The 49,986-nt window shown below is 42.8% G+C and carries 42 protein-coding genes; 7 read left to right on the forward strand and 35 right to left on the reverse strand.

All coding sequences use genetic code 11. The features are described from left to right. The 13 genes from AB5Y61_RS08730 to AB5Y61_RS08790 form a co-directional block, all read right to left on the reverse strand. Positions 1-523, reverse strand: a 523-nt coding sequence (locus AB5Y61_RS08730; protein WP_368403867.1) for an EamA family transporter, incomplete at its 3' end; no start/stop codon positions are given. Between the two features lie 94 nt (positions 524-617). Next, on the reverse strand, positions 618-1,661 hold the full coding sequence (locus AB5Y61_RS08735) for a 2,3-butanediol dehydrogenase (RefSeq protein ID WP_368403868.1): 1,044 nt from the start codon (positions 1,659-1,661) through the stop codon (positions 618-620). A 137-nt stretch (positions 1,662-1,798) separates the two neighbouring features. Continuing rightward, the gene (locus tag AB5Y61_RS08740) at positions 1,799-2,182 is read right to left on the reverse strand and encodes a hypothetical protein (RefSeq protein WP_368403869.1); all 384 of its coding nucleotides are present in this window, start codon (positions 2,180-2,182) and stop codon (positions 1,799-1,801) included. Between the two features lie 99 nt (positions 2,183-2,281). Next, the gene (gatB, locus tag AB5Y61_RS08745) at positions 2,282-3,724 is read right to left on the reverse strand and encodes an Asp-tRNA(Asn)/Glu-tRNA(Gln) amidotransferase subunit GatB (protein ID WP_368403870.1); all 1,443 of its coding nucleotides are present in this window, start codon (positions 3,722-3,724) and stop codon (positions 2,282-2,284) included. Then, the gene (gene gatA, locus AB5Y61_RS08750) at positions 3,724-5,190 is read right to left on the reverse strand and encodes an Asp-tRNA(Asn)/Glu-tRNA(Gln) amidotransferase subunit GatA (protein WP_368403871.1); all 1,467 of its coding nucleotides are present in this window, start codon (positions 5,188-5,190) and stop codon (positions 3,724-3,726) included. The genes gatB and gatA overlap by 1 nt, the downstream gene beginning before the upstream one ends. After that, on the reverse strand, positions 5,190-5,492 hold the full coding sequence (gene gatC / locus AB5Y61_RS08755; protein ID WP_368403872.1) for an Asp-tRNA(Asn)/Glu-tRNA(Gln) amidotransferase subunit GatC: 303 nt from the start codon (positions 5,490-5,492) through the stop codon (positions 5,190-5,192). Before gatC ends, gatA begins: the two co-directional genes overlap by 1 nt. 119 nt (positions 5,493-5,611) lie before the next feature. Further along, positions 5,612-7,105 (reverse strand): glycosyltransferase, encoded by a 1,494-nt coding sequence (locus AB5Y61_RS08760; protein WP_368403873.1) that lies wholly within the window; start codon positions 7,103-7,105, stop codon positions 5,612-5,614. Beyond that, entirely contained in the window at positions 7,102-8,385 is a 1,284-nt protein-coding gene (locus AB5Y61_RS08765) for an accessory Sec system glycosyltransferase GtfB (RefSeq protein WP_368403874.1), read from the reverse strand. Before AB5Y61_RS08765 ends, AB5Y61_RS08760 begins: the two co-directional genes overlap by 4 nt. A gap of 26 nt (positions 8,386-8,411) precedes the next feature. Then, positions 8,412-9,299: a glycosyltransferase family 2 protein gene (locus AB5Y61_RS08770; protein ID WP_368403875.1), complete on the reverse strand. Its 888-nt coding sequence runs from the start codon at positions 9,297-9,299 to the stop codon at positions 8,412-8,414. Next, the gene (locus tag AB5Y61_RS08775; RefSeq protein WP_368403876.1) at positions 9,286-10,509 is read right to left on the reverse strand and encodes a glycosyltransferase; all 1,224 of its coding nucleotides are present in this window, start codon (positions 10,507-10,509) and stop codon (positions 9,286-9,288) included. Before AB5Y61_RS08775 ends, AB5Y61_RS08770 begins: the two co-directional genes overlap by 14 nt. Positions 10,510-10,620: 111 nt before the next feature. Further along, the gene (locus AB5Y61_RS08780) at positions 10,621-11,199 is read right to left on the reverse strand and encodes a cysteine hydrolase family protein (RefSeq protein ID WP_134974223.1); all 579 of its coding nucleotides are present in this window, start codon (positions 11,197-11,199) and stop codon (positions 10,621-10,623) included. Next, a complete protein-coding gene (codY, locus tag AB5Y61_RS08785; protein ID WP_024054997.1) occupies positions 11,199-11,987 on the reverse strand; it encodes a GTP-sensing pleiotropic transcriptional regulator CodY in 789 nt (262 codons plus the stop codon). The genes AB5Y61_RS08780 and codY overlap by 1 nt, the downstream gene beginning before the upstream one ends. Positions 11,988-12,174: 187 nt before the next feature. Continuing rightward, positions 12,175-13,389 carry a pyridoxal phosphate-dependent aminotransferase gene (locus AB5Y61_RS08790; protein ID WP_049473129.1) on the reverse strand — a complete coding sequence of 405 codons (1,215 nt, stop codon included), beginning with the start codon at positions 13,387-13,389 and terminating at the stop codon, positions 12,175-12,177. Between the two features lie 208 nt (positions 13,390-13,597). Here AB5Y61_RS08790 and AB5Y61_RS08795 point away from each other — a divergent pair, with 208 nt between their 5' ends. After that, positions 13,598-14,050, forward strand: coding sequence for a universal stress protein (locus AB5Y61_RS08795; RefSeq protein WP_003008541.1), 453 nt, complete (start codon positions 13,598-13,600; stop codon positions 14,048-14,050). 105 nt (positions 14,051-14,155) lie between these two features. Here AB5Y61_RS08795 and AB5Y61_RS08800 read toward each other — a convergent pair whose 3' ends face one another. Continuing rightward, positions 14,156-15,556, reverse strand: a complete 1,401-nt coding sequence (locus tag AB5Y61_RS08800; protein ID WP_045759800.1) for a Cof-type HAD-IIB family hydrolase — start codon at positions 15,554-15,556, stop codon at positions 14,156-14,158. Positions 15,557-15,618: 62 nt separating this feature from the next. Here AB5Y61_RS08800 and AB5Y61_RS08805 point away from each other — a divergent pair, with 62 nt between their 5' ends. Further along, positions 15,619-16,581: an asparaginase gene (locus AB5Y61_RS08805; RefSeq protein WP_368403877.1), complete on the forward strand. Its 963-nt coding sequence runs from the start codon at positions 15,619-15,621 to the stop codon at positions 16,579-16,581. A gap of 290 nt (positions 16,582-16,871) precedes the next feature. On the opposite strand, the gene recG is transcribed toward AB5Y61_RS08805, so the two are convergent. The 8 genes from recG to manA form a co-directional block, all read right to left on the reverse strand. Continuing rightward, complete coding sequence (gene recG / locus AB5Y61_RS08810; protein ID WP_368403878.1) at positions 16,872-18,887, reverse strand: ATP-dependent DNA helicase RecG; 2,016 nt, start codon at positions 18,885-18,887, stop codon at positions 16,872-16,874. 60 nt (positions 18,888-18,947) lie between these two features. Beyond that, complete coding sequence (alr, locus tag AB5Y61_RS08815; protein ID WP_021153771.1) at positions 18,948-20,060, reverse strand: alanine racemase; 1,113 nt, start codon at positions 20,058-20,060, stop codon at positions 18,948-18,950. Beyond that, the gene (gene acpS / locus AB5Y61_RS08820) at positions 20,047-20,412 is read right to left on the reverse strand and encodes a holo-ACP synthase (RefSeq protein WP_049471826.1); all 366 of its coding nucleotides are present in this window, start codon (positions 20,410-20,412) and stop codon (positions 20,047-20,049) included. The genes alr and acpS overlap by 14 nt, the downstream gene beginning before the upstream one ends. A gap of 86 nt (positions 20,413-20,498) precedes the next feature. Then, positions 20,499-21,527: a 3-deoxy-7-phosphoheptulonate synthase gene (locus AB5Y61_RS08825; RefSeq protein ID WP_368403879.1), complete on the reverse strand. Its 1,029-nt coding sequence runs from the start codon at positions 21,525-21,527 to the stop codon at positions 20,499-20,501. Between the two features lie 52 nt (positions 21,528-21,579). Further along, positions 21,580-24,099, reverse strand: coding sequence for a preprotein translocase subunit SecA (gene secA, locus AB5Y61_RS08830; RefSeq protein WP_368403880.1), 2,520 nt, complete (start codon positions 24,097-24,099; stop codon positions 21,580-21,582). Between the two features lie 174 nt (positions 24,100-24,273). After that, positions 24,274-26,118: an APC family permease gene (locus AB5Y61_RS08835; RefSeq protein ID WP_368403881.1), complete on the reverse strand. Its 1,845-nt coding sequence runs from the start codon at positions 26,116-26,118 to the stop codon at positions 24,274-24,276. Positions 26,119-26,493: 375 nt separating this feature from the next. Beyond that, a complete protein-coding gene (locus AB5Y61_RS08840; protein WP_368403882.1) occupies positions 26,494-27,234 on the reverse strand; it encodes a MerR family transcriptional regulator in 741 nt (246 codons plus the stop codon). A 282-nt stretch (positions 27,235-27,516) separates the two neighbouring features. Further along, the gene (gene manA / locus AB5Y61_RS08845; protein ID WP_368403883.1) at positions 27,517-28,461 is read right to left on the reverse strand and encodes a mannose-6-phosphate isomerase, class I; all 945 of its coding nucleotides are present in this window, start codon (positions 28,459-28,461) and stop codon (positions 27,517-27,519) included. 115 nt (positions 28,462-28,576) lie between these two features. Here manA and queG point away from each other — a divergent pair, with 115 nt between their 5' ends. Next, positions 28,577-29,716 (forward strand): tRNA epoxyqueuosine(34) reductase QueG, encoded by a 1,140-nt coding sequence (gene queG, locus AB5Y61_RS08850; RefSeq protein WP_368403884.1) that lies wholly within the window; start codon positions 28,577-28,579, stop codon positions 29,714-29,716. Positions 29,717-29,737: 21 nt separating this feature from the next. On the opposite strand, the gene AB5Y61_RS08855 is transcribed toward queG, so the two are convergent. The 5 genes from AB5Y61_RS08855 to AB5Y61_RS08875 form a co-directional block, all read right to left on the reverse strand. After that, complete coding sequence (locus tag AB5Y61_RS08855) at positions 29,738-30,364, reverse strand: GNAT family N-acetyltransferase (RefSeq protein ID WP_368403885.1); 627 nt, start codon at positions 30,362-30,364, stop codon at positions 29,738-29,740. An 83-nt stretch (positions 30,365-30,447) separates the two neighbouring features. Next, a complete protein-coding gene (locus AB5Y61_RS08860) occupies positions 30,448-30,963 on the reverse strand; it encodes a phosphatase PAP2 family protein (RefSeq protein WP_368403886.1) in 516 nt (171 codons plus the stop codon). Positions 30,964-31,182: 219 nt separating this feature from the next. Continuing rightward, positions 31,183-31,593 carry a peptide deformylase gene (locus tag AB5Y61_RS08865; RefSeq protein ID WP_368403887.1) on the reverse strand — a complete coding sequence of 137 codons (411 nt, stop codon included), beginning with the start codon at positions 31,591-31,593 and terminating at the stop codon, positions 31,183-31,185. A gap of 95 nt (positions 31,594-31,688) precedes the next feature. Next, complete coding sequence (gene scrK / locus AB5Y61_RS08870) at positions 31,689-32,588, reverse strand: fructokinase ScrK (protein WP_368403888.1); 900 nt, start codon at positions 32,586-32,588, stop codon at positions 31,689-31,691. Between the two features lie 159 nt (positions 32,589-32,747). Further along, positions 32,748-34,691: a sucrose-specific PTS transporter subunit IIBC gene (locus tag AB5Y61_RS08875; protein WP_368403889.1), complete on the reverse strand. Its 1,944-nt coding sequence runs from the start codon at positions 34,689-34,691 to the stop codon at positions 32,748-32,750. 376 nt (positions 34,692-35,067) lie between these two features. Between AB5Y61_RS08875 and AB5Y61_RS08880 the strand changes: the two genes are divergently transcribed. Together AB5Y61_RS08880 and AB5Y61_RS08885 are read left to right on the forward strand one after the other, a co-directional pair. Beyond that, positions 35,068-36,522 (forward strand): sucrose-6-phosphate hydrolase, encoded by a 1,455-nt coding sequence (locus AB5Y61_RS08880; RefSeq protein WP_368403890.1) that lies wholly within the window; start codon positions 35,068-35,070, stop codon positions 36,520-36,522. After that, complete coding sequence (locus tag AB5Y61_RS08885) at positions 36,503-37,468, forward strand: LacI family DNA-binding transcriptional regulator (RefSeq protein WP_368403891.1); 966 nt, start codon at positions 36,503-36,505, stop codon at positions 37,466-37,468. Before AB5Y61_RS08880 ends, AB5Y61_RS08885 begins: the two co-directional genes overlap by 20 nt. 219 nt (positions 37,469-37,687) lie before the next feature. Here AB5Y61_RS08885 and nusB read toward each other — a convergent pair whose 3' ends face one another. The 7 genes from nusB to uvrA all read right to left on the reverse strand — a co-directional run bounded on the left by nusB (position 37,688) and on the right by uvrA (position 45,293). Beyond that, on the reverse strand, positions 37,688-38,119 hold the full coding sequence (gene nusB, locus AB5Y61_RS08890; RefSeq protein WP_368403892.1) for a transcription antitermination factor NusB: 432 nt from the start codon (positions 38,117-38,119) through the stop codon (positions 37,688-37,690). Beyond that, positions 38,112-38,501 (reverse strand): Asp23/Gls24 family envelope stress response protein, encoded by a 390-nt coding sequence (locus tag AB5Y61_RS08895; protein WP_003005404.1) that lies wholly within the window; start codon positions 38,499-38,501, stop codon positions 38,112-38,114. The genes nusB and AB5Y61_RS08895 overlap by 8 nt, the downstream gene beginning before the upstream one ends. 36 nt (positions 38,502-38,537) lie before the next feature. Next, complete coding sequence (gene efp / locus AB5Y61_RS08900; RefSeq protein ID WP_003005479.1) at positions 38,538-39,098, reverse strand: elongation factor P; 561 nt, start codon at positions 39,096-39,098, stop codon at positions 38,538-38,540. Between the two features lie 165 nt (positions 39,099-39,263). Next, positions 39,264-40,370 (reverse strand): SPFH domain-containing protein, encoded by a 1,107-nt coding sequence (locus AB5Y61_RS08905; RefSeq protein ID WP_368403893.1) that lies wholly within the window; start codon positions 40,368-40,370, stop codon positions 39,264-39,266. 8 nt (positions 40,371-40,378) lie between these two features. After that, positions 40,379-41,347 (reverse strand): TIM44-like domain-containing protein, encoded by a 969-nt coding sequence (locus AB5Y61_RS08910; protein ID WP_368403894.1) that lies wholly within the window; start codon positions 41,345-41,347, stop codon positions 40,379-40,381. A gap of 56 nt (positions 41,348-41,403) precedes the next feature. Next, entirely contained in the window at positions 41,404-42,471 is a 1,068-nt protein-coding gene (locus AB5Y61_RS08915) for a M24 family metallopeptidase (protein WP_368403895.1), read from the reverse strand. Further along, the gene (gene uvrA / locus AB5Y61_RS08920) at positions 42,468-45,293 is read right to left on the reverse strand and encodes an excinuclease ABC subunit UvrA (protein ID WP_368403896.1); all 2,826 of its coding nucleotides are present in this window, start codon (positions 45,291-45,293) and stop codon (positions 42,468-42,470) included. The genes AB5Y61_RS08915 and uvrA overlap by 4 nt, the downstream gene beginning before the upstream one ends. 121 nt (positions 45,294-45,414) lie before the next feature. On the opposite strand from uvrA, the gene AB5Y61_RS08925 reads away from it, so the two are divergent. Together AB5Y61_RS08925 and AB5Y61_RS08930 are read left to right on the forward strand one after the other, a co-directional pair. Next, positions 45,415-46,359, forward strand: coding sequence for a magnesium transporter CorA family protein (locus AB5Y61_RS08925; RefSeq protein WP_003005422.1), 945 nt, complete (start codon positions 45,415-45,417; stop codon positions 46,357-46,359). Between the two features lie 28 nt (positions 46,360-46,387). Next, a complete protein-coding gene (locus AB5Y61_RS08930) occupies positions 46,388-47,065 on the forward strand; it encodes a DUF1129 domain-containing protein (protein WP_368403897.1) in 678 nt (225 codons plus the stop codon). Positions 47,066-47,561: 496 nt separating this feature from the next. On the opposite strand, the gene AB5Y61_RS08935 is transcribed toward AB5Y61_RS08930, so the two are convergent. Further along, on the reverse strand, positions 47,562-49,637 hold the full coding sequence (locus AB5Y61_RS08935; RefSeq protein WP_368403898.1) for an ATP-binding cassette domain-containing protein: 2,076 nt from the start codon (positions 49,635-49,637) through the stop codon (positions 47,562-47,564). Positions 49,638-49,986 lie beyond the last annotated feature (349 nt).

The following is a 49,986-nucleotide window of genomic DNA, read 5'->3' on the forward strand; positions in this document are numbered from 1 at the left end:
GAATAATGTAGAGGGCATAGGCAAAGGCAGAAACCAGTCCCCAAACTAGTCCTTTAGGAGTGATGGCTAATTGATTGAGTTGACCATGGGTTGCAATGAGAAAGGTCCCTGCGATCGCTAAGACCATGGAAATGACCTCAGATACTGTCGGAGCTACTCGGTCCTTAACACAAGAATAGGCCAAAACTACAATGGGACAGAGATATTGAAAAACAGTTGCCGTACCTGCATTAGTCGCATCAATCGCTTCTAGATAAGTCAATTGGGTCATTAATAACCCTAAAAAAGCAAATAAGAGCAAGGGAAGGTAGGACGAGCGGTCTCTTAGAAAGGCCTTTACTTTTTCCTGGTCTGCTAGATAAGCAAGAAGCAGTAGCACAGCCCCTGAAAACACTAAACGAATCGTTGTCAAACCAATTGCTGTAAATCCATGAGCCAACAGGTACTGGCCACAGGCTCCTGACAAGCCCCAAGCGATCCCAGCGATCAAGGTCATGAGTGTTCCTTTCATCGTCTTTGACATAGTCCCCTCCTAAATCTGTTCCTTACTTTTATTGTATCATAAAAGGCCGAAACGAAACGTTTCAGCCTCATATATTTCATATAAATTTATTTGCTTATTCAGGTTGAACCAAGATCTTGATTTGAGATTTATCTTGTGTTAATTCAACAAATCCTTCTTCAACGATATTTTCCAATTTAATTTTCTTGGTAACCAATTTTTCAGCAGAGAAGTAGCCTTGTTCCATCAATTCCAGCACTTTAGGGAAGATATGACGGTAGGCAATAATTCCTTTGAGAGATTTTTCTTGGATAGCAAATTCATTTGGATTGATGCTGGCTTCACGTTCCCAGATAGATACGACCATACATTCCCCAGCTTTATGAACAGCTGCAAGGGCTTGACCTAAAACAACTGGAACTCCAGTCACTTCATAAGAAACATCTGCTCCACCACCTGTTAAACGATGGATGGCTTCGACGATTGTTTCTCCTTCTTCTGGGCGAACAACGATTGCTCCCAATTCTTCCGCTTTCGCTTGGCGTTCAGGAGATAATTCAACCGCATAGATTTTTGATGCTCCTGCTGCACGAAGGGCTTCAACAATCAAAAGACCGATTGGACCCAAGCCAAAGATAACGGCTGTATCCCCAGCTTTCAATGCAGATTGACGAACTGCATAAACGGCAACGGCAGCAGGTTCTGTAAGCGCTGCTTGCTCATAGCTCAAGCTATCTGGAATCACATGGACCAAATCTCCATCTAGGACACAGTATTTAGCAAACCCACCATCTGCCGCAAGACCGACGAAGTTCAAGTTTGGATCGAGGTTGTAGTCACCAATTAAGTTGTGTTTTGCCAAAATTGGCTCGATCGTCACACGATCACCGACTTTGACACGAGTTACTTCGCTTCCAACTTCGACAATTTCTCCAGCAAACTCGTGACCGAGGGTAACGGGTGCTTTTTGACCAGAATAAACGTGCTCTTCTGTTGGAATGAAGATCGGTCCATCCAAATATTCATGTAAGTCCGTACCACAGATTCCAGTGAACTTAACTGCCACTTTTACTTGATGAGGTTGTACTTCAGGTACTTCCACTTCCTCGATACGAACGTCTTTTGCTGCATGCCAGCGAGCTGCTTTCATAGTAGCCATATGATGATCTCCTTTATATTTCCATGATTTGCATTTTCCTTTTCAGGAAACTCAACAAATCCATTGTAAGCCTTTTCACAAACTTTGTCAAGAAGAAACTGAAGATGAAAAAAGAGCCGCCCTTCGACTGCTCCTTCTTATTTCTTCTTGACTCGTGAAGTCTCTATTCTCCAGCCTACCATCCAACCAAGGACAAGGAGATAATTTTCAAGCGCACCGATCCCATTGACAGGCAGATGATAGTGAAAATAATTGAAGAGATGATTGGTCCCAATCCCAAGCCCACCAATGATCAAAGCCAATAGCACCGTCCGAAGATAAAACCAATCATATTTGAGATTAACAGCAATGAGAATCACAAGAACTGCCACATTCCAAAACCCAATCTCCCGTTGCCAACCGACAGAAATACCATATCCCGAATGACTTCCCATATAGGATGGAAAGAATAGCTGGAAGATAATTGCTCCAGACATAGCGATAATGACTAGGATAAATAAAACTCTTAAAAATTTATTCATGTAATTCCTCCTAATACCTGTTGACATGTAATCGTCTTTCCTATTCTAACACAATTTTATGGATAGTAAAAACCAACCTCTCGGCTGGTTCTTTTTCTATTACTCTTCTTTCAACTTAGCCAATTCTTGTGCAAGTAACTTGAGGGCTACTTGTGGGTTGGCTTGGCCTTTGGTTGCTTTCATGAGGAAGCCGGTAAAGGCCTTGTCCGCATTCCGTTTCCCTGACTTGAAGTCGGCTACGGCTGCTTCATTGTCTGCGAAGACTTGGTGGATGATTGGAATCAAGACTTCAGGGTCTGAAATCTGTACCAATCCAGCTTTTTCGACGTATTCACGCGCACCGCCACCGTTTTTCGCCAAATGAACGAAGACTTTCTTGGCAATCTTAGATGAGATGGTGCCATCTTCGATGATGGCAATCATTTCGACCAAGTTTTCTGGCGTCAACTCGATTTGTTCCAGTGTCTTGCCTTCTGCATTCAAGAATTGAGCTACTTCACCTTGGAGCCAGTTAGACACTTGTTTGGCATCGCCACCAAGGGCTACGGCTGCTTCAAAGAAGTCTGAAGTGACTTTGGTCGCTGTCAATTGATTGGCATCATAGTCAGATAAGCCAAGCTCTGCCACGTAGCGAGCACGACGGTCTTTTGGAAATTCTGGCAACTCCGTGCGCATTTCTTCGATCCACTCATCTGAGATTTCAAACAAGGGAAGATCTGGTTCTGGGAAGTAACGGTAATCCGCTGCTCCTTCTTTTACCCGCATAAGAATCGTGCTCTTGTTGGCTTCATCGTAACGGCGTGTTTCTTGGCGAATAATCCCACCCGAACGCAAGATTTTCGCTTGGCGCTCTACTTCATATTCAAGACCTTTACGGACGTTTGAGAAAGAGTTCAAGTTTTTCAACTCCGTCTTGGTACCAAATTCCTCTTGACCGTATGGGCGAAGGGAAATATTGGCATCGACCCGCATCGATCCTTCTTCCATCTTGACGTCAGAAATCCCAGTGTATTGGATGACTTCTTTCAAAGCTGTCAAATAAGCATAGGCTTCTTCCGGAGAACGCATATCTGCTTCAGATACAATCTCGATCAATGGCACCCCTTGACGGTTGAGGTCTACATAAGAGAAGCCATCTGTTCCGTGCGTGTTCTTACCAGCATCTTCTTCCAAGTGGGCCCGTTCAATCCCGATTTTCTTGGTTGAGCCGTCTTCCAATTGCACTTCAATCCAACCATTGTAACCGATTGGCTCGTCAAATTGTGAGATTTGGTAGGCTTTTGGATTATCAGGATAGAAATAGTTCTTACGGTCAAAGTGCATGTGCTGATGGATATCCATGTTCAAGGCCAAAGCAGCCTTGATCCCAGCGTCCACAACACCCTTGTTCAAGACAGGAAGTACCCCAGGGAAAGACCAGTCAATCACATTGGTATTGGCATTTTGCTCGTTTCCAAAGTGGGCAGAGGTTGGTGAGAAAATTTTTGATTTTGTATTCAATTCAACGTGGACTTCAAGTCCGATGACTGTTTCAAAGTTCATTAATTGTCACCTCCGAAAATTAGGGGTTGTTGCTTGTGGTAATCCGTCGTTGCTTCAAAGGCCGCTGCGGCTTGGTAGATGGTTTCTTCAGAATATTTCGGACCAATTAACTGCAAACCAACTGGAAGTCCTTGAGTAAATCCTGCAGGAATCGAAATCCCTGGAAGACCCGCCAAGTTGACTGGGATGGTCAACAAGTCCGCCAAGTACATAGCAACAGGATCATGATTGAGCGAATCCAAATCAAAGGCCACGCTTGGTGCTGTTGGACCAAGGATAAGGTCATAATCCGCAAAGACTTTTTCGAAGTCTTGGATAATAAGGGTCCGAACTTGACCAGCTTTCTTGTAGTAGGCATCGTAGTAACCAGATGACAAACTAAAGGTACCAAGCATGATCCGGCGTTTGACCTCATCACCAAAACCTTGGCTACGAGTGTTCACGTAGATATCATCCAAGTTCTTGGCATCTTCCGCACGGAAACCATAGCGAATCCCGTCAAAACGTTGCAAGTTTGAAGATGCTTCTGAAGAAGCGATGATGTAGTAGACAGCAACCCCGTATTTAGAATGTGGCAGACTGACTTCTTCGACAGTTGCTCCCAATTTCTCAAAGTGCTTAGCTGCATTGAGAATCGTTTCTTTGACTTCTGGATCAATCCCTTCCCCTAGGTATTCCTTAGGCAAAGCAATTTTCATCCCCTTGATGTCTTGACCAATCTTAGAAGTAAAGTCTGCTACACGAACAGGTGCAGAAGTCGAATCCTTGTCATCTGCACTGGCAATGACATTGAGCAATTGCGCATTTTCCTTAACCGTTGGTGAGAAAGTCCCAATTTGGTCAAGTGAGCTACCAAAGGCAATGAGACCAAAGCGTGAAACTGTTCCATAAGTTGGTTTGAGACCGACGATTCCGTTGAAGGCAGCCGGTTGGCGAATAGAACCACCCGTATCTGAACCAAGAGACAAACGGACTTGTCCTGAAGCGACAGCAGCTGCTGAACCACTAGAAGATCCACCAGGCACCTTGCTGTAGTCCCAAGCATTCTTGGTTGGTCCATAGTAAGAAGTCTCACCAGATCCACCCATGGCAAACTCGTCCATGTTGGTTTTTCCGACAACAATCATACCTTTGGCTTTGGCATTGGCAACAGCTGTCGCATCAAAGATGGGCTCGTAGTTATAGAGCATTTTTGATGCCGCAGTGGTCAAGATGCCATCTGTTGAGATATTGTCTTTGACGGCGAGTGGAATCCCTGATAAGAGATTATCTGCATCAATCCCTTTTTCATCAATGGCCTTGGCTTGTGCAAGGGCAGCTTCTTCAGCCACCGTCACAAAGGCATTGACGGCTTCTTCACGCGCCTTGATATCGTCAAGTGTCGCTTGAGTCAATTCGGTTGCTGAAATTTCCTTAGAGACAAGGAGGTCGTGCAACTCTTCAATGGTTTTATGGTTGAATGACATTAGGCATCTCCTCCATCTTCTAGGATAGCTGGCACCTTGATGTAGTAATTGTCTTTTTCAGGTACATTTTTAAACAAATGGTCGCGGTCAGTGCCTTTTTCAGCGACATCCGGACGCAATACGGTCTTACGATCCGCCATGGTTGTTGTTGGGGCTACACCGGTTGTGTCCACTTCTTCCAACAATTCCACCATGTCGACAATCTTCGACAAGGTTGTCGCAAACTCAGCTGTCTCTTCTGGAGAGAATTTCAATTTTGAAAGATTGGCAACGTGGGTTACCTCTTCTTGCGTAATTTTCATCTTGCTTCCTTTCGTGAATTGATGATTTTTCAATACCCTCTATTTTACCATAATTTAGCTCAATTTGCTTGCCTTAGAAAAAATCTGTAGGACTTTTTTGTCGCTACAGATTCTTCATTTTATATTGCTTTTTCGCCTAATTGTCCCATCTCTATTAGAGTTTCTTTCCAGAGTTTCTGGACATGAGATGCGAGGTAGCAAGAAGCCAAGTCATAAGAAGCCTGATGAAATGGTGCAAGGTCACTTTCAAAGAGCTGGACCAGCTTGTCTGCCAACTCTTTCACCAATTGTTCTTCTGGCACTGTCTCGCTATAAGGTACCAAAAAGCCATTTTCACCCTCTTTTATAAAAGTTGGATTGCCATAACGAGCATCAAAGCCGAGCAAGGCTAATCCTGCTCCAGCCGCCTCCATCAAGGTCAATCCAAAGGTCTCCCACTGAGAAGTGGTGAGGTAGGCTTGGTAGCAAGGATAAATCTGCTTAAGATCCGCATGACCACGTAGATGAATAAAGTCTTGCGCTTCCAACTCCTGAATCAGGTGTCGCAAGTTATCCGCTTCGCCACCCTTTCCATAAATATCAAACTGAAGGGCAGAGAGGCGTTTATGAGCTTGAGCCACTACTCGAATGGCTAAATCGATGCGTTTTCTTGGATCCAAACGGGAAGCTGTGATCACGCTAAAGGGAGGTCGATCTCCTTGTGATTCCGTCAATTCTTCTAGATGCCCTACTGGAATACTATAGATCGGAATTCCTTGGCATCCTTGTTTAGCAAGTGTCTGCTCCAAGACTTCTTTTTGAAGATCCGTCGCCGTGATGAAGTAATCGAAGCGTTTGGCATACTTGAACACATAATAGTACTCATAGTTGAGATGGCCATTTTCAAATTCGTGCTCTGAATGAAACACCATGGCGAGCTTGGAAGGATTATCTTTCTCCAACAAAGGGCGGGCAAAATCCATGCGCGAAGCCCGATCAAGCAGAATCAGATCCCCTTCTTTGAGCGAAAGTTTCGACAGAAAACGTCTCATCACTTCTGTATGGTTGGTCAAAATCTCAGGCCCCAGTTTATAGAGCCAGCTTCCACCTAACCTCAATTCTTCAAAAGCAATACTTCCATCTTGATGGTGATAGGTCCTTCTGACAACACTACCATACTGAAAATACTCTGTGGCAAGTTTACAAGCTCCATAATACTCTCGCTTGACCAGATTCCCGGCTAAAAGATAATCTACATAACGGACACAGTCTTTATGATAGGGATCCAGATGGAAGGTCAAAGCGCTGTTATCTGCAAATTGATAGCGAATAGCTTCTTCTGTTTTTTCAACAACATCTAGACGAGTCAGTTGAAACTCCATTTGCAAGGCCCCCACCGTCTTTTGAGGGACTGTAGTCTGTTGATCTGTAAAGCCTAAATGGGCAAAAAGCAACTCCTCATCCCGATGCCCCAAAGAGAGGTAATAGGCCAATTTTTCTGGAGTGGGCCAAGTGGTAAAGACAAACTTTGCTGCCACTCCTAGACTCCGGAGCATCTTTGCCCGAGAGGCTTGTGCAACATCGACTCCATTGGGTTCAAATCCCACTAATAGATTAAAGGTATAAATGGTCATGCTGTTCCCCCCTCTAATCGCTTAAAGATCTCTTTCAGAGCATATTTTTCAGGCAGTTCCAAGATCCTCACTTGCTCTCTTAACAATGATTTAAAGGTGTCTGGCTGCTGGACTAATGCTTCTAATTGATTTCTCATTTCTTCTACTGTATCGGTAATCGTGCTCAATTCTTTATAGGCTTCCTGGTGCACTGTACTCTTCAACCCAAACAAGACTTGCCCATTTTCAAGAGCATGAAGGCTACTGTTCCACACTTCTTCTCCTCGGTTGCAATCCAGATAAATAGAGCAGCTGGATAACAAGTTCTCATATTTTTCTAGCGAAATCCCTGGATAGAGGTGTACATTAAAACAAGTCTCCAAGTCTGTTAATTTTGGTCCCATAGCTGTCAAAGCAGCAATGTGAAAGTTCACTTGTGGAAAATCGTGAACGAGGTCTGCTAAGCCTTCAACCTCTTGAGAAGCCGTCATGACCAGGGCTTCTGGTTGAAACTTCTCCTGGTCCACGTCTACGAATCCTGAAAGACTTGTGTAGCCTTCTTTTTTCTCACCTAAATAAGCATCCTCCAGCACCAGGATCTGCTCAACCTGCTCTTTGATTCCTTCTAGTTCGGCACCTGTACTTGTACACAAGGCAAGTCGTTCCTTAGGAATCTCTTTCACAACATCTAACAATGTTTTATCCATCAAAAGGATGGCTTCATTGTCTGCCAAGACTTGTTTCAGAACGGCTCTTTGAAGCTCTTCTTTATTGGCATACAGATGATCCCGTCCTTTAGGGAGTTGATGCAAAAAAGTCCCTTGCAAGACAAAATGAAGCAGGACTTCTTCTTGTTGACGATTCAAAAAAATGTCTAAATAAGGTTGACCGGTTTCCGTAAGGAGACTCTGCTTGCTTCTCCAGCCATAGCGGTTGTAAACATCAATGGATACAATCTCCTCTCCCTGACCAAACCACTCCACTCTTTCAACCGTTCGTGACAAGATATCCTCTCGCAAAAGCACATTGGCACGACGTTCCTCCCCATCAAAAAGATAGGTCGTGATCCCAAGCGTCCAACATTCCCATAATTCTGGAACCTCTAAATCATTGAAAAATAAAGGGTTCCCAACTGTTGATGCCGGGTCTTTTTTGGTAAAAAAGGTCGCCAGACTATCTGTCTGTTGATCCAAATCTGTTTCCAAATTGGTCACAAACACACGGTAGGGCTGGCCAAGTTTGTCCAATAATTTTCGCAAACGATCCAGCTCTCTGGTCTGCTCTGATGCAATAATGAACATGCTGATCCTTTCTCATCAATAAGTTCTTAGTCCATGGTTTCAACGAAACTGAGGTTGATCCCCACGCGCTCATAGGTTTCTGACTCTTGCAAGCCAGCTTCTTCTAGTTTTTCAAGAGCCCGTTTCAACCGCGTTTTATAGATATAGCGGTGCCAGGTCAGATCATAGCCCAACATCCCAAGAAGAGCCAATTTTTCTTGCTTGGCTTCCATCTCATCGAGTACCCGCTTTTCTGTCCAAACTTGGGACAGAGTATCTGAACGACCCACGCGATACCAATAAATACATTTCTCCGTATGGACCACCCGATTGGCTTTTAAGAAGAGCTTATACATGAGAAAGTTATCTTCAACATTTTTTCCGACCGGAAAACGAAGTCCTTCAAATAAGTTACGCTTATAGAGCTTCATCATAGCACACGCCCAGGCCATATCTCTGGTCTCCTGAATGGCATCGTGGTCCATAATTGTTCGCCCCTCATAAAGGGTCTCTGAATAATCATCGTCCGTTACCTTGATCAAGTATTTGCTACTACTGTCATCATAGAGGTTATAGTTAGCTACCGAGACATCCGCATCATACTTCTTCAGTTGGCGATAGAGCACTTCTACATAGTCCTCCGTCACCCAGTCATCTGGATCAATAAAGGTAATGTAATCACCAGTAGCTAACTCAATCCCTGTATTGCGGGCAGCGGATAAACCCCCATTTTCTTGACGGACATAGCGGATGCGCGCATCCTTCCTAAAAAATTCTTTACAGATCTCTTCTGACTGATCTGGCGAACCATCATTGACCAATATGATCTCTAAATTCGGGTAAGTCTGATGGATAACCGTTTCCAAACATTGTCTCAAATAAGCTTCTACATTATAGATGGGAATGATAATACTGACTACTTCATTTGCTTCCATACTTCTTCTCATTTCTCTTTAAATAATCGCGAATCGCTGTCACCATCTCCTGCACCTGATCATCCCTAAACACCTGATTCTCACCATTCTCCACATGATTGGTTCCTTCAAAAGAAAAAATAGGGAGACCTTGTCGACTGATCGTTTGCGTGATTTGATCGACCTCATCATAGGGATTGATATCCAGATAAACATCCAATTTTTCTAGGACTTTTCGACTGGTCAAGGGATCAAAAGAGGGATAAAGAAAGAGGTTAGGGTAGCGTTCCAATTGCACCAAGTTAAAACCAAAATGACTATGGGCAAGGACATGAATCGCTACGTCCGGCAACTCTTTTAACAACGTCTCCAACTCTTGGATATCTGCTGTATGGGTATAAATAGCCGCATGATAAGGAAAATCTCCCACTAGATCTTGATAGGTTTGCTTCAAAATCGGTTTTCGAAGCAAAATTTCCTCCCAAGAGAGGGCATAATAAAACCACCATAATTCACGAAAACGATTGAAGCGTTTGGAGGTCCATGGTTTATTATGAGAGGTGTAGTGAACGACTGCTGGGATCCCTTGGAAGGCATCATACCAGTCCAAATCACCATAGAGATATTGATCCTTATCAGACCCTACTTGTAGATTATAGGTCCAAGGTAATGGATACCAAGCATCTTTGAAATACAGGTTCAAAATTCCTTGATCTCCGTAGACATGCTGATGGTGCTTGCGAGTAAGGTCAAAAAGAGCCTCTGTCACTTGGTGCTCTTGCCACCAAGCCTTATCAATCACCAAAAGTCCAGCATTAAAACCATCTGTCGTCGTCGGCTTATCAACCACTGCACCCAGTCCATAACCTTTTAGATCGACCTCAAATAAAGGCGATAAATCCTGTGTAAAGATCATATCACAATCCAGATAGAGGATTCGCTCTTCTTCCACCATCTCTGGAATAGCGTAACGGAAATAGGTTGCATAGTGAATATGGTCACTTGGAAGCGAAAAGGACTGGAATTGCTCGGGAAACATCCGACAATTGATCACTTCTGAATCCAACTGGCGCAAGCGCTGATTCATGATAGTAAACCACTCCGTTGGTAGATCTTCATTTAAGACATAAATTTTCAACCGGTCCTGATGGGCACACAGTGACTTCATCGCGGTTTCCAACTTTTCCATATAAGACAGATTGGCTGAAAACACAACAGCTTTTTTACTCATAACTTCCCCTTTTTTCTTTCATTAGAATACCATTTTCAAGAGAGGAAAACAATTTCTAAGCCCAAAAAAGAGGCCTAGACAAGTATCTATGACCTCTTTTACATCGGTTTCTTATTTTTGGTCTAATACAGCTAGTGTATCGTCTACCAAACTTGCCCCTAAGACATGCTTGAAGTGATTCAATGCAAACTGGTGATTTTCAGGAGTGAGCGACGCCACTGCAGGTTCCACAACTTCGATCTGATAACCCAGATTGTAGGCATCAACCGCTGTATGGAGAACACAGATATCGGTCAAGACACCCGTCAAAATAACGGTGTCCACATGACGTTCCCGAAGGCGGATATCTAGATCCGTCCCTGAAAAAGCAGAATAATGACGTTTGTCCATCCAAAAGACGCGTGGATCCGCTTTGTGCTCCCGATAAAAATCTGCTAAAGGGCCGTACAAATCACGTCCACTAGTCCCAATGATATTATGGGGTGGGAAGAGCTTGCTTTCAGGATGAAATGGATCGTCTACATCATGCGCATCAATGGCAAAAAAGACATAGGCTCCTTGGTCAAAGGCCAATTGGGTCACCTGAGCAATGCTCTCAGAAATGGCTTGGGCGGGAGCCCCTGCCGTTAGCTTACCTTCATCCGCTACAAAATCAACGGTGTAGTCAATCGAAATTAATGCTTTAGCCATTAGTAGTCTCTTTTCTTAATTTCTTCAAAAATATCTGGTATCAACACTTTGAGATAGGTTCCCTTCATTCCAAGAGAACGGCTTTCAATAATACCGGCTGACTCCAATTTCCGGAGTGCATTGACAATCACAGAGCGAGTGATACCAATCCGATCTGCAATGATAGAAGCAGTCAACTGTCCCTCATTGCCTTTCAATTCACTAAGGATGGCAGAAACAGCCCGCAATTCAGAGTAAGACAAGGTATTGACAGCCATATTCACCGCTGTCCGACGACGAATATTCTTCTCGTCTTCCTCGCGTTGGTAGTTCAACATTTGAATCCCTACCACGGTACTCGCAATCTCAACCAAGATCAAATCATCATCCGCAAACTGTTTATCATTGCGCCAAATGATCAAGGAACCCAATCGAATCCCAGAAACATGAATAGGCGCAATGGTGGTCAAGCCATCAGGAAATTCAGACTTGGTTTCGACCGGAAAGATACTCAAATCATGGTCCACATCTAAATTAGCTTCTGTATCGTAGACCAAACTAGCTGCCTTGGCATAATCTTCTGGTAATTTTTTATTTTGAAAGAAAGCTTCTACCCGGTCATTGTTGGTCTTGTAACGCATGAAATAACCAAGAAGGGTTCCCTTGCTATTAATGATACAGGCATTACAGTGGATAATATCCGCTAATTGCTGGGCAATATCATTATAAGGCATCTCGAACTGCAACTGTTCATCAGTCCGTTTCAAGATGGATGTAATTTTACGTGTCTTTTCTAATAAGTTTGCCATAATAAACCTCGCATATAGTCAGCTCAAGTATATCATATAAGTGTGGGAATTTCAATCAAATTATCTGAAAATTATTTATTTTTTCTACAATTATGCGCAATTCAGAAAAATGTCGTTTCGATGACATGGATTTTATAAAATGAATCAAAAAAAGATTGAAGACTTTCCTCTTCAATCCTTTATCTAATTAACGTTTGTATTGCTTCAAGAAACGAGTCATTTTTTCTTGAATTTGAGCTAACTCATCGACACGTGGAAGGTAAACGATCCGGAAGTGATCTGGATCTTTCCAGTTAAATCCGCGGCCATGAACCAAGAGAATTTTTTCTTGCTTCAAGAACTCTAAAACAAATTGTTCATCATCATCCACGCGGTACATGTCCCGATCAATCTTAGGGAAGATATAGAGACCAGCCTTTGGCTTAACAGCTGAGAGACCTGGAATATCATTGATGGCTTTGTAGATAAAGTTCCGTTGTTCGTAGATTCGACCACCTGGAAGCAAGAGTTCATCCACGGATTGGTAGCCTCCAAGAGAGGTTTGCACAACTTGTTGAGCCAAGACATTTGAACAAAGACGCATATTGGACAACATGTTCAAACCTTCGATATAGCCCTTCACATGGTGCTTGGGTCCGGATAGAACCATCCAACCAACACGGAAACCGGCAATCCGGTGAGATTTTGACAAGCCATTCATACTCACACAGAAGAGATCAGGCGCTAAACTTGCGATAGCCGTGTGTTTTTCACCATCCATGACCAAGCGATCGTAAATTTCATCCGCAAAGATGATCAAGTTATTTTGACGAGCGATCTCTACAATCTCAAGCAGGATCTCATCTGGATAGAGGGCACCTGTTGGGTTATTCGGGTTGATAACAACGATAGCCTTAGTGTTTGAGGTGATTTTCGACTTGATATCTTCAATATCTGGATACCAGTTTGCTTCTTCATCACAAAGATAGTGAACCGCATTCCCACCAGCTAGGCTGACGGCTGCTGTCCAAAGAGGATAGTCCGGCATGGGAACCAAGACCTCATCCCCGTTGTCGAGCAGTCCTTGCATGGACATGACGATCAGCTCACTCACTCCATTTCCAAGGTAAATATCATCAATATCCACATTTGGAATTTTTTTCAACTGGCAGTACTGCATGATGGCCTTGCGGGCTGAAAAAATCCCTTTTGAATCTGAATAACCTTCACTATCACGCGCATTCATGATCAAATCATGGATGACTTCATCTGGAGCTGTAAAGCCAAATTCAGCAGGATTCCCCGTATTCAAACGTAGAATTTTTTCTCCATTTGCTCGCATGCGCATGGCTTCTTCCAAGACTGGACCACGAATATCGTAAGCGACATGTTCGAGTTTGCTTGATTTATTATATTCCTTCATATTCTGCCTCGATTCACGAAATTATCTCTATTATACCACTAGTTCAAATAGAGTACAAACCGAGGACTTTAAAAATTCTGCAAAAATATAGCAGAAAAGCGAGACTTTACCTTTACATTCTAGCTCAAAAGAGATAAAATATAAGTGTATAAAGAATAGGATTTCCTTCTATTCTATCCATGTTTTCAAGCTATAAGGAGGTAGGATTATGTCTCAAAAATACGAAAATATTATGGTCGCTGTCGACGGTTCTCATGAAGCAGAATTAGCCTTTGAAAAAGGGGTTAACGTTTCTCTTCGCAACGGCTCTAAATTGACGATTGCCCACGTCATCGATACCCGTGCCCTTCAAAGCGTCTCAACTTTTGATGCTGAGGTCTACGAAGAATTGCAAGAAGAAGCCAATGAATTGCTCAAAGGCTACAAGGAACGTGCTGAAAAAGTCGGCGTTCAAAATGTTGTGACTGTTGTAGAAATGGGAAATCCAAAAGTCCTCTTAGCCAATGATATCCCAAGTAAGGAAGGAGTTGACCTTATTATGGTCGGGGCTACCGGACTCAATGCCTTCGAACGGTTAATGGTCGGATCCTCCTCAGAATATATCCTTCGCCACGCCAAAGTAGACTTACTAGTGGTACGTGATAAGGATAAAACCATGTAAGAAAGAACATATTTCGACTTCTTTGTAGAACACTTTACTTATCTTAGTAAAAAATAGTTTGTCTACATTCTAAAAAAGGTTTGGAACCTTTGTTCCAAACCTTTTTTAGTTGTCTTTTTTTGCTTCTTTTTGTTTTGCATGTTTTTCGTAGGCCTTGAGCTGGCGATCGAGTTCTTTTTTGATGGCTGGTTCTGGAGCGTATTTTTCTTCCCAATCATCTGGCTTCAGAATTTTGTGGGTTACTGGATCAAAGTGCGCCTTTCCATCTGGGAAAATCTTGCCCATATTGGCCCGGTGAACAATCTCAAAGACCTCTTCAGGATCGACCCCCATTAGAACAAAGCTACCATAAGTCAGATAGAGGGTATCAATCAAGGCATCAACCTGCCCTACCATGGAGATCTCAGCTGGGTGCTTGCCACGAACCTTATCTGCAGCCTTATCCAAGGCTTCGTGAAGAGCTGCTACCGAGCGATCAAATTCTTCCTCACTTGTGCTAGCTGCTCGGACAAATTCTACCAACTCCTCTTGCTTGAACATGGTTCGATAAAGGGCATCTTGAGGCTGCCAAACAACTGGTTTCTCCTGGGTCTCCCCATCCATCACACCATGGAAGGTTTTGACCTTATTGAAGTGATCATCCTTAGAAAGAAAGAGTTCTTTCTCTGAGAGAATACCAAAGTGTTGCAGGGCCTTTTGAATGCCATCCTTGCCATTACTGGTCGTGGTATGCTTGGCAATTGCCTTGACACTAGTCGTCCCATTTCCCATCGCAATGGACAAGCCAACACCTGAAAGCATCTCTAAGTCATTATCAGAATCACCAAAAGCCATCACTTCATCGATATCAAAGCCAAATTCCTGACCAACGATGCGGATCCCTTCTAACTTGGAAATCCCTGGGTTGAGGACATCTGCTGCAAAAGGACTAGACCGTGTGAATTTCAGATCCGGAAACTCTTTTTCAATTTTTGCAGTCTCCTCTGGACTCGATAAGATCAACACTTGGTAGATTGGTTCTTGCGCTAGTGCATAGAGGGTGTCCTGATCTTGTGGGACGACCTTGCTGACCACTTTGTTAAATCCTCGACTGACTGTACGGGCCATTTTGCGGGGCACAAAGCGACTGGACCAGGTTGAAATAGGACTCATCCCAAAACTCATGATCCGAGAACCAAATACCCCATCCTTGGTACCGAGAGCAATTTCCTTGCGGTGTTCTCGAGCATAGTCAATTAGTTGGTGCAGACTCTTTTTATCGATTGGGCTAGTAAACAGCACGCGGTCCTTGGTCAAAATATACTGACCATTATAGGTCACTGCAAAATCAAAACCATAGCGTTCCATAAACGGTTTGACAAAGGCCGGTCCCCGCCCTGTCGCAAGGCCTACATAGATCCCTTCTTCCTTTAAAGACTGAATGGCTTTTTCTGTTGATTTTAGGACCGCTCGACTATCATTAACCAAGGTTCCATCGATATCAAAAAAGACTGCTTTTATTTCCATGTCTACTGTTTCTTTCTTTTTATGATAAAATAAATTATATCACATATTCCAAGGAGCTTCACATGTTTAAGAAAATTTTAGCACTACATACCGGAGGAACCATTTCGATGGCGGCAGATGACTCTGGGGCAGTGATTACCAATGAAGTCAATCCCATGACCCAAGTTACTTCACCAATTGAAGGAATTGCAGTCACCTCAGAGGACTTCTTCAACCTTCCCAGCCCTCAAATGACTCCTCGTCACATGTTAGCTCTATATCAAAAAATCAAAGAGGAAGCTCACAACTACGACGGCATCGTTATTACCCACGGAACAGATACGCTGGAAGAAACAGCTTATTTCTTGGATACCATGGAGTTACCAGAGATCGCTGTGGTCATTACAGGAGCTATGCGAAGCTCTAATGAGCTAGGAAGCGATGGCGTCTATAATTTTCTGACAGCCCTTCGAGTGGCTGCCGATCCAAAAGCACGTGATAAAGGGGTCTTAGTCGTCATGAACGATGAAATTCATGCGGCTAAGTACGTCACCAAAACCCACACCACCAATGTCAGCACCTTTCAGACACCAACCCACGGCCCACTAGGTTTGGTCATGAAAAAGGAAATCCTCTTCTTTAAAACAGCCGAGCCAAGGGTGCGCTTTGATCTCGATACCATCGATGGGTTCGTTCCGATCATCACTACCTATGCAGGGATGAAAACCGATCTGCTGGACATGCTGGATCTTTCAAAGCTTGATGGCCTCATTATCGAAGCCTTTGGAGCAGGAAACATCCCTAAAGAAACGGCACATAAACTCCAAGAGTTTATAGATGCAGGCCTTCCAATCGCTTTAGTATCCCGTTGCTTCAATGGGATCGCTGAACCCGTCTACGCATATGAAGGAGGAGGCGTCCAACTCCATCAAGCAGGTGTCTTTTTCATCAAAGAATTAAATGCCCCCAAAGCGCGCATCAAACTCCTCATCGCCCTCAATGCCGGCCTAAAAGGACAAGAACTCAAAGACTATATCGAAGGGTAAACTAAGATACAAAGGGCGTAGCGGATACAGTCAAAATAGGGAATACGACGAAGAATCCAAAAGATTCTAGGAGGATTCATCTTTTTGACACAATCCGCAGCCCGTGTTCAATTCGTGTAACGGCAAGCACTATGGTGCCTTGCCTACACGACTCACTAACTCCTCAGGTGGATGGTATCGATCCACCTTCGTCCTGTCGCATTTCATCAAGATACAAAGCCCGTAAAATACAATCTTAAAGGGAGTAGAGTGGAATCCAAAGAATTTCCACTCTACTCCCTTTTTTGCGTCTAGTCTAAATGTTCTTTCTTTTCTAAATATAGCGAGAGCAAATGCCAATCTGGGTGTTCGCGCCAATCTGGCGTGGCTACGATCTGGCTGGCAACTTTCCTTGCTTCTTCCAGAATGGGATAATCTTCTACCAAATCCGCCACTTGAAATTCTGGAATCCCAGATTGACGGGTTCCAAAGATTTCACCTGAACCCCGCATTTTCAAATCTTCTTCCGCCAGCACAAACCCATTGGTTGTCTCTGTCATGATTTTCATGCGCTGCTTGCCACTATCTGTCTTAGGATTGGCTACTAGAATAGCATAGGATTGCTTGTTTCCCCGACCAACCCGACCTCGAAGCTGGTGAAGCTGGCTAAGACCAAACCGATCTGCATCCATAATGACCATAACGGTTGCATTGGGTACGTTGACTCCTACTTCAATAACGGTCGTAGACACCAAAACATCGACTTGCTGCTCTTTAAAGGCCTGCATGATGGCATCTTTTTCTTCACTTTTCATCTTCCCGTGAAGAAGAGAAACGCGTGCTCGCTGTCCAAAGAAGGTCTCTAGCTCTTCTTGAAGGGCAAGGGCGTTTTTCAAATCTAGCGCCTCTGACTCCTCAATTAATGGAGAAATAAAGTAGGCTTGAGAACCTTTGCCAAGTTCTTTGACTAACCAGTCGAGGACCACTTCTAACTGCTCATGCTTGACCCAACGTGTGATGATTTCCTTTCGTCCAGCAGGCATCTGGTCAATGATGGACACATCCATATCTCCAAAGGCTGTAATAGCCAAGGTCCGGGGAATAGGGGTAGCCGTCATCATCAGGACGTCTGGATTTTGTCCTTTTTCTCGAAGGATACGGCGCTGGGAAACCCCAAAACGGTGCTGTTCATCAATAATGACCAAGCCTAGATCTTGGTAGTGAACTCCCTCTTGAATCAAGGCATGTGTCCCCACAATCAGTTGAGCAGTTCCTGAGGCGATCTCTTCTAAGACTTCTCGTTTCTCAGCCACTTTTAATCCTCCTGTTAGAAGGGCAATTGGCAAATCTGGAAAAAGATTTTGCAAGCTTTCCTTGTGTTGCTCTGCCAAAATCTCCGTTGGAACCATCAAGGCAGCTTGCTTACCAGCGCTTAAGGCTGCATACATGGCAAGACCGGCCACGACTGTCTTCCCGCTTCCCACATCCCCTTGTAAGAGGCGGTTCATATGATAAGGAGAGGCCATATCTGTCAAGATTTCATTCAAGCTGTTTTCTTGAGCTTGCGTTAGCTCAAAAGGAAGCTGTTTTTTTCGTTCTGCTAATTTTTCTGGATCCCAGCCCAAGGAAATCCCTTGGCTGGCATCGTGATTTTCTTCTTTTAGCACTTGGAGTTGCAGCTGGAAAAAGAGGAGCTCTTCAAATTTTACCCGGCGAAGAGCTTGCTTGTACTCTGCCAGATCCTTAGGAAAATGCATAGCCTGCACTGCTTGAGAGCGTGACAAGAGTTGATAACGCTCCCGCAAAACTTGGGGCAAATTCTCTTCTAAAAGCTGATCCAAGCCCTGATCGAATGCTATTTTGATCAATTTCACCAGGCTGTTTTGGCTGACTCCTTGCGTCACCCGATAGACTGGCTGCAAATCATCTTCCACCTGAGCCAAGAGCTTCATCCCCGTCAAACTGCCTTTTGCCTTGTCCCATTTCCCAAAAATCGCTACTGTTTGCTGAACCTCGATTTTGTCTGCTAAATAGGGTTGATTGAAAAAATTAACCGCAATCACTTGGTCTCCTTGTTTGATTGAAAAGCGCAAGCGATTTCGTTTGTAACCATAATATTGGACATTGGCTGGAGTTGCTACCACCCCAGAGATGACAGCTTTTTCCCCATCTTCCAACTCTAAAACATTGCGCGTTTTGAAGTCTTCATAGCGAAAGGGGAAATACAAGAGCAGATCTTCTAAGGTTTCAATCCCTAACTTTTTAAATTTTTCCGCCGATTTTGGACCGACTCCAGGCAGTACAGATAAGGGTTGGTGTAGATTCATTTCTCCTCCTTTCTTTTATAAAAAAGCAGGTCCATCCGGGAAAATCCCACCTGCTTCTTCTTATTCTTCACCTGTATAGTCACGAGGAATCCGATCACTCAAGAGACAGACCACTTCATAATTAATGGTACCACGGTAATCTGCAACCTCTGTTGCCGTGATTTCTTTCTCGCCCTCACGTCCAATCAGGGTAACCTTGGTCCCCAGAGGCAATTCTTCAGGAAGGCGAACCGTTATCTGGTCCATCGAAACGCGACCAACAATGGGACAAAACTCACCCTTGATCAGCACATGGAAATTTTGCATCTCTCGGATCCAACCATCCGCATAGCCGATAGGAATCGTCCCAATCCATTGGGATTCTTCTGTCGTATAAGTTGCTCCGTAGCCAATATCTTGACCAGCTTCTAACTGTTTCACATGAACTAACTCACTCACCAAACTCAAGGCTGGCTTGATTTCATAAGGCAAGGCTAACACAGAACCACTGGGATTCAAGCCATACATGACATCTCCCAAGCGCACAGCCGTGAAAATCGTATCCGCATGCCACAAAGAGGTGGCAGAATTACTAGCATGGACAATGGGAGGAAGGGTTTCAAGAGCAGCCAATACTTCTTTGAAAAACTGGTATTGCGCTTGGAATTTTCGATCATCTGCTTCATCTGCTGTCGCAAAATGAGTAAAGATTCCTTCAATTTCAGCTCCAGCTGCTAAGAGAAGTCGTTCAGCCACTTTGATGTCTTCGATCCTTCGGAATCCGATCCGCCCCATTCCTGAATCCACCTTGATATGGACCTTCAATCCTGAAAGATCTGCTTCTTGTCCAAGCAATTGGTCCAACCAAGCAAGACTAGCCACCGTTAAGCGGATGCCATGCTCTTTGGCCAGATTCACTGTTTCACTTGGCACAACTCCCAAAATCAAAATAGGGTGTTGCAAGCCTTCTTCACGGATTTCGAGGGCTTCATCCATATTGGATACACAAAAGCCATCAACCTGAGGTGCCAATTTTTTGGTTACTGCAGCGACCCCATGACCATAGGCGTTGGCCTTGACGACTGCATATTTCAAGGCTTGACTCGGAATATGCTCACTGACTTGTTGCACATTAAAGGCAATGGCATCCAAATCGACTCTTGCAACAGTTGGTCTATGTTTACTTGCTTTCATTTTCTTCCTCCAAAATGACACTGGTCGACACTAGGTCTCCCTTGTGACTGATCGAAATCCATACCTTCCCAGAAAAAGGAGACTTGGAAAAATAGGGAGCTCCGTGGGCATCATTTAAAATTTCTAACTCTTGAAAACCAACTGGTCCAATCCCTGTTCCCATTGCCTTTGAAAAGGCTTCTTTGGCGGACCATCGGCCCGTTAAATATTCCATTTTCCGTTTTCCAGACAATTCCTCAAAGCGCTCTCGCTCAGCCCCGGTTAAGACTTTTTCAGCGAATCGAGTATTCTTCTGATAGGCTTTTTCAATCGCAGCGATCGATTCGATATCGATGCCATGTCCTTTGATCATCTTGTTTTATCCTTATTTATCGTTTCAGTATCGTTTTACTGACAAAAGAGAAGGGGCTAAAGAATCACTCCTTCCGCCCCTGCCTTTTACTTATTCATCGTTGCAATTTCTTTGACCAAGGCCTGTGTTTTTTCCCAACCCAGGCAAGGGTCTGTGATGGATTGACCATAAACCACTGGTTCATTTTGACGACCATCTTCTAGATAGGATTCAATCATGAAACCACGAACTAAAGTTGCCAAATCCTTGTTCCAAGCACGGTTCATCATGGTTTCTCTCACGATGCGTACTTGCTCTTCGAATTGTTTGCCAGAATTGTCATGGTTGGTATCCACCAGGATGAAGGGATGTTGCAAGCCCATTTCGCTATAGCGTTTTGCTGCCGCTAGCAAATCTTCATAATGGTAGTTTGGAATATTCTTACCACTTGCATCCAAGCCCCCACGAAGGATCGCATGAGCTAAAGGATTTCCTGATGTTTCCACTGCTTGGGCATTGAACAAAAAGTTTTGGGGATGTTGGGCTGCATAAATCGCATTGAACATAACAGAAAGATTTCCAGAAGTTGGATTCTTCATACCTGTCGGAGCAGAGATCCCACTAGATACAAAGCGATGCTCCTGGTCTTCAACTGATCGCGCTCCAATGGCATGATAAGAAATCAAATCTTCAACATACGGAAGACTTGCTGGATAAAGCAACTCATCCGCAGTTGTCAAACCAGTTTCTGTAATCACACGGTAGTGGAGATGTCGGACTGCTTTCAAACCGTCCACAAAGCTTGGTGCTGCATGTGTATCTGGTTGGTGCATCAAGCCTTTATAGCCATCCCCATTGGTCCGAGGTTTAGCCGTATAGACCCGCATCACAATGAAAATCTGATCTTTGACTTGCTCTTGCAAGTCTGCCAAACGACGGGCATAGTCCATCACCGCTTCTTCATTATCAGAAGAACAAGGCCCGATCACAAGAAGGATCCGTTGGTCTTCTCCTTTGATAATCGCCTCCAACTCCCGGTCACGTGCTTCTTTACGCTCCAAGGCTGCACCTTCCAAGCGGTAAAGCGACGTGATTTCTTGCTCATCAATCTTATTGCTCTTCCTAACGAATACCATACGGCCTCCTTTTGGTCTCTAGACCCTACCTTTCCTCCTTTAAGAGGAAACCTTAACCTTTACGTCCGTGACAGTTTTTAAACTTCTTACCGGAACCACAAGGGCACAAATCATTGCGTTTCACTTGTGACAAATCAATTTCTGCTGGCATATCTTGTTGTTGGGCTGCAATATTGCGAGTAGCAGTTGTTGAAATGCTGTGTTCTGTACGTGGACGTTCTTGTTCGTGAATTTGGGCTTTCATCATGAGACGAGTGACATCAAATTCAATTGATCCAATCATATCGTTAAACATACGGAAACTTTCTGATTGGTATTCCACCACTGGATTATTTTGCGCATACCCACGAAGTCCAACTGCATTTCGCAATTGATCCAAAGCATCGATATGGTCTGTCCACTTGCTGTCCACCACACGAAGGATCAAGACTTTTTGGAATTCTTGCACAGACTCTTCGTCACGCAATTTCGCTACTTGGCTAGCATAGATTTCTTCTGCACGTCCATACAAGTAATCAATAACTTCCTTGTCAGATTTTCCTTCAATATCGCTTTCAGAAATTGTATCTTCTGGAACCAAATTGTATTTAGCAAAGTTCAGAATCGCTTCAACGCGTTCTTTCTTGCTTGAGTGGCTAGCACCTTCGACAATTCGTTTGATGGTCCGTGTAATCATAGCCATGATTTCAGGAGCCAAGTCGCGGTTAGCTGTGATCACATCATAGCGTTCAGCGTAGATAATTTCCCGTTGTTCCCGCATCACGTCATCGTATTGAAGGACTTGTTTACGCGTATCGTAGTTGTTTCCTTCAACCCGTTTTTGTGCACCCTCTACCTGACGGGTGAACATATTTGAACGGATCACCGATTCTTCTTCGCTCAACTTGAAGCGGTCGAGCACTGCTTTGATCCGCTCAGAACCGAAACGACGCATCAATTCATCTTCAAGAGACAAGTAGAATTGAGATTCACCTGGGTCTCCTTGACGTCCGGAACGACCACGAAGCTGGTTGTCGATCCGACGGCTTTCGTGACGTTCTGTCCCGATGACACACAGGCCACCGAGTTCGCGAACACCTTCACCGAGCTTGATATCCGTACCACGTCCAGCCATGTTGGTCGCGATGGTAACGGCACCACGTTGACCAGCATTCATAATGATTTGCGCTTCTTTGTAGTGGTTTTTCGCATTCAAGACTTCGTGAGGAACACCTGCTTGCACCAACAATTGAGAAAGGTAGTCACTGGTTTCAACGGCAACAGTACCAACAAGGACTGGTTGCCCTTTTTCATGACGAGACTTGACATCTTCCACAACAGCCTTGAATTTTGATTTCAAGCTTGGGTAGAGAAGGTCTGGATGGTCAATACGGGCAATCGGACGGTTGGTTGGAATTGGAATCACGCGAATGTTATAAATTTCACGGAATTCTTCTTCTTCGGTTTTCCCTGTCCCTGTCATCCCTGACAACTTCTTGTACATACGGAAGAGGTTTTGGTAAGTAATCGATGCAGAGGTTTTGGTTTCTTCTTGAACTGGTACACCTTCTTTAGCTTCGATCGCTTGGTGAAGCCCATCAGAATAACGACGACCTTCCATGGTCCGACCAGTAAATTGGTCGACGATCAAGATTTCTTGATCTTCGCTGACCACATAGTCGATATCCAAAATCATGATGTAGTTGGCACGAAGGGCGTTGTCGATAAAGTGGGTCAAGGCTACGTTTTCAATATCGTACAAGTTTTCGAGATTAAAGTAGCTTTCTGCCTTATCAATCCCTGAATCGGACAAACCGATGGTTTTAGATGGGACATCGATAATGTAATCGTCCTCTGTTAAGGTCTTCACATAAGCATCTGCCATGTGGTAGAGCTGGCTCGTATCAGAAGCTGTCTGACCAGAAACGATCAACGGTGTTCGAGCTTCGTCGATCAAGATCGAGTCTACCTCATCGACCAAGGCATAGTTCAATGGACGTTGAACCATGTTTTCAGCACGAACAACCATGTTGTCACGCAGATAGTCAAACCCGATCTCTGAGTTGGTTGAGTAAGTAATATCACAGAGGTAAGCTTCTTTTTTCTCAGCTGGAGATTTTGCTGCCAGGTTGATCCCTACTGAAAGGCCAAGCCATGAGTAAAGTTCTCCCATCTCTGTTGCATCCCGCTCTGTCAGGTATTCATTGACGGTAACAACGTGTACGCCTTTACCAGACAAGGCATTCAAGTACACCGGCATGGTTGCTGTCAGGGTTTTTCCTTCCCCTGTACGCATCTCTGGAACGTCACCATGGTGAAGAACGATCCCCCCCATGACCTGAACCTTGTATGGGAACAAACCAAGAACCCGTTTTGCAGCTTCACGAACAACTGCAAAAGCCTCGTACAAGAGATCATCCAAAGACTCACCATCTTGGTAGCGTTGCTTAAACTCAACTGTTTTCGCTTTTAATTCGTCATCCGTCAAAGCTGCCATTTGGTCTTCATAAGAAAAGACCTTATCAGCCATTTTTTCAAGGCGTTTGATTTCGCCTCGATCATTTTCAATAATTGTTTTTACTAAATTTGCCATTTTTTTCCTTACTTTGATTTTTTCAAAATCTAAAATGTTCTTTTTATTCTAGCATTTTTTTAACATTTTTTCAAGATCAAGGCTGTATCTCACAAGACTTTCGAGTGGTTTTTTTCGTGTGAGAAAATCCAAAAAGATGCCTGCTCAAGCAGACATCTTTTCTATATGCGATAGTTATTCAGACAAATGGTAAGAATAGCTTGCCACAACCACTTCTTCATGCCAACGAAGTGCGTACTTCAATTTCAAACTCATTTGGTTATGGAGAATATTTTGCCAATGTTTTTTAGGGATGAATTGAGGGACTAAGACTGTGACAGTATTCCCTTTTTCCTTAGCTTCCTCAGCTACTTTAGAGACAAATTCAACTGTTGGTTGAATAATATCCCGGTAGCTCGTCATGACATTTTCAAAGCGAATATGAGGGAAATAGTGCTTAAATTCTTCTGCCACCTCTGCATCTTTAACCTTGGTTTCTTCTGTTGAGACGTGCATGGCTATGACGTCATTTCCTAGGCTATTGGCATAACTCATCGCTCCCACACTTACCTGAGTGACATTTCCGACAAGGACAATCACGGTATTGCCCGCATAACTTGTCTTTTCGATCCTACCTCCCAAGCGCAATTGAGCCGCAACTTTATCATAGTGATTGCGGATACTCAAGAACATCCAAAGCAAAAGACCAATAATAGGGAAGAAGGGCCAGATTTCACGCAGACGGAACAGCAAGAGGATCAAGACAATACCATAACAGATGGCTGCCCCCAGGATATTGGCAAGCGAATACTTGAGAAATCCTTTTTGATATTGGCGTTTCCAGTGGATCACCATCCCTGTTTGAGAAAGGGCAAAAGGAATGAAGACCCCAATGGTATAAAGCGGAATCAAACTTTCTGTTTGCCCATCAAAGATCAAGAGCAAGACGATGGCACCAATCGCCAAGGTCAAAATCCCATTGGAATAGCCCAGACGATCCCCTTTTTCCATATACATGTGTGGCATGTATTTATTTTTAGCCATGTTAAAAGCCAACATCGGAAAAGCGGAGAACCCAGTATTCGCTGCAACTGCCAAAATCAAGGCTGTTGATAATTGGAAAACGTAGAAGAAAGCTTGTCCGACTGGGGAATTCCCTAAGATAGCTTGGGCCATTTGGGCTAGAGTCGTTACCCCTTTTGCCGGAACGACACCCACCCAGTAATTGAGGAAGGTAATCCCTGCAAACATGATCCCCAAAATCAAAGCCATAATGGTCAAGGTAGAGGCCGCATTCTTTGCTTTTGGTTTCTTAAAGAAAGGAACCGAATTGGAGATGGCTTCAACACCTGTTAGTGAAGCTGATCCACTCGTAAAGGCCCGCAATAAGAGAATGACACTAACCCCTGAAATGGTTTGACCCACATGAGCAGTTGCGTTATAAGCCAAATGCCCTGTCAAAATTTGGATCACACCATAGCCGATCAAGGCAATCGTACTAACAATGAACAGGTAGACTGGAATCATCAAGGAAGTAGCTGATTCACGCAGCCCCCGTAAGTTCATCAGCATCAAGAGCAAGACCAACAAAATGGAAATGTGAAGATTATAAGGATGTAGAGAAGGGATGGCTGACGTGATGGCATCTGCACCGGAAGAAACAGATACTGCTACTGTCAGCATGTAGTCGACCAAGAGACTGCCACCAGCGATCAACCCCGCTTTCGGAGACAAGTTCTCCGTAGTCACCATGTAGGCTCCTCCTCCTTGGGGATAGGCATGAATAACCTGGCGATAAGAAATCGTTAAACTGGCTAGGAGAACTAGAACCACAATCCCAATTGGAATGGACCACCAAATGGCTCCTGCTGATACGGTCATCAAGACCAAGATAACTTGCTCTGGACCATAGGCGATAGAAGAAAGCGCGTCACTAGAGAGCATGGCCAAGGCCTGCATCTTCCCTAGCAACCCTCCTTCACCTTCTGCACCAGATTTCAACGGACGGCCAATAAACCATTTTTTAAATGTTGAAAACATAAAAAACTCCTTGAAAAAAAGATCATGAGGCCGGGAATTCCCTGCCTCTTTTCATAAAACAGGGGTTATTCTACTCCTTTTTTTCAAGACTGTCAACCGAAATTGTGAAAGTTTCATAATTTTTTCATTCTTTCCTTTCCTTCCGCCTCCCATAGATAGGACGGTTTCTTTTCAATTTTTTCCAAGCAAAAAACGAGGCTGGGACAAAAATCCTAGCCTCTCAATTATTTTTGGATTGTCGAACAAGACGCAGTGGTTGAGTGGGCTCTAGTACGCTGATTTCATCAGCTTTTACAGCCCTACTCAACTGTGCGGAGGTGGGACGACGAAATCGAATTCTAACGAATGACCGATTTCTGTCCCACTCTCACTTTTTTATTTCGGTTGATTTTCTACATAAGAAGCAATGACATCCGAAGTGTACTGGGCTGTACCAGCCCCAAACTTGTCGATGTTTCCCTTGAATTCTGGATTATAGACATAGCCTTTGCCGATATGGCCAAAAACCTCTATAGAGCAATCAAATCCATAGGTTCGAATCGCGTCTAACAGTTTGGCTGCTGCTTCTTGGTTTTCAAATTCGGTTACTGGCAGACCAGCTTGAAGGTTTTTCGCAAAGACTTGGAAGACTTGGTTAAAGGCTCTTGTTGCCTCATCTTCTCGACCTTTTTGGCGTTCAAGCGCTTGGTTCATGACTTCTTGACCATACTTGTCTACCGCCTCTTGATGGTATTTTTGAGTATCTTGGTAGCTAAATCCAGTAAATTTTTCCTCAATTGTCATTTGTCTTTCTCCTTTTTGTTCTTGAATGGTTTTTTGCAAAGTGGAAATCAAGGTATCTAGACGTTCTCTCTCCTGAGTTAAATAGGCTAACTGCTTGGTTAAATGGGGTAATAAGTTAGACTTTTCTTCGGCTAAGAGTTCTGCTATTTGGTCCAAGGAAAACCCTAGATACTTGTAATAGAGAATTACCTGTAAGCGTTCTAAATCATCTTGGCTGTATGTTCGATAGCCATTTTCAGATTTCACAGGGACGAGAAGTCCTATCTTATCATAGTGGTGCAAGGTCTTGATAGAGACACCTGACAGCTCTGCAGCTTCTTTGATATGGTACATGATTTCCTCCTTGTACTCAATGAAAATCAAAGAGCAAACTAGGAAGCTAGCCGCAGGTTGCTCAAAGCACTGCTTTGAGGTTGTAGATAGAACTGACGATGTCAGTAACATATATACAGTAAGGCGACGCTGACGTGGTTTGAATTTGATTTTCGAAGAGTATTATAAGGATAGTATAATCCCTCCCCTAAGGTCAGAGTCAAGACTTAACATAAAAATAGTTTTATTTCAGAAAAAAGGCTTGAGTAGTTCCATTGCGTTTTACTCAACCCTTTGTTTTTTTTATGGGTGACTCACGATCAATTCTAAACCTTGCCCTTCCAAAGTCCAAGATTCAACATCGCTTGGCAAGATAAAGTGACTTCCTTTTTGAATAGGATATTCCTTTCCATCTACCGTCACTTTTCCTTCTCCGGTTAAGACGCTCAATAAGCTGTAATCAGCAGTCTTTTCAAAATTAGCTTTTCCAGTAAGTTCCCAATTATAAACGGTGAAGAAATCACTTGCAACCAAGGTCGTCATCCGAAGATCATCGATCACAACTGTATCTGGATGGCTATTAGCTGGCTCCCCAATATTCAACACATCAATTGATTTTTCTAGATGAAGCTCCCGCAAGTTTCCTTGATCATCCTTGCGATCAAAATCATAAACCCGATAGGTTGTGTCACTCGACTGTTGGGTTTCAAGAATCAAGATTCCAGATCCAATTGCGTGCATGGTTCCACTTGGCACATAGAAGAAATCTCCAGCCTTGACTGGAACTTTTGTCAACAAGGCATCCCAGTTTTTATCTTCGATTTGCTGGCGGAGGTCTTCTTTTGACTTGGCATTGTGTCCATAGATAATCTCTGATCCTTCGTCAGCCGCAATCACATACCAACACTCGGTTTTTCCAAGTTCTCCCTCATGCTCCATGGCATAGGTATCATCCGGATGCACCTGTACACTAAGCCAATCGTTAGCATCCAAAATCTTTGTTAATAAAGGAAAGACAGGCTCTTTACGATTGCCGAATAATTCTCGGTGCTCTTGATAGAGCTGATCCAATCCCATACCTTCGTATGGACCATTGGCCACTTTAGAAACGCCATGCGGATGGGCCGAAATGGCCCAAAATTCACCGACATGGTCACTCGGAATGTCGTAACCAAATTCCTCTTTTAGACGTGTTCCTCCCCAAATTTTTTCCTGCATCACTGAATGTAAAAATAATGGTTGTCCCATAATATCCTCCTCGCATTTCATGTTTCTATTATACAAAAAAAAGAAAGCTTTTGAAAGCCCTTTCTGATCGTTTCCTTTCTCGCCAGAATCTTCATTTTTGTGTATAATGGAAAAGATGACACTAAAAGAAAACATTATCCAACTGGCACATTCTATTGGGATTTCAAAAATTGGATTTACAACCGCTGATGACTTCGCTTATTTGGAAAAATCGCTCCGCTTGGCCGTTGAGGAAGGACGGAATTCTGGATTCGAGCATAAGAATATCGAAGAGCGCATCCAACCTAAATTAAGTCTCTCCTCCGCAAAGACCATCATCTCAATTGCTGTCGCCTACCCCCATAAGCTCAAACAACAACCTCAAAAAACTACCTATAAAAGAGGAAAATTCACGCCCAACAGCTGGGGATTAGATTATCATTATGTCCTTCAAGACAAGCTCAATCGCTTAGCTGCTGGGATTGAAGAAATGACGCAGGATTTCGAATACAAGGGGATGGTCGATACTGGAGCACTGGTTGATACAGCTGTCGCCCAACGAGCAGGGATTGGTTTTATTGGAAAAAATGGCTTGGTCATTTCAAAAGAATACGGTTCCTACATGTTTCTGGGGGAATTGATTACCAACCTCGAAATTGAACCAGATCAGCCTGTCGACTATGGTTGTGGGGACTGTCGCCGTTGTTTAGATGCTTGCCCAACCTCCTGCTTAATCGGAGACGGCTCTATGAATGCCAAACGCTGCTTGTCCTTCCAAACTCAAGACAAGGGCATGATGGACCTAGAATTTCGCAAGAAAATTAAAACGGTCATCTATGGATGTGACATCTGTCAGATTAGCTGCCCTTATAACAAAGGTCTGGATAATCCCTTGGCAACAGAAATCGATCCTGATCTGGCTCATCCAGAGTTGATTCCTTTTATCGAACTGTCTAACGGACAATTTAAGGAAAAATTTGGAAACGTTGCCGGAAGCTGGCGAGGCAAAAATATCCTCCAGCGCAATGCCATTATCGCACTAGCAAATGCTAATGACCGCTCAGCCATCCCTAAGCTACTGAACATCATCGAGACCTCGCAAAATCAGATCCATATCGCAACGGCTATCTGGTCCTTAGGGCAACTGCTACGTGAAGTCACCCCAGACCTTGTTGAGCTCTTACTGAATATCAAACATCCGACTAATGCTATCATAGAAGAACGAACTGCTTTCTTTGAAAAATTCGGCATTCAAGCAGTTTCACAACTACAATGAAAAAACACTAAGGTTGTAACCTTAGTGTTTTTTTAGTTCCTTCAAGAAATACCAGCTCCCCATTTCTACATGGTTAAAGCTAATCTCGCTAGAGTAGACTTCCTTGTAGCCATTTTTGGTATAAAAATAGACATTTCCCTTCGTATTGGTATAAAAGGCTAGTTTTTCTCCTTTAACCTCTTCCAAGAAAGGCTCAATTCCTTCTGTCATAAAGCGACTGCCATAGCCCTGCCGTTGGTGTTTAGGGGCGACTGCGAGAAGCATTAAATACCAATCAAAATCTACATTTTGCTCCAATTCCTTATCTGTGTCCTCCATAAATTTAAAGTAGGCCAACATATTCTTTAAGGAAATAAACTTGAGCAAACCCAATCCCCCATTTAAGAGATAGGCTCGAAAAGGAATCGGCCCCTTTTGTAACAAGGCAACTGCATAAATTTCATCGTTCTTTTCTGCTACAAGGCAAATATGGTGCTTGAGAAAAACCTTTACCAAGATACGCATCATGGCTTCAACAAAGGCAGGATACTGCTTGGGATCCCGAACCAAATCCTTGATAACTTTTAAAAATAGATAATCCTCAAAAGCTGCACCGGCTACTCGAACCACCTGATCCAGATCTGCTTTTTCTGCTTTTCTGTACTTCATCTTCTCTCCTATTCTAAATCTACTTTCCAGTATACACTATCCTTCACCCTTACACAAAGGTCAATTTTTAAGAATTTGTTCATTCAAACCAGCAAAAAGAGCCCTCCCCAGACGAGTCCCAATCCCCAAGCAACGAGAACGTCCTTGGGATAATGAACCCCTCCAAAAACTCGGACAAGGGCTAATAGAAGAGATAGGAGCATCGAGCACATTCCAAACGGAAGCGACAACTGACAGACACACATAGAGATAATGGTCGCCGAAAAAACATGGCGGCTAGGAAAAGAATGTCCCGATGAATTTTTCTCTAATAAAGGTTGAATGTCCCATGTTTCGTAAGGTCTTGGAACATTGATCCAATGGCGGAAGAGACTAAACAAGATAAAGCCAGAAGCTGGAATCCAAATAAAAGGCCAAATTCCTCCAGTCGCGGTTTGTTTTAAACATAGCCAACAAAAGACTAGACCATAGATGCCTGGCATGACGAGAGTTAGGATTCGATTTGTCCGCCGAAGGACCTGCACACGACGCGGATTTTTCGCAAAAGGCAGGGTTAGCCAACGATAAAATTGCGGGTATTCTTGAAGGTTGCGCTTCATCTTGGAACTCCTGTCTTTCATCTGATTTTCGTACTACTAGTATACGCGATCCTAAGAAAACCTGTCAAGTACGGTTTCTTTTTTATTGTTTCTTTCTTCTTTTTTTATACAACCGCTATTCCTTTTTTTGCTTTTATCAATTTTATGTCTCCAAGAATCGACTTTTCTATCACTTTTTCCTAGTAAAAAATGGAGTCGAATAGACTCCATTAATGACTTCTAGATAATAATACCTTCTAGATGATCCATTTCGTGCTGACAGATCTGGGCTGGAAAACCTGACAAATGAATCGTTTTTGCTTTCCAATTCACATCTCGATAGGCCACTGAAATCTCCTCATAACGCGTGGTCGCCCGACTCCCCACTAAAGATAAGCATCCTTCCTCTGTTTGATAAGGCTTTTTCTTTTCAAGGAGAACAGGATTAAACATGACCAGATTTTCATTTCCCATTCGAATGATAATCGCCCGCTTTTTAACTCCGATCATATTGGCAGCCAAACCCACACACTCAAGGAGATGAGCATTTAAGGTATCCTGCAAATCCAAACCCAAGGTGCGATCCTCAGGTGTCGCTTCTTCTGACTTTTGACCCAAGAATAAGACATCCTTCACAATATTCTTTTTCATTCCTTCCCTCTCTTCTTCATAGATAGACGAAAGAAACCGAGACAAATCTGTCTCGGTCTCGCTCTTGTTTCTAACCTCTAAGAGACAATTGCTACTTATTTTTTAAGCTTCTCGCTCACTTCTTTTGCAAGAACAAAGTTCCCCAAGGTCGCTGAACCATTGCCAGCAACTGCAGGTGTCACAATATAATCTCTCACATCTGGTACAGGGAGGTAACCGTTCAATAAAGCTGTAAATTTCGTCCGCACACGATCCAGCATATGTTGTTGAGCCATGACTCCTCCTCCAAAGACAATGATGTCTGGGCGGAAGGTAACTGTCGCATTCACTGCAGCTTGTGCGATGTAGTAGGCTTGAATATCCCATACATTGCTGTTGAGTTCAATGTTTTCCCCACGAATACCTGTACGAGCTTCGAGACTTGGACCAGCCGCAAAGCCTTCCAAACAGCCATTGTGGAAAGGACAAACACCCTTGAATTCTTTTTCTACATCCATTGGGTGTTGGGCAACATAGTAGTGACCCATTTCTGGGTGTCCAGCACCCCCGATAAACTCACCACGTTGGATGACACCAGCACCGATCCCTGTTCCGATGGTATAGTAAACCAAGTTTTCGATGTGGCCACCCGCATTATTACGTGCCACCACTTCTCCATAGGCAGAGCTATTCACATCTGTCGTGAAATAGATGGGAACATTTAAAGCACGACGAATCGCTCCAACAATATCTACATTGGCCCAATTTGGTTTTGGAGTCGTTGTGATGAAACCATAAGTTTTCGAATTTTGATCAATATCAATCGGACCGAATGATCCAATTGCTAAACCAGCCAAGTTTTCAAATTTTGAGAAAAATTCAATAGTTTTATCAATGGTCTCGATTGGCTTAGTTGTTGGAAATTGTACTTTCTCAATCACATTGTAGTTTTCATCACCAACCGCACAAACAAATTTTGTACCGCCAGCTTCCAAACTTCCGTATAATTTTGTCATGTTGGCTCCTTTTTATTATGAAAAATATCCTGTATTTATTATAGCATATTTTATCGTCAATCTTTTTCTCTTCTCTATAGAAAAAGCACGCTTTTTTTGAGAAATAAAATTCAAGGACTGGAGAGAATCTGACCAGTCCTTGAGAACTTATTGATTTGATTAAGCTTTGACTTCGATGATCGCATCACCCTTCGCAACAGATCCAGTTGCAACAGGTGTAACAGAAGCAAAGTCAGCTGTGTTAGTGACGATCACCATAGTTGTGTCTTCAAGACCAGCTGCGGCAATTTTCGTTGCATCAAATGTACCAAGGACATCACCAGCTTTCACTTTATCGCCTTGAGCTACTTTTTGATCAAATCCTTCCCCGTTCATTGATACGGTATCAATCCCAACGTGGATTAAGATTTCAGCACCATTAGCTGTCTTCAAACCGTAGGCATGACCAGTTGCAAAAGCAATGGTAACTTCCGCATCCGCCGGAGCATAAACGACACCTTCAGAAGGTTTGATGGCAATTCCTTGCCCCATCGCTCCACTTGAAAAGACAGGATCATCTACTCTTGAAAGTTCCACAGCAGTCCCAACGATAGGAGAGATAATTGTTTCATCAGAAAGTGTTGTTTCTACATTTTCAGAAGTTGCAAGAACTTCTTTTGCTTCTGTTTTTACAGAAGCTTCCGTTGCTGCTACATTTCCTTCTGCAGCAAACACATCTGCTGCTTTTGTCTTACCGTAGAAGTAAGTCAATGCAAAGGCTACCGCAAAGGCAATCACTTCACACAAGAGGTAGAATGGGATGGATGTTGCATTGATTGAAAGGAATCCAAGGAAACCTGCTGATCCAAGTGAAACAGCAACTACTTGGAGAAGACCTGCAAAGAGGGCACCCACTGCTGAACCGATAAGGGCACAGAAGAATGGGAATTTGTATTTCAAGTTAACCCCGAAGAGGGCTGGTTCTGTGATACCAAGAAGGGCAGACACACCTGCAGAAGATGCAAGACCTTTGGTTTTTTCGCTTTTCGTCAAGAACAAGATGGCAAAAGTTGCAGCACCTTGCGCTACGTTGGCCATTGATGCAACAACGAAGATGAAATCTCCATGTCCTGCACCTTTTTGCCAAGCTGAAAGTAATTGTGTTTCGATAGCTGGGAATGATTGGTGAAGACCTGTCATAACGATCAATGAGTAAGTTCCACCAAAGACTGTCATACCGATAAAGCTTGTTGTGTTATACAACCATACAATAGCGTCTGTGATTCCGTTTGATACCAAAAGCATCACTGGACCAACCACAGTAAAGGTAAGGAATCCAGTAATCATCACAGAAAGCAATGGAGTAAAGGTGAAGTCAACTGCAGATGGCAATTTCTTGTGGAAGAATTTTTCCAAATGTGCCAAGATCCAGATCGCTGCTAAGACAGGAATAACTTGGTAGGCATAGTTTGTTTGTGCTACATTGTAGCCAAAGATATCCCAGAATTTAGTAGCCCCACCAAGATCTGGTGTGGTCATGATCATACCGATCGCAGCACCCAAGAAGATGTTTGCTCCAAAGCGTTTGGCTGCAGAAATACCAACCAAAATTGGCAAGAACATAAATGGTGCAGCTGACATCAATTGGATCATAGCTGAAAGACCCTTGATAGCTGGGTACATTTCTTCCAATGATTTAGGTCCAAACAAACCAGCTGAAGTCAAGAAGTTCCGAAGGGCCATCAAGAGACCACCTGCAACCAAGGCAGGAATGATTGGAACGAAGATATCAGACAAGAGTTTAATCAAGGCCATCAATGGGTTGAATTTCTTATCTTTTGCAGCGATTTGTTTCAAATCGTCTGTTGATACTTCTTTCAAACCAGTCGCTTTAATCAGCTCTTCATAAACAAAGTTTACATCTCCAGGTCCGATGATGACTTGGTATTGACCATCTGATTTGAAGGTTCCTTTGACATCAGCATTGTTATCAAGTGCAGCTTGATCAACTTTGCTATCGTCTTTCAATACCAAACGTAGACGTGTCGCACAGTGTGCTGCCGCAACAAGGTTATCTTTACCGACTGCTTCGATAACCTCTTTGGCTACTTTATTGTAATCCATAAAGTAAATCTCCTTATTTTTTGTAATGTAAACGGTTAAATCGTTTCTACGTTTTTAATTGTACCACGTATTGAAAATATGTCAAGCGTTTTGCAGGATTTTTTTGAAACTTTTTTGGACTTTTTGACACCTTTTGACAGTATGAAACAATTTTCATTTTAAAATAGGCCTGTACTCCGCTTTTTAGCGCTTTTAATCAGTCTTTTATTTTCATTTTCTTTCATATTTTCATAAATTTGCAACTTCTCCTCTTTTCTTCACGCTACAAAATAGATGTCAAGCGTTTGACATTTTTTGCCTTTTTTTTCATTTATTGCTTGCATTTTTAATAGGAAATCGGTACTATGGAAGTAAGAAAAAAGTTCGGAGGAATAAAATGGAATGGACAACTGAACGTCGTTACAGACGTTACGAAGACTGGACAAAAGAGGAAAAGCAAGCCATCCAAGATCATATGGCCAAATCTCCTTGGCATACACACTATCATGTTGAGCCAAAAGCTGGTCTCTTAAATGATCCTAACGGTTTTTCCTACTTTGATGGAAAATGGATCTTGTTTTACCAAAATTTTCCATTTGGTGCAGCCCATGGGTTAAAATCATGGGTACAAACAGAAAGTGAAGACTTGGTTCATTTCACAGAGACTGGTGTAACCCTTCTTCCAGATACAGAACTAGATAGCCACGGAGCCTATTCCGGATCGGCCATGCAGTTTGATGACAAACTATTCTTATTCTATACTGGAAATGTTCGTGATGCAGAATGGGTCCGTCATCCCTACCAAGTCGGTGCTTTGATGGATAAAGAAGGAAAGATCGAAAAAATTGACAAGATCTTGATTGATCAACCGGCTGATTCGACTGATCACTTCCGTGACCCACAGATTTTTAATTTTAAAGGTCAATACTACGCTATCGTTGGTGGCCAAGACCTTGAGAAGAAAGGATTCATCCGCCTCTATAAGGCGGTTGATAACGACTATACCAACTGGGTTGAAGTCGGTGACTTGGATTTTGCAAATGACCGGACAGCTTACATGATGGAATGTCCCAATCTGGTCTTTGTAGAGGATCAACCAGTTCTCCTCTACTGTCCTCAAGGCTTGGACAAATCGGTATGCGATTATGAAAACATTTACCCAAATATGTACAAGATTGGGGCAAGCTTTGATCCAGAAAAGGCTAAAATGGTCGATGTATCTGAATTGCACAATCTAGACTATGGCTTTGAAGCCTATGCCACTCAAGGATTCAATGCACCTGATGGACGTGCCTATGCTGTCAGCTGGCTTGGCCTTCCAGATGTTTCCTGTCCAACGGATTCCTATGACTATCAAGGAGCACTCTCACTGGTCAAAGAAGTCACCATCAAAGATGGCAAGCTCTACCAATACCCGGTTGAAGCTATCAAAAACTTACGGGCAGAGAGTGAAGCAGTTGCCAACAAGGCGCAAACTAAGAATTGCTATGAATTGGAATTGCTATTTGAAAAAGACAGCCAAAATGAGATCGTCCTCTTTGCAGATCCAGAAGGAAAGGGCTTAGTTCTCACATTCGATCTAGCGAAAGGATTAGTCACAGTCGATCGTAGCCAGGCTGGTGAGCAATATGCCCAAGACTTTGGGACTAGCCGTAGCTGCACAATTGCTAACCAAGCGACAACCGCTAATATTTTCATTGACAATTCGATTTTTGAAATCTTTATCAATAAAGGAGAAAAAGTATTTTCTGGTCGGGTCTTCCCACATGCTGATCAAAATGGTATTTTGATCAAGTCTGGAAACCCTACCGGAACCTACTATGAACTTGATCATGGTCGCAAAGCTAACTGATGTCGCCAAACTCGCCGGTGTCAGCCCTACCACAGTCTCACGGGTCATCAATAAAAAAGGATACCTGTCTGAGAAAACGATCCAAAAAGTCCAAGAAGCCATGCGAGAATTGGGTTATAAACCTAACAATGTTGCTCGTAGCCTCCAAGGAAAATCAGCCAAGTTAGTCGGCTTGATCTTTCCCAACATCAGCAATGTTTTCTATGCTGAATTAATCGACAAACTAGAGCACCAACTCTTCAAACATGGCTACAAAACCATCATCTGCAATAGTGAACACAACTCTGAAAAAGAGCGCGAATACATTGAGATGTTGGAGGCCAACCAGGTAGATGGTATCATTTCTGGAAGTCACAATTTAGGGATTGAGGATTACAACCGAGTGACTGCTCCTATCATTGCTTTTGACCGCAACCTCTCCCCAGAAATTCCAGTTGTCTCTTCTGATAACTATGCTGGTGGAGTTTTAGCAGCAGAAACCCTGGTCAAAAGTGGTGCCAAAAAGATCATCATGATCACAGGTAATGACAACTCCAACTCCCCAACCGGTTTGCGTCACGCAGGCTTTGCATCGGTTTTGCCTGAGTCCATGATCATCAATGTTTCCAGTGATTTCTCGCCCATTCGCAAGGAAATGGAAATCAAACAAATTTTAACCCAGCAAAAACCAGACGCCATTTTTGCCTCCGATGATTTGACAGCGATCCTGATCATGAAAGTCGCTAGAGAATTAGATATTCAGATTCCTCAGGATTTGAAAGTGATTGGTTATGATGGAACCCAGTTTATTGAGACTTATACTCCTGAACTGACAACCATCCAACAACCTCTAAAGGATATTGCCATTCTGATGGTGGACCTACTACTCCAAAAGATCGAAGGAGAACAAGTAGCGACAACTGGTTATTTCTTACCCGTTAGTCTCCATTCTGGAAAAAGTGTTTAAAAGCAGAGGCTGGGACAAAAGTCCTAGCCTCTTAATTGTTTTTGGATTGTTGAGCAAGACGCAGTGGTTGAGCGGGCTCTACTACGCTGATTTCATCAGCTTTTACAGCCCTACTCAACTGTGCGGAGGTTGGACGACGAAATCGAATTCTAACGAATGACCGATTTCTGTCCCACTCTCATTTTTCATTCAAAAAAAAGAGCCATCGGCTCTTTTTGATTATTCTTCTGTTACAAATTGACTGAGGACACCGTTGACAAATCGTGAAGAGGTTTCATCCGAAAAGGCCTTGGCCAATTCCACCGCTTCATTGACTGCGACGATCTGTGGCGTATCAAACTCTGTCATTTCATAAATTCCCAGACGAAGGATGTTTTTCTCTACCAAGGTCAAGCGCTCAACAGTCCAGCCGGTCTTCAAATGTTGACCGATTTGTTGGTCCAGTTGATCTTTAGACTGATAGACACCGGTCACAAGATTCAAGAGAAAGGCAGGAAGGTCGACTTCTTTGTCTTCTGCTAGGTCCTTGTCATGTAGATAAGCAAATCGACAAGCTTCGACAAGATCGCCATCATACTCCAATGCCATCAAGGCTTGAAAAGCACGCTCGCGCAAATCTCGACGTGATTCTAATAAAATTTCATCAGTCATTGAGGAAGTCCTCGTTAAACAAGTCTTTCAAGTCTGGTTTTGGAGATTTTTCCGTCGCGATACCGACAACGTGAATGTTAACAGCATCCAAGGTTACATCTGCCATATCATAAACCGCAGACTTGACCGCTTTTTGAATTGCTACTGCTACAGATGGCACAGCAACTCCATACTCCAAATAGAGATAGATGTCTACTGAAACTTGACCATCTTCTTCTGTATGAAGGTAGACGCCACGTCCAAGTGAGCGTTTTGATAAGCTATCTGAAACACTCTTATTTTCAAGCGAATAGACACCCTCTACTTTTGCTGTCGCAATCGCAATAATTTTTTCTAATACACGTGGTGCAATAACGATGTCACCAAATTGTTCAGTTGCCATAGAAGTTCCTTTCTATTTGACACCCTGAGATGTCTCTTATGCACGAGAAACGTAAGTTCCTTCAGTAGTGTTAATGACCAATTTTTGTCCAGCTTCGATGAAGTCAGGAACGTTCACGACCAAACCAGTTTCCATTGTAGCAGGTTTACCAGAACCAGTCACTGTAGCACCTTTGATAGATGGTTGAGTTTCTGCAACAGTCAATTCAACAGTTGTAGGAACTGTTACACCGATTACTTCGCTTCCGTAGAATTGAATTTTTACTTCTGAATTTTCAAGGATGTAAAGCAATTCTTGTTCGACGTTCACCACTGGAATTTCATATTGATCATATGTTTCAGTATTCATGAAGTAGGCTGTATCATCCATTTTATACAAGTATTGAGCTGGAACTGTTTCGATAATCGCTTGTTCAAATTTTTCTTCTGGACGGTAGCTTGTATCAAATGTTGAACCAGTACGGACATCACGCAATTTCATACGCATGATAGTGTTCCCTTTACCTGGCTTGTGGTGGCTAGCTTCCAAAACGCGGATCAATTTTCCATCAGCTGTTTCAAAAGTCATACCAGCTTTCAATTTACTTGCTTCGATCATGTTTTATTACCTCTTTTTTAAAAATAGATTACTCTTTATTGTAACACACTATTTGATTTTTCTCAAACAGCAATCTTTGCTTTTTAGGAAGGTTAGAAGGCGGAGAGAGATTGCAGGAACGAGTCCTTAGTATCTCTACATTTCCACCACCAGCTTCACTATTCCTTATTGGTCCACAGGCACAATGTTGCCATCCGCATCTTTGGTGACATGGACATATTTTCCATCTACTTCAATGTAGAAGGTATGTGGCTTGTCTGGAGCTGGAGAGGCTTGTTTTTGAAGGTCATTGCCAAGGGCTTGACCCAAGTTCATCCCCATGATCATGTTCATGCCATTGCCACCTTCATTTTTAGCAGCTGCGACCAAGGCTTCATTGCGAGCACGACGCTCTTCGATTTCAATGGTATTGTACTTCATCGCTGCCAATTCACTGTCCAGTTTATTGACCTTGGCCATACTGTCTGCATCGTAGCTCAAATCTTCGATGAGGACATTGGTTAATTCAATACCATATAATTCTGCCCAAGTTTTGTTGACTTCGCGTTTTGCGACTTCATTGAAGACGTCTTGGTCTGCATTGATATTGTAGATATCTGCCTTATTTTCAGCTGTATATTTTGAAATAGCAACTGCAATTTTTGGCGCTAAGTTTTGGCGCAAGGTTCCCTGAGCCACATCTTCCAAGGTAAACGGTTTGTCAGCAGCAATTTGGCGACTGACTGCACTGACGTAAAAGAGTACAGGATCTGCTACTTTAACATCATAGAGACCATAAAAACGAATACTAAGAAGTTGTTGGTAACGGTCGCTAAAATACTCGACTGGATTTTGGGTGCCAAATTTATTTCCTGTAAAAGGTTGCATCCGCACAAAAATAATTTCTTGTTGGGTGACCACTTGACCACCAAATGAGAAGCGATTCTTGAACTGGTCCCAAGTCCCTTTAACGCCACCCTTTTCAAACAACCAGGCATTTTCACCAGCTTGCCATTCGTGGCTACCTGCTTCTAGAAGGTCTCCTAGAAAAGTTCCATTATTGACCAAGAGAGCAACATAGCCTTGAGGAACAATGACGACAGATCCATCTGTCAATAGCCCCGTATTTTGGTTGCTCTGACGAGAGCGTCCATCTGGATCTTTGGTCAAGAGCTGTCCCTTAATGGCCAAAGCTGTTGCCGGAACAGCTTCTGGCAAGGTAATGGCTTCCTTAAATTTACTATCTTGAAAACTTGAAATGCCCGCTGAAAGGGCTGCTTTAATAAATCCCATACATTCTCCTATCTGTAGAATTCAATTTCATCCACGACTTCGTAGACATCCAAGACCCAATCTTTTGGATTATGCTTCAAGGATGCTTGGCAATATTCACACTTGTCGATTGAATCGATCGTCAACGGCGCACCACAGTTCGGACAGTGATCACTAACAACTTCTGAATTCTTAATAATCTCTGTCTGAGCTCCATGTTCACGGAGGAAGACCATGCGGTATACCGTAAAGAGATCTTTGGTCGGATCTCCTTCGATCACACGACCCGATTCATCATTTCGGATGTAATCTCTCATCGTCGAAGACAGAATGACTTCAATGCGGTCATTGCCTTCTGGATTTTCGATAAAGTCTTTGATCTTGGAATTTTCCACACGCACGCGCTCTAGAACATTGGTTGTTTTGGCGCGAATATGCTCTTGCAACTGCGTCAAGTGTTGCTCATAAAGACTGGTACTTTCTAAGTTCCGTACGGAATTCCAATCTTTTTCTGTCCAGGCGGACTGCAATTGAAGATAAACCAGCTTGACTTGCGACAAGAAGCGGTCTTCATCAAACATTGGATCCAGTTTACGGATGCGGCGAATCGCTTCATAGTTATTCTCAATTGGTCGACCAGCCCGTTCTTCGGTTGTCCGTTTAGGAGCACTATTTGAAGAGAATGATTCCTCACTGTCATCAGCTTCTTTTGCAATATTATAGACAAATCCAATCAATCCAATGATGGCGACAACTGCTACCGCCCCACCAGAGTCTGATCCAGAACTAGAACTGTAGCTACTGGATCCACCAGACCAGCTGCTGCCACCAGACCAACTGCTTCCCCCTCCAGACCAGCTGCTACCACCACCACCGCCAGAATGAATAGTGCTACTGCCACCACTATGCGTATTACCGACACCAGCATGGGCAGAAGGAGCAAATGCAAATAGAAGGGCTACTAGAAGAATTCCTAATACTAAAATTCGTTTTTTCATAGGCCTCATTTCTTATCTTTGTTTGTTACACAGGGGTTAAGAAAATACTGTCTATTTTATAGGACAATCAATTCTTTAGGTGCAAGTGTCAAGACTTCACAGCCTGTTTCTGTGATCAAGAGGTCATCTTCGATCCGTACACCAGAGAGACCTTCAATGTAAATCCCTGGTTCATCTGTTAAGACCATCCCTGCTTGAATAGCTTCTTTAGACGTTTGGCTGAAGTAGGGTTCTTCGTGGATATCTAGCCCAATTCCATGACCGATTCCATGAGTAAAGTATTGGCCATAGCCGGCTGCTTCGATCACATCACGTGGGATTTTGTCAAAATCACGGAAGCCAAGTCCATCTTTAGCAGCAGCAATCAAGGCCTGATTGGCTTTCAAAACGGTTTCGTAAATTTCTCTTTCCTTGTCGCTGACATGTCCAGCATAGATGGTCCGTGTCATATCGCTGACATAGTGGTCATACAAGCAACCAAAATCAAGGGTCAAGGCATCTCCTGCTGAAATCACCCGATCACTTGGAGTTGCGTGTGGCATGGCAGAGCGTTCACCAGCTGCTGAGATAATATCAAAAGATACACCAGAAGCTCCCAACTCCCGCATTCTAAAATCGAGGAAAGTCGCTGCTTCCAACTCTGTCGTTTTCCCTACCTTGATATAGTCTAAAACATCATGGAAGGCTTGGTCAGAGATGCTACAAGCTTTTTTAATGGCCACAATCTCAGTTTCATCTTTAATCAAGCGCAATTCCATCACAAAGTTCGCTAGGGATTGAAGGCTGATGCCACTGAAAACAGAAGCCATGCGGGCATGGTAGGCCACCGTCACTTCGTCCTCAAAACCAAGTTCTTTGATTCCAAGATCCTTGACGATCTCTGCCGCTGCAGTCAACTCATCGCGGGTTTCCACAATTTCTACAAAGGGGAAACAAGTCGCATGAGCATGAATGGTGTAGCGCGAATCCGTAAAGAGGACCACGCGTTCTTCTGTCACCAAAGCAGTCCCATTTGAACCCCAGAAATTGGTCAAATAGTAAACATTTTTCAAATTGTTAATCAATACCGCTTTGAGGTTTTGGGCTTTCATTTTGTTTCTTAAGTTGCTGATCCGTTGATTCATTGTAATTTTCCTTTCAAATACTGTCCTGTGTAGCTAGCAGGATTGGCTGCTACTTCTTCTGGCGTTCCGGTCGCAATAATGGTTCCGCCACCGATACCACCTTCCGGTCCTAAATCAATGATATGGTCTGCTGTCTTAATGACATCCAAATTGTGCTCAATCACAAGGACTGTATTGCCATCATCCACAAATCGCTCTAAGACTTTGATCAAGCGAGAAATGTCTTCGGTATGAAGTCCTGTCGTTGGTTCATCCAAGATATAGAAGGATTTTCCTGTAGAGCGCTTGTGCAATTCAGAAGCCAACTTCATCCGCTGCGCTTCCCCACCTGAAAGGGTGGTCGCTGGTTGCCCCAGTGTTACATAGCCCAAGCCCACATCTTGGATGGTCTTGAGTTTGCGTTCAATTTTCGGAATGTGCTTGAAGAATTCGACTGCCTTATTGACGGTCATATCCAGCACTTCTGCGATATTTTTTTCCTTGTAGTGGACTTCAAGGGTCTCACTATTGTAGCGACGTCCATGGCAGACCTCACAAGGAACAAAGACATCTGGCAAGAAGTGCATTTCAATCTTGATGATGCCATCTCCTGAGCAGGCTTCACAGCGCCCACCCTTGACATTGAAACTAAAGCGACCTTTCTTATAGCCCCGAATTTTGGCTTCATTAGTCTGAGCAAAGAGATCTCGAATGTCATCGAAGACGCCTGTATAAGTTGCTGGATTGGAACGAGGGGTCCGACCGATCGGGCTTTGATCAATGTCGATCAAGCGATCGATATGCTCAATCCCCTGAATGGTCTTGTATTTCCCTGGTTTTTCAGAATTGCGGTTGAGCTTTTGAGCGATGGCTTTTTTCAAGATGCCATTGATCAAGGTCGATTTCCCAGAACCGGAAACTCCAGTGACCGCAATAAATTTGCCCAGAGGAAAACGCGCAGTAATATCTTGTAAGTTGTTCTCACTGGCCCCTGTAATTTCAATAGAACGACCATTTCCTGAACGGCGATCTGTTGGAACCGGAATCTTGCGCTTGCCGGACAAATATTGGCCGGTAATGGATTTACTATTACGAGCCACCTGCTTTGGAGTTCCCGCAGCAACGATCTCTCCCCCAAAGACACCGGCACCTGGGCCGACGTCGATTAGGTAGTCCGCCTCTCTCATGGTATCTTCGTCGTGTTCGACGACGATCAAGGTATTGCCTAAATCACGCATCTTTTTGAGACTGGCAATCAGGCGGTCATTGTCCCTTTGATGGAGGCCGATTGACGGCTCATCCAAGATATAAAGGACTCCAGAGAGGTTGGAACCGATCTGGGTTGCCAAGCGAATGCGCTGACTCTCTCCACCTGATAGTGTTCCTGCAGAGCGTGACAAGGTCAAGTAATTGAGCCCTACATTGTTTAAGAAGGTTAAACGATCTTTGATCTCTTTTAGGATCGGTCTTGCAATCGTGGCTTCATTGTCTGTTAAGACCAACTGATCCACAGCTTTTAAGTGGTCCGCAATCGATAGATCTGACACTTCCCCGATATGCATCCCTTTCTCCCCACCGACACGGACAGAAAGAGCCTGGTCATTGAGACGGTAGCCATGGCAGGTCGCACAGGTCAATTCGTTCATATAAGAGCGCATTTGGTTGCGGGTAAAATCACTATTGGTCTCACGGAAACGGCGGTGAATATTGGTTACGACTCCTTCAAAAGGAATGTCGATATCTCGAACCCCACCAAACTCATTTTCATAGTGGAAGTGGAATTCTTTCCCGTTTGAGCCATAGAGAACCAAGTCCTTTTCTTCTTGAGAAAGATCTGAGAAAGGCTGATCCATATCAATACCAAAATGGATCATGGCCTGCTCCAACATCTGTGGATAGTAGTTGGAAGAGATCGGATTCCAAGGAGCAAGCGCTCCTTCGCGAAGGGTTAAGTGATCATCTGGCACCACCAAATCCAAGTCCACCTCTAGCTTAATGCCCAGCCCATCACAGTCTGGACAAGATCCGAAAGGTGCATTGAAAGAAAAGAGGCGGGGCTCTAATTCAGGAACGGTAAAGCCACAGACTGGACAAGCATAATGCTCAGAAAAGAGTAGCTCTTTGCCATCCATGGTATCAATCACCACATAACCATCCGCAATCCGAAGAGCTGCTTCAATCGAATCAAAGAGCCGCGAGCGAATGCCCTCTTTGATCACGATTCGGTCCACAACCACTTCAATCGTGTGCTGTTTGCTTTTAGACAGTTCTGGGACCTCTGTCACATCATAGATCTCACCGTCAACTCGGACCCGGACATAGCCGTCTTTTTGCACCTTTTCAATGATATTCTTGTGCTGGCCTTTTTTCTTGCGAATAATGGGAGCTAGAATTTGCAGGCGTTGGCGCTCTGGTAATTCCAAGACTTGATCGACAATTTGCTCAACCGAAGAAGCTGTAATCGCTCCATGCCCATTGATACAATAAGGCGTCCCTACACGCGCATAGAGCAAGCGCAGGTAGTCATTGATCTCTGTTGCCGTCCCCACTGTAGAACGGGGGTTTTTACTGGTCGTTTTTTGGTCGATGGAAATGGCTGGACTCAAGCCGTCAATGGAATCCACATCTGGTTTTTCCATATTTCCCAAGAACTGACGGGCATAGGCCGATAAGCTCTCCACGTAGCGGCGCTGACCTTCTGCATAAAGGGTATCAAAGGCCAGACTGGACTTTCCAGAACCAGACAAGCCCGTCACCACGACCAATTTGTCCCGTGGAATTTCCACGTCTATATTTTTTAAATTATGGGCGCGTGCCCCATGAATGACAATTTTATCTTGCATGTTCTTACTCTAATCACCTTTTTGTTAACCTCCATTATAACAAATTTTTTAGTATTCTTTTATCCAAAACCGTCCTTTTTCTGATATAATGTTAAGGTGTAAAAAAACAAGGGGAGGCACCATGAAACAGGTCTTTTTATCGACAACGACTGAATTTAAGGAAATAGAGACACTGGAACCCGGTAGCTGGATCAACCTTGTTAACCCTTCTCAAAGTGAATCGATGGAAATCGCCTCTGCTTTTAATATCGATATTGCCGACTTACGGGCACCACTCGATGCGGAAGAAATGTCCCGTATGACCATCGAAGATGAATATACTTTGATCATCGTAGACGTTCCCATTAAGGAAGAGCGGAACAATCAGACCTACTACGTGACCATTCCGCTAGGGATTATCCTGACAGAAGAGGCTATTATCACGACTTGCTTGGAGAAATTGCCACTTCTCGATATCTTTATCAACCGACGCTTGCGGAATTTCTATACCTTTATGCGGTCGCGCTTTATCTTTCAGATCCTCTATCGCAACGCTGAACTTTACTTGTCTGCGCTTCGTACCTTGGATCGCAAAAGCGAACAGATTGAAAGCCAATTGCACAAATCAACGCGTAATGAAGAGCTGATTGAGTTGATGGAGTTGGAAAAAACCATCGTCTACTTCAAGGCCTCTCTGAAAACCAATGAGCGCGTGATCAAGAAATTGACCAGTGCTACTAGTAACATCAAGAAATACCTAGAAGACGAGGATCTGTTGGAAGATACCTTGATCGAAACCCAGCAGGCCATCGAGATGGCAGATATTTATGGAAATATCCTGCACTCCATGACCGATACCTTCGCATCGATCATCTCCAACAACCAGAACAACATCATGAAGACCCTGGCCCTCGTCACCATTGTCATGTCCATTCCGACCATGATCTTTTCGGCCTATGGGATGAACTTCAAGGACAATGAGCTTCCGCTCAATGGCGAACCCCATGCCTTCTGGCTGATTATTTTCATCGCCTTTGCCCTGACTGGGTCTCTTGTCGTCTACCTCATCCATAAAAAATGGTTCTAACACCTACTAATAACACTAAGGAGTATTTATGTCTCAATTTGATTTGAATCAACTAAGCAAGAAAAACCAAGAATTTATCCGGATCGCCAAACACCAATTGCTTGAAAACGGAAAGACAGAGGAAGAAGCAGAAAGCCTCATCCAAGAAATTCTTCCAGCTATCCATGAAAACCAAGGAAAAGGAATTCCGGCACGGACCCTTTTTGGAGCTCCAACTGTATGGGCGAACTCTTTCAGCGAGAAAGAGCGCTATGAAAAAGAGCATCCGAAATTAAACGATGCTCCCTCTCTCATGATTTTGGATTCCTTCCTCTTTATCTTTGGTGTTTTTGCTGCGATTAGCGCCTTTATGAACTTGGTTGCACCTCGTCGTACAGGCTATGGTTTGATCACCTTGATCCTTGGAAGTTTGACAGGGGCCCTGCTCTTGTATCTCATGTACTACTTCTTCTATCAGTATATGGATGGCACAAAAGATCGCAGTGAGCGTCCCTCTCTTTGGAAATCCATGCCAATTCTTGTCGGAGTCATGTTCCTTTGGGTCATTGTCTTGTCCTTTACTTCCTTACTCCCACAGGTTCTCAACCCAACTATTCCAGATGTTTTTGCCATCGTTTTAGGAGCTCTAGCGCTTGTCCTTCGCTTCTACTTAAAAAAACGCTACAATATCAAGAGTTCGAGCACAGCACCCGCAACTCGACGCTAAAAATAAACGGATGAAATTTAAACTACACCTCAAAAGTTAGACAGAAAAACTCTAATTTTTGAGGTCTTTTTATTATGAAATTGACTTATGAGAATAACTTCAGCTCTATGAACCTAGAAAATAAGGAGATAGCTTAAAGCAACTCTCAAAAAAATTTTGGATAAACTTTTGAATCAGACCACATGGTTAAGTCGATTCATCATTATGGAAACAAGATTGTCAAAAACGAAAAGAAACATTACTATTCTCCTGATTGTGGGGGATAAAAAACTCACTGCTGTTTTTCCAGCAGTGAGCCATTCATCCTATCTAACCATAAGAGATTCTAAAAATCTAGAGAATAATAATGCTGACCTCCCCATAGGTTAACAGCTCCCCACGGAGAGTATATTCCTACACCGATTAAGACAGATCCGTTGACTCCTCGATCATAAGGAACATGCAACTTCCATGGCAAACGATTACTTATAGCCTTTGGTCACTATGACCAATCAATTTATCTATTCTTACGAATGGCATCAACAATAGGCTGCTTCCCTGTCATATAGATAGGAATGAGCCCACTAGTCATTAATACAGCAAACGTAAGTAAAATTAATGAAACTATAGAAGTTAGATAGAAATGAATGATATCAACTATTTCTAATTGAAGCATTTGAATAGCTAATATAGTTAGTATTAAAAGCAGTATACTTGATAAAGTAATTATTTTCTTTCCATAATTTAATAACTCAAGAATAAATAATCTAAAAACATGTTTTGTACTGTATCCCATAGCCTTTAATACGCCAACTTCGTATTTTCTCGTTCGATTTATTAAAAAGAAGACAAAAGATAAGATTGCAACTACGAGCAAAAGCATGACAAGCGAGATTATAATCAAAAAGTTTTTTATGTATTTTAAACCTTTATTAAATTCTTTATAATTCTCGAAAGACGAAACAATTGAAAATTTATCCGAAATTTTTTTAATACGATTGATTTCTTGAGGGACATCTTTGCTATCCTTCACAGTAACATGTACTGCACTTGGTGCCCAGTCTTTTACAGAAAGATCATCAATTGTTTCTCTCTGTTTGCTTTCTACACCTATATATTTGCTCTGTATTTTTAACATCTCATCACTCATCATGAATAAGGTGTTATCATATACAGAATAGTTAAACGGATACTCCTCTTTTACGATGCCAAGTATTTTAAACGTTTGTTCCTCTTTCACATATAGGTCTCCATCAGATTTAGAATAGTTTCCTTCTTTATCTATGTGAGATTCATAAATATTAATGGGGACATAATATGTAAGTGTTATCTCCGACCCAGCTACAATGTCTTCTAGCTTTTGTTCTTTGATAAATGATTCTGAAACAAATATCCCCCTTTTCGTAGTCCTATCAAAGTATTTAATTTGTCTCTGAGTCGTATTCGTATTGAATAGTGGTTGCACACTGTAATTCTTGGATAAATAAAAATTCTTTCCATTAATAGATAGATTCGGTGAAAAATCTCGACTAATTTTTAAATAGTTTTCAGCATTTTCAAAAGTCATTCCCATACTAGGAAATTCAATATATGGTTCTAATTTGTATACATTCCTACTATCAGAAATTTGATGTATTTCCTTATTCGATAGCGATTGGAAATCATCGATCACCTTGCTCGTTCCAAGTCCTATTGAATCATTAATAACCAAGAAACCATTTTCTAATGAATCACTGATTAATCTTTGATACTTAGAAGAAAATAATGATTGAATATTCATAGAACCAACTGCAAGCGAAACTGTGAAGGAAATTAGTATTAATAAAAGTACAGGTAAAGGAGGTACCTTCCTTTTCTTTTGAATCTTTAATCGAATATGTTTCTTTAATTTACTAGCATGCCACTCTTCTTGAAAATTACACTCTATGTCTTCTTTCACTCCAATTAATTTTTGGTCTTCAAAATGTAGCTTTATATCTCCTTTATTAATAACATATTCATCATGAGACACCACAATAACAATTTTATTATACTTGTTTGCAAGTTTTACCAGTAAAGATGAAACAATCTCTCTATTTTCAGAATCCAAAGAATTTGTAGGTTCATCTGCTAAAATAATATTCTTATCTGTTACCATCCCTCTAGCAATGGCAACACGTTGTTCTTCTCCCCCAGATAAATCCTCAGGATATACATCCTTCAATTCTAAAATTCCTAACTCACTTAGAATATTATCTATTTTATTTTCTATTTCCTTAGTTGATAATTTGAAAAAGTTTAGCGAAATTTTCAAATTATCATACACAGTCAAGTCTTTTATTAGATTATGATTTTGAAATATAAAAGCAATATTTTGTGCAATAAAGGATGAAACAATCTTCTTGTCACTCGTATCAATTTTGGAGCCGTCGTAAATATAAGTTACTTTAGGGTCATACTCTGAAATCAGCCCAATTTTATTCAGCAACGAAGTTTTTCCAACTCCTGATTTTCCATAAATTGTATATAATTTTCCTTCTTTGAACTTTAGAGATGTTGGAAGCAACAATGTTTTTTTGCCATACTTAATGGACAGGTTATGAATTTCAAACATAAATGGACACCTCCGTATGATAACGCTTACTTTTAATGCTATTATAGCTTTTTTTTATACTTTGTCAATTTAAATGAGTAAAATATTTTTAGATGAAGTGAAGTTTAATTTTTAGTTGATAGCAACACCTAAATTGTCAAATTAAGTTAGACTTTTCAAGTAACTCATAAAAACTTGGTAGGGTGATTGATAATTCAATGATTTCCTAGGGATTCTATTTCTTGAGAGTGGGACAGAAATCGGAAATTCGTTAGAATTCGATTTCGTCGTTTCACCTCCGCACAGTTGAGTAGGGCTGTAAAAGCTGATGAAATCAGCGTAGTAGAGCCCACTCAACCACTGCGTCTTG

It is taken from the genome of Streptococcus parasanguinis, assembly GCF_040908565.1.
Lineage (GTDB): Bacteria > Bacillota > Bacilli > Lactobacillales > Streptococcaceae > Streptococcus > Streptococcus parasanguinis_AC.

Bases quoted from the DNA above. Each gene is read 5' to 3' on its own strand.
- AB5Y61_RS08735 (WP_368403868.1), bottom strand. From the start codon at position 1,661: ATGGCTACTATGAAAGCAGCTCGCTGGCATGCAGCAAAAGACGTTCGT.
- AB5Y61_RS08740 (WP_368403869.1), bottom strand. From the start codon at position 2,182: ATGAATAAATTTTTAAGAGTTTTATTTATCCTAGTCATTATCGCTATG.
- gatB (WP_368403870.1), bottom strand. From the start codon at position 3,724: ATGAACTTTGAAACAGTCATCGGACTTGAAGTCCACGTTGAATTGAAT.
- gatA (WP_368403871.1), bottom strand. From the start codon at position 5,190: ATGTCATTCAACCATAAAACCATTGAAGAGTTGCACGACCTCCTTGTC.
- gatC (WP_368403872.1), bottom strand. From the start codon at position 5,492: ATGAAAATTACGCAAGAAGAGGTAACCCACGTTGCCAATCTTTCAAAA.
- AB5Y61_RS08760 (WP_368403873.1), bottom strand. From the start codon at position 7,105: ATGACCATTTATACCTTTAATCTATTAGTGGGATTTGAACCCAATGGA.
- AB5Y61_RS08765 (WP_368403874.1), bottom strand. From the start codon at position 8,385: ATGTTCATTATTGCATCAGAGCAGACCAGAGAGCTGGATCGTTTGCGA.
- AB5Y61_RS08770 (WP_368403875.1), bottom strand. From the start codon at position 9,299: ATGGAAGCAAATGAAGTAGTCAGTATTATCATTCCCATCTATAATGTA.
- AB5Y61_RS08775 (WP_368403876.1), bottom strand. From the start codon at position 10,509: ATGAGTAAAAAAGCTGTTGTGTTTTCAGCCAATCTGTCTTATATGGAA.
- AB5Y61_RS08780 (WP_134974223.1), bottom strand. From the start codon at position 11,199: ATGGCTAAAGCATTAATTTCGATTGACTACACCGTTGATTTTGTAGCG.
- codY (WP_024054997.1), bottom strand. From the start codon at position 11,987: ATGGCAAACTTATTAGAAAAGACACGTAAAATTACATCCATCTTGAAA.
- AB5Y61_RS08790 (WP_049473129.1), bottom strand. From the start codon at position 13,389: ATGAAGGAATATAATAAATCAAGCAAACTCGAACATGTCGCTTACGAT.
- AB5Y61_RS08795 (WP_003008541.1), top strand. From the start codon at position 13,598: ATGTCTCAAAAATACGAAAATATTATGGTCGCTGTCGACGGTTCTCAT.
- AB5Y61_RS08800 (WP_045759800.1), bottom strand. From the start codon at position 15,556: ATGGAAATAAAAGCAGTCTTTTTTGATATCGATGGAACCTTGGTTAAT.
- AB5Y61_RS08805 (WP_368403877.1), top strand. From the start codon at position 15,619: ATGTTTAAGAAAATTTTAGCACTACATACCGGAGGAACCATTTCGATG.
- recG (WP_368403878.1), bottom strand. From the start codon at position 18,887: ATGAATCTACACCAACCCTTATCTGTACTGCCTGGAGTCGGTCCAAAA.
- alr (WP_021153771.1), bottom strand. From the start codon at position 20,060: ATGAAAGCAAGTAAACATAGACCAACTGTTGCAAGAGTCGATTTGGAT.
- acpS (WP_049471826.1), bottom strand. From the start codon at position 20,412: ATGATCAAAGGACATGGCATCGATATCGAATCGATCGCTGCGATTGAA.
- AB5Y61_RS08825 (WP_368403879.1), bottom strand. From the start codon at position 21,527: ATGGTATTCGTTAGGAAGAGCAATAAGATTGATGAGCAAGAAATCACG.
- secA (WP_368403880.1), bottom strand. From the start codon at position 24,099: ATGGCAAATTTAGTAAAAACAATTATTGAAAATGATCGAGGCGAAATC.
- AB5Y61_RS08835 (WP_368403881.1), bottom strand. From the start codon at position 26,118: ATGTTTTCAACATTTAAAAAATGGTTTATTGGCCGTCCGTTGAAATCT.
- AB5Y61_RS08840 (WP_368403882.1), bottom strand. From the start codon at position 27,234: ATGTACCATATCAAAGAAGCTGCAGAGCTGTCAGGTGTCTCTATCAAG.
- manA (WP_368403883.1), bottom strand. From the start codon at position 28,461: ATGGGACAACCATTATTTTTACATTCAGTGATGCAGGAAAAAATTTGG.
- queG (WP_368403884.1), top strand. From the start codon at position 28,577: ATGACACTAAAAGAAAACATTATCCAACTGGCACATTCTATTGGGATT.
- AB5Y61_RS08855 (WP_368403885.1), bottom strand. From the start codon at position 30,364: ATGAAGTACAGAAAAGCAGAAAAAGCAGATCTGGATCAGGTGGTTCGA.
- AB5Y61_RS08860 (WP_368403886.1), bottom strand. From the start codon at position 30,963: ATGAAGCGCAACCTTCAAGAATACCCGCAATTTTATCGTTGGCTAACC.
- AB5Y61_RS08865 (WP_368403887.1), bottom strand. From the start codon at position 31,593: ATGAAAAAGAATATTGTGAAGGATGTCTTATTCTTGGGTCAAAAGTCA.
- scrK (WP_368403888.1), bottom strand. From the start codon at position 32,588: ATGACAAAATTATACGGAAGTTTGGAAGCTGGCGGTACAAAATTTGTT.
- AB5Y61_RS08875 (WP_368403889.1), bottom strand. From the start codon at position 34,691: ATGGATTACAATAAAGTAGCCAAAGAGGTTATCGAAGCAGTCGGTAAA.
- AB5Y61_RS08880 (WP_368403890.1), top strand. From the start codon at position 35,068: ATGGAATGGACAACTGAACGTCGTTACAGACGTTACGAAGACTGGACA.
- AB5Y61_RS08885 (WP_368403891.1), top strand. From the start codon at position 36,503: ATGGTCGCAAAGCTAACTGATGTCGCCAAACTCGCCGGTGTCAGCCCT.
- nusB (WP_368403892.1), bottom strand. From the start codon at position 38,119: ATGACTGATGAAATTTTATTAGAATCACGTCGAGATTTGCGCGAGCGT.
- AB5Y61_RS08895 (WP_003005404.1), bottom strand. From the start codon at position 38,501: ATGGCAACTGAACAATTTGGTGACATCGTTATTGCACCACGTGTATTA.
- efp (WP_003005479.1), bottom strand. From the start codon at position 39,098: ATGATCGAAGCAAGTAAATTGAAAGCTGGTATGACTTTTGAAACAGCT.
- AB5Y61_RS08905 (WP_368403893.1), bottom strand. From the start codon at position 40,370: ATGGGATTTATTAAAGCAGCCCTTTCAGCGGGCATTTCAAGTTTTCAA.
- AB5Y61_RS08910 (WP_368403894.1), bottom strand. From the start codon at position 41,347: ATGAAAAAACGAATTTTAGTATTAGGAATTCTTCTAGTAGCCCTTCTA.
- AB5Y61_RS08915 (WP_368403895.1), bottom strand. From the start codon at position 42,471: ATGAATCAACGGATCAGCAACTTAAGAAACAAAATGAAAGCCCAAAAC.
- uvrA (WP_368403896.1), bottom strand. From the start codon at position 45,293: ATGCAAGATAAAATTGTCATTCATGGGGCACGCGCCCATAATTTAAAA.
- AB5Y61_RS08925 (WP_003005422.1), top strand. From the start codon at position 45,415: ATGAAACAGGTCTTTTTATCGACAACGACTGAATTTAAGGAAATAGAG.
- AB5Y61_RS08930 (WP_368403897.1), top strand. From the start codon at position 46,388: ATGTCTCAATTTGATTTGAATCAACTAAGCAAGAAAAACCAAGAATTT.
- AB5Y61_RS08935 (WP_368403898.1), bottom strand. From the start codon at position 49,637: ATGTTTGAAATTCATAACCTGTCCATTAAGTATGGCAAAAAAACATTG.